The sequence below is a fragment of the Enterobacter asburiae genome (assembly GCF_008080435.1).
GTDB classification, from domain to species: domain Bacteria; phylum Pseudomonadota; class Gammaproteobacteria; order Enterobacterales; family Enterobacteriaceae; genus Enterobacter; species Enterobacter asburiae_C.
Genome location: NZ_VRKN01000021.1, coordinates 1 through 49,680, shown reverse-complemented (window position 1 = coordinate 49,680; position 49,680 = coordinate 1). Strand labels below are relative to the sequence as shown.

General features: G+C 58.3%; 42 protein-coding genes. 25 read left to right on the top strand and 17 right to left on the bottom strand.

The window, feature by feature from the left end:
* From FU672_RS22655 to FU672_RS22630, 6 genes are all read left to right on the top strand, one after another.
* Nucleotides 1-8,607, top strand: an 8,607-nt coding sequence (locus FU672_RS22655; protein WP_148244912.1) for a BapA/Bap/LapF family large adhesin, incomplete at its 5' end; no start/stop codon positions are given.
* 80 nt (nucleotides 8,608-8,687) lie between these two features.
* A complete protein-coding gene (locus FU672_RS22650) occupies nucleotides 8,688-10,091 on the top strand; it encodes a TolC family outer membrane protein (RefSeq protein WP_148244911.1) in 1,404 nt (467 codons plus the stop codon).
* Nucleotides 10,088-12,286, top strand: coding sequence for a type I secretion system permease/ATPase (locus FU672_RS22645; protein WP_148244910.1), 2,199 nt, complete (start codon nucleotides 10,088-10,090; stop codon nucleotides 12,284-12,286). Before FU672_RS22650 ends, FU672_RS22645 begins: the two co-directional genes overlap by 4 nt.
* 10 nt (nucleotides 12,287-12,296) lie before the next feature.
* Nucleotides 12,297-13,466 (top strand): beta-barrel domain-containing protein, encoded by a 1,170-nt coding sequence (locus tag FU672_RS22640; protein WP_148244913.1) that lies wholly within the window; start codon nucleotides 12,297-12,299, stop codon nucleotides 13,464-13,466.
* 251 nt (nucleotides 13,467-13,717) lie between these two features.
* Nucleotides 13,718-14,017 (top strand): type II toxin-antitoxin system RelE/ParE family toxin, encoded by a 300-nt coding sequence (locus tag FU672_RS22635; RefSeq protein WP_148244909.1) that lies wholly within the window; start codon nucleotides 13,718-13,720, stop codon nucleotides 14,015-14,017.
* A 10-nt stretch (nucleotides 14,018-14,027) separates the two neighbouring features.
* Entirely contained in the window at nucleotides 14,028-14,375 is a 348-nt protein-coding gene (locus FU672_RS22630; RefSeq protein ID WP_148244908.1) for a HigA family addiction module antitoxin, read from the top strand.
* A 20-nt stretch (nucleotides 14,376-14,395) separates the two neighbouring features.
* On the opposite strand, the gene FU672_RS22625 is transcribed toward FU672_RS22630, so the two are convergent.
* From FU672_RS22625 to FU672_RS22615, 3 genes are all read right to left on the bottom strand, one after another.
* Complete coding sequence (locus tag FU672_RS22625) at nucleotides 14,396-14,914, bottom strand: DUF6622 family protein (RefSeq protein ID WP_148244907.1); 519 nt, start codon at nucleotides 14,912-14,914, stop codon at nucleotides 14,396-14,398.
* 85 nt (nucleotides 14,915-14,999) lie between these two features.
* Nucleotides 15,000-16,181, bottom strand: coding sequence for an aminotransferase-like domain-containing protein (locus tag FU672_RS22620; protein WP_148244906.1), 1,182 nt, complete (start codon nucleotides 16,179-16,181; stop codon nucleotides 15,000-15,002).
* 20 nt (nucleotides 16,182-16,201) lie between these two features.
* Nucleotides 16,202-17,089, bottom strand: coding sequence for a LysR family transcriptional regulator (locus FU672_RS22615; protein ID WP_148244905.1), 888 nt, complete (start codon nucleotides 17,087-17,089; stop codon nucleotides 16,202-16,204).
* Between the two features lie 97 nt (nucleotides 17,090-17,186).
* Between FU672_RS22615 and FU672_RS22610 the strand changes: the two genes are divergently transcribed.
* Entirely contained in the window at nucleotides 17,187-17,789 is a 603-nt protein-coding gene (locus FU672_RS22610) for a short chain dehydrogenase (RefSeq protein WP_148244904.1), read from the top strand.
* On the opposite strand, the gene FU672_RS22605 is transcribed toward FU672_RS22610, so the two are convergent.
* The 7 genes from FU672_RS22605 to FU672_RS22575 all read right to left on the bottom strand — a co-directional run bounded on the left by FU672_RS22605 (nucleotide 17,786) and on the right by FU672_RS22575 (nucleotide 26,237).
* Entirely contained in the window at nucleotides 17,786-18,517 is a 732-nt protein-coding gene (locus tag FU672_RS22605; protein ID WP_148244903.1) for a class I SAM-dependent methyltransferase, read from the bottom strand. The two genes, FU672_RS22610 and FU672_RS22605, sit on opposite strands and share 4 nt — an antisense overlap.
* 125 nt (nucleotides 18,518-18,642) lie before the next feature.
* A complete protein-coding gene (locus FU672_RS22600) occupies nucleotides 18,643-20,022 on the bottom strand; it encodes an amidohydrolase family protein (protein WP_148244902.1) in 1,380 nt (459 codons plus the stop codon).
* Between the two features lies 1 nt (nucleotide 20,023).
* Nucleotides 20,024-20,980, bottom strand: coding sequence for a carbamate kinase family protein (locus FU672_RS22595; RefSeq protein WP_148244901.1), 957 nt, complete (start codon nucleotides 20,978-20,980; stop codon nucleotides 20,024-20,026).
* Nucleotides 20,977-22,557: a xanthine permease gene (locus tag FU672_RS22590; protein ID WP_148244900.1), complete on the bottom strand. Its 1,581-nt coding sequence runs from the start codon at nucleotides 22,555-22,557 to the stop codon at nucleotides 20,977-20,979. The genes FU672_RS22595 and FU672_RS22590 overlap by 4 nt, the downstream gene beginning before the upstream one ends.
* A gap of 11 nt (nucleotides 22,558-22,568) precedes the next feature.
* Nucleotides 22,569-23,984: a YlbE family protein gene (locus FU672_RS22585; protein WP_187360843.1), complete on the bottom strand. Its 1,416-nt coding sequence runs from the start codon at nucleotides 23,982-23,984 to the stop codon at nucleotides 22,569-22,571.
* Nucleotides 23,984-25,525: an acyl-CoA synthetase FdrA gene (gene fdrA, locus FU672_RS22580; protein ID WP_148244898.1), complete on the bottom strand. Its 1,542-nt coding sequence runs from the start codon at nucleotides 25,523-25,525 to the stop codon at nucleotides 23,984-23,986. The genes FU672_RS22585 and fdrA overlap by 1 nt, the downstream gene beginning before the upstream one ends.
* 106 nt (nucleotides 25,526-25,631) lie before the next feature.
* Nucleotides 25,632-26,237 carry an ankyrin repeat domain-containing protein gene (locus FU672_RS22575; RefSeq protein WP_148244897.1) on the bottom strand — a complete coding sequence of 202 codons (606 nt, stop codon included), beginning with the start codon at nucleotides 26,235-26,237 and terminating at the stop codon, nucleotides 25,632-25,634.
* Nucleotides 26,238-26,557: 320 nt separating this feature from the next.
* Between FU672_RS22575 and FU672_RS22570 the strand changes: the two genes are divergently transcribed.
* The 4 genes from FU672_RS22570 (at nucleotide 26,558) to FU672_RS22555 (ending at nucleotide 28,623) form a co-directional block, all read left to right on the top strand.
* A complete protein-coding gene (locus FU672_RS22570) occupies nucleotides 26,558-27,496 on the top strand; it encodes a LysR substrate-binding domain-containing protein (protein WP_148244896.1) in 939 nt (312 codons plus the stop codon).
* A gap of 37 nt (nucleotides 27,497-27,533) precedes the next feature.
* Complete coding sequence (locus tag FU672_RS22565) at nucleotides 27,534-27,833, top strand: ArsR/SmtB family transcription factor (RefSeq protein WP_148244895.1); 300 nt, start codon at nucleotides 27,534-27,536, stop codon at nucleotides 27,831-27,833.
* Nucleotides 27,834-27,842: 9 nt separating this feature from the next.
* On the top strand, nucleotides 27,843-28,364 hold the full coding sequence (locus FU672_RS22560; RefSeq protein ID WP_148244894.1) for a rhodanese family protein: 522 nt from the start codon (nucleotides 27,843-27,845) through the stop codon (nucleotides 28,362-28,364).
* Between the two features lie 79 nt (nucleotides 28,365-28,443).
* Nucleotides 28,444-28,623, top strand: coding sequence for a GDFGVC terminal motif YodC-like protein (locus FU672_RS22555; protein ID WP_148244893.1), 180 nt, complete (start codon nucleotides 28,444-28,446; stop codon nucleotides 28,621-28,623).
* Between the two features lie 38 nt (nucleotides 28,624-28,661).
* Here FU672_RS22555 and stpA read toward each other — a convergent pair whose 3' ends face one another.
* Nucleotides 28,662-29,066 (bottom strand): DNA-binding protein StpA, encoded by a 405-nt coding sequence (stpA, locus tag FU672_RS22550; RefSeq protein ID WP_148244892.1) that lies wholly within the window; start codon nucleotides 29,064-29,066, stop codon nucleotides 28,662-28,664.
* Between the two features lie 494 nt (nucleotides 29,067-29,560).
* Here stpA and alaE point away from each other — a divergent pair, with 494 nt between their 5' ends.
* A complete protein-coding gene (gene alaE, locus FU672_RS22545) occupies nucleotides 29,561-30,010 on the top strand; it encodes an L-alanine exporter AlaE (RefSeq protein ID WP_023617655.1) in 450 nt (149 codons plus the stop codon).
* A gap of 32 nt (nucleotides 30,011-30,042) precedes the next feature.
* On the opposite strand, the gene FU672_RS22540 is transcribed toward alaE, so the two are convergent.
* Nucleotides 30,043-30,387 (bottom strand): DUF2002 family protein, encoded by a 345-nt coding sequence (locus FU672_RS22540; protein ID WP_023333165.1) that lies wholly within the window; start codon nucleotides 30,385-30,387, stop codon nucleotides 30,043-30,045.
* A 160-nt stretch (nucleotides 30,388-30,547) separates the two neighbouring features.
* Here FU672_RS22540 and FU672_RS22535 point away from each other — a divergent pair, with 160 nt between their 5' ends.
* From FU672_RS22535 to leuA, 13 genes are all read left to right on the top strand, one after another.
* On the top strand, nucleotides 30,548-30,874 hold the full coding sequence (locus FU672_RS22535) for an ElaB/YgaM/YqjD family protein (RefSeq protein WP_023333166.1): 327 nt from the start codon (nucleotides 30,548-30,550) through the stop codon (nucleotides 30,872-30,874).
* Between the two features lie 252 nt (nucleotides 30,875-31,126).
* Nucleotides 31,127-31,366 carry a glutaredoxin-like protein NrdH gene (nrdH, locus tag FU672_RS22530; protein ID WP_148244891.1) on the top strand — a complete coding sequence of 80 codons (240 nt, stop codon included), beginning with the start codon at nucleotides 31,127-31,129 and terminating at the stop codon, nucleotides 31,364-31,366.
* The gene (nrdI, locus tag FU672_RS22525) at nucleotides 31,363-31,773 is read left to right on the top strand and encodes a class Ib ribonucleoside-diphosphate reductase assembly flavoprotein NrdI (RefSeq protein WP_021241965.1); all 411 of its coding nucleotides are present in this window, start codon (nucleotides 31,363-31,365) and stop codon (nucleotides 31,771-31,773) included. Before nrdH ends, nrdI begins: the two co-directional genes overlap by 4 nt.
* Nucleotides 31,746-33,890, top strand: a complete 2,145-nt coding sequence (gene nrdE, locus FU672_RS22520) for a class 1b ribonucleoside-diphosphate reductase subunit alpha (RefSeq protein ID WP_148244890.1) — start codon at nucleotides 31,746-31,748, stop codon at nucleotides 33,888-33,890. Before nrdI ends, nrdE begins: the two co-directional genes overlap by 28 nt.
* A gap of 9 nt (nucleotides 33,891-33,899) precedes the next feature.
* Complete coding sequence (gene nrdF / locus FU672_RS22515) at nucleotides 33,900-34,859, top strand: class 1b ribonucleoside-diphosphate reductase subunit beta (RefSeq protein ID WP_148244889.1); 960 nt, start codon at nucleotides 33,900-33,902, stop codon at nucleotides 34,857-34,859.
* A gap of 331 nt (nucleotides 34,860-35,190) precedes the next feature.
* On the top strand, nucleotides 35,191-36,393 hold the full coding sequence (proV, locus tag FU672_RS22510) for a glycine betaine/L-proline ABC transporter ATP-binding protein ProV (RefSeq protein WP_148244888.1): 1,203 nt from the start codon (nucleotides 35,191-35,193) through the stop codon (nucleotides 36,391-36,393).
* Nucleotides 36,386-37,456, top strand: coding sequence for a glycine betaine/L-proline ABC transporter permease ProW (gene proW / locus FU672_RS22505; protein ID WP_148244887.1), 1,071 nt, complete (start codon nucleotides 36,386-36,388; stop codon nucleotides 37,454-37,456). Before proV ends, proW begins: the two co-directional genes overlap by 8 nt.
* 9 nt (nucleotides 37,457-37,465) lie before the next feature.
* Nucleotides 37,466-38,461 carry a glycine betaine/L-proline ABC transporter substrate-binding protein ProX gene (gene proX, locus FU672_RS22500; protein ID WP_148244886.1) on the top strand — a complete coding sequence of 332 codons (996 nt, stop codon included), beginning with the start codon at nucleotides 37,466-37,468 and terminating at the stop codon, nucleotides 38,459-38,461.
* Nucleotides 38,462-38,659: 198 nt separating this feature from the next.
* Nucleotides 38,660-39,844, top strand: coding sequence for an MFS transporter (locus tag FU672_RS22495; RefSeq protein ID WP_045889178.1), 1,185 nt, complete (start codon nucleotides 38,660-38,662; stop codon nucleotides 39,842-39,844).
* A 313-nt stretch (nucleotides 39,845-40,157) separates the two neighbouring features.
* Nucleotides 40,158-40,688: a transcriptional repressor MprA gene (gene mprA / locus FU672_RS22490; RefSeq protein WP_023333174.1), complete on the top strand. Its 531-nt coding sequence runs from the start codon at nucleotides 40,158-40,160 to the stop codon at nucleotides 40,686-40,688.
* Nucleotides 40,689-40,814: 126 nt separating this feature from the next.
* Nucleotides 40,815-41,987 (top strand): multidrug efflux MFS transporter periplasmic adaptor subunit EmrA, encoded by a 1,173-nt coding sequence (gene emrA, locus FU672_RS22485; protein ID WP_148244885.1) that lies wholly within the window; start codon nucleotides 40,815-40,817, stop codon nucleotides 41,985-41,987.
* Nucleotides 41,988-42,003: 16 nt separating this feature from the next.
* Nucleotides 42,004-43,551: a multidrug efflux MFS transporter permease subunit EmrB gene (gene emrB / locus FU672_RS22480; RefSeq protein WP_148244884.1), complete on the top strand. Its 1,548-nt coding sequence runs from the start codon at nucleotides 42,004-42,006 to the stop codon at nucleotides 43,549-43,551.
* A 186-nt stretch (nucleotides 43,552-43,737) separates the two neighbouring features.
* Nucleotides 43,738-45,393, top strand: a complete 1,656-nt coding sequence (gene leuA / locus FU672_RS22475; RefSeq protein WP_148244883.1) for a 2-isopropylmalate synthase — start codon at nucleotides 43,738-43,740, stop codon at nucleotides 45,391-45,393.
* Here the strand turns inward: leuA and FU672_RS22470 are convergent.
* The 5 genes from FU672_RS22470 to yqaB form a co-directional block, all read right to left on the bottom strand.
* The gene (locus FU672_RS22470; RefSeq protein ID WP_148244882.1) at nucleotides 45,380-46,144 is read right to left on the bottom strand and encodes an AraC family transcriptional regulator; all 765 of its coding nucleotides are present in this window, start codon (nucleotides 46,142-46,144) and stop codon (nucleotides 45,380-45,382) included. The two genes, leuA and FU672_RS22470, sit on opposite strands and share 14 nt — an antisense overlap.
* Nucleotides 46,145-46,198: 54 nt before the next feature.
* A complete protein-coding gene (gene luxS / locus FU672_RS22465; RefSeq protein WP_008499539.1) occupies nucleotides 46,199-46,714 on the bottom strand; it encodes an S-ribosylhomocysteine lyase in 516 nt (171 codons plus the stop codon).
* A 153-nt stretch (nucleotides 46,715-46,867) separates the two neighbouring features.
* Nucleotides 46,868-48,412, bottom strand: coding sequence for a glutamate--cysteine ligase (gshA, locus tag FU672_RS22460; protein WP_148244881.1), 1,545 nt, complete (start codon nucleotides 48,410-48,412; stop codon nucleotides 46,868-46,870).
* Between the two features lie 83 nt (nucleotides 48,413-48,495).
* Nucleotides 48,496-48,924 carry a YqaA family protein gene (locus FU672_RS22455; protein ID WP_008499541.1) on the bottom strand — a complete coding sequence of 143 codons (429 nt, stop codon included), beginning with the start codon at nucleotides 48,922-48,924 and terminating at the stop codon, nucleotides 48,496-48,498.
* On the bottom strand, nucleotides 48,921-49,487 hold the full coding sequence (gene yqaB, locus FU672_RS22450; protein WP_048029247.1) for a fructose-1-phosphate/6-phosphogluconate phosphatase: 567 nt from the start codon (nucleotides 49,485-49,487) through the stop codon (nucleotides 48,921-48,923). The genes FU672_RS22455 and yqaB overlap by 4 nt, the downstream gene beginning before the upstream one ends.
* Between the last annotated feature and the right edge of the window lie 193 nt (nucleotides 49,488-49,680).

The following is a 49,680-nucleotide window of genomic DNA, read 5'->3' as shown; positions in this document are numbered from 1 at the left end:
GTTGCCGATAGCCAGGGCAACTTCAGCCTGACGCTGACCCCACCGAAGCTCAACGGCGAAATCCTGACCGCTGACGCCACCGACACGGCAGGCAACACGGGGCCAGCAACCTCCGCGGCGTCACCGGATATTACCCCACCGCAGACGCCAATTATCGTGTCTGTGATTGATGACGTGCAGGCCACCACTGGCCCCGTAGGCCCGAACGGGCTTACCAACGACCGGGCGCCGACCGTGAACGGAACGGGCGAGGCGGGCTCGACCATCACGATTTCTAACGGCAGCGATGTCCTCGGGACGGTGGTTGTTCCCTCCTCCGGCCTGTGGAGCTTTACACCGCCCACACCGCTGACCGATGGCACGTACGTGCTAACGGCAACGGATCCCGCCGGTAACCAGAGCGGAATATCAGCCCCGTGGACAATTAACGTCGACGGTACGGCACCTGACGCCCCGGTGATTTCACAAGTCGTGGACGATGTCCCCGGGCGCACCGGCTCGCTCGATATTAATGAGACTACCAACGACGCCACCCCGACGCTCAGCGGTACCGCCGAACCAAACGCGACGGTCACCCTCCGCGTGGACGGTGTGGCTATTGGTACGACCGTTGCCAATGGCCTGGGTGTATGGATCTTTACGCCTTCCTCGCCGATCGGTGAGGGTCCCCACGCCCTGACCGCCGTCGCGACCGACGCAGCAGGTAACACCAGCGGCGTCTCCAACACCTGGACTCTGACGATTGACAGCGTCGCGCCTGCAGCCCCGGTCATCACCCAGGTGGTGGATGATGTGCCGGAGCGTGTCGGGGCGCTCAACCCCAACGACAGCACCAACGACACCACGCCGACGCTCAACGGCACGGCTGAACCAGGTTCAACCGTCACCATCCGCCTGGATGGCACCGATCTTGTCACGGTCCCGGTCGACAACAACGGCGCGTGGACCTATACCCTCACGACGCCTCTTGGCAGCGGGCCTCATACCTTTACCGTTGTTGCCACCGACACGGCGGGTAACACCAGTCTGCCGTCAAACGGCTTCACCCTGACCGTCGATACCACTCCCCCCGTGGCGGCAACCATCGCCACCGTGACCGATGACGTCGGCGGCGTTCAGGGCACGCTCAGCAGCGGCGATACCACGGATGATACCAAACCGCTGCTGCAGGGCTCCGCCCCGGCTGATGCGGTGATCACTGTCTATGACGGCGCGACCCTGCTCGGCACCGCCACCCTCAACGGCAGCGGCGGCTGGAGCTTTACGCCCGTTACCCCGCTCACCGACGGCCCGCATTCCCTGACGGTTCACGCCACGGATGCCGCAGGCAATACCACCATTTCCAGCCCGTTTGTATTGACGGTAGATACCGTCGCGCCTGCCACGCCGGACATCCCGGCAATTACCGTCAATCCTGACGGCGGCGCAACGCAAACGCCGCTGAACCCGGGCGAAACCACCCGCGACACTACGCCAACCCTGAGCGGTACCGGCACGGCGGGCGATACCGTGACGATCTACAACGGCGGCGTCAAACTTGATGATGTCATCGTGGACGGTACCGGCAACTGGACCTGGACGCCATCCACCCCGCTGCCTAACGGCACCTATGACATTACCCTGACCGTCACCAACATGGACGGCACGGGCAACGAAAGCGCCCCATCGCAGCCGGTAACCATCACCATTGATACCGATGCGCCAGCTACGCCTGCGGCACCGACCGTCACCGACAGCGTGACCCAGATCACCGGTCCTGTTCCCGATGGCGGAACCACCAACGATCCGCGCCCGGTCCTGAGCGGCACCGGCACGCCGAACGACGTAATCAACATCACTGACACGGTCAACGGCGGTATACCGTCCGTCGTTGGCACCGTCACGGTAGACAGCAACGGCAACTGGAGCTGGCGTCCTGGTAGCGACATTGCGGAGGGTAGCCACGTTTATACCGCCACCGCCACCGATGAAGCGGGCAACGAGTCTAACGCTTCGCCAGCGATTACGATCATCGTGGATACCGTGGCGCCGGATACGCCGGTGATTGGCGCCGTGGGCGGTGCACCTGATGGTGGCTTTACCACGGATTCGACGCCAACGGTCGGCGGCACCGGTGCCATCGGTGAGACAGTGATCGTCTACAACAACGGCGTCGAATTGGGACGCGTTACAGTGAATGGTACTGGCGAGTGGTCCTTCACTCTGCCACAACAAACGGACGGCCCTCTAAACATTACCGTGGCGGGAGTGGACGCAGCGGGTAACCTCAGCGCGCCGAGTTCGGTCTTTACCGTCACGCTCGATACCGTTGCGCCTGAGATACCGCAGATTAATGCCGTCTCAGACAGCCAACTGACCAACAACGTACTCTATACCCGCGACGGTGCGCCGACCCTTACCGGGAGCAGCGAACCCGGCACCACCGTTATCGTCTCCGTCGACGGTACCCCGTCGGGCGTGCCGGTGACTATACAGCCGGACGGCAGCTGGAGCTGGACCGCCGGTACGACGCTGCCGGATGGCCCTCATACCTTCACCGTCTCTTCCACCGATCCGGCGGGTAACACGTCAGGGAGTTCAGCACCGCTGAGCGTGACGGTGGATACCGCCGCGCCTGCCGACCCGATCAACATGGCCCTGACACAGGAGGGGACACCGCTGACCGGTAACGCCGAGGCAGGAAGTACCATTACCGTGAAAGACAGCGGTGGTACCGTCATTGGTAGCGGCGTTGCCGCCAGCGATGGCAGCTTCTCCATTGCGCTAAGTCCGGCGCAGCTGGATCCCACCACGCTGACCGTGACCGCCACCGATGCCGCAGGAAATGCCAGCCCTGGCGCGTCCTTTATCGTTACCGATTCACCGCTCGACCTGCCGCAGGTGCCCGTTATCACGGCGATCAACGATGACGTCGCCCCGATCACAGGCGACGTGAAGGACAAAACCACTAACGACACCACGCCAACCCTCACCGGTACGGCTCAGGCGGGAAGCCTGATCACCATCTATCAGGACGGTGGCGTAACGCCCGTGACGACGGTGACCGCCGACGGCAGCGGCAACTGGAGCTATACGCCAGCCGCGCTTGGCGAGGGGCTACACACCTTTGAGGTGACGGCGACCCTCAACGGCCTGACCAGCGGCCGCTCTCCGGTGGCCAGCGTCACCGTCGACCTTACCGCGCCGGGCACCCCAACTATCGGCGCGGTAATTGACGACGTCGGTCCGGGCACCGGCCCGCTGACCAGCGGCCAGACCACCAACGACAACCAGCCGACCCTCACCGGCACCGGCGCAGTCGGCGATACCATCTCTGTCTACAACAACGGCGTGCTGCTGGACAGCGTGGTGATCGGCAATACCGGCACCTGGAGCTACACCACGCCCGTCCTGGCGGAGGGTAATAACGTCCTGACCATCCGTGAGACAGACCCGGCGGGGAATCAGAGCGGTCCTTCGGCGGGCTTCACCGTCGTGGTGGACTCCGTTTCCGCCACGCCGGTCATCACCAACGTCACGGATAATGTCGGTAACGCCGCCACCACGGTGGTCAGCGGCAGCGAAACGAACGACGCCACGCCAACCCTTTCAGGGACAGCGGACGCAAACAGCGTGGTGACCATTTTCGACGGCGGCACACAGATTGCCGTGGTGACGGCTGACAGCACCGGCGCATGGACATTTACCCCTGACACCGCGCTCGGCGAAGGCTCGCACAGCTTCACCGTCCGGGCGACCGACCCGCAGGGCAACGTCAGCGCGGTCTCTGCACCCTGGAGCGTGGTGGTTGACCTGACGGCACCGACGGTTCCGACGCTTGATACGGTGAACGACAACGTCCCTGGCGGCGTCACGGGCAACCTCACCAGCGGCCAGGTGACCAACGACAACACCCCAACGATTAGCGGCACCGGACAGGCGGGCAGCACTATTCACATCATGAATAACGGCACGCAGATTGGTACAACGACCGTTGACGGAAGCGGGAACTGGTCCTTTACGCCGACCACGCCGCTGGGTGACGGCAGCTACTCCCTGCGCGCGTATGCAACGGATACAGCAGGCAACGCCTCGGCTAACTCATCGGTCTTCGCCTTTACCATTGATACCGCAGCTCCCGGCGTACCGGCGGTGACCAGCGTGATTGACGATGTCGGTCCGGTCACCGGGACGCTCACGTCGGGTAACAGCACCAACGACGCGCGTCCAACCTTCAACGGCACGGGCGACGTGGGTTCAACAGTGCACGTGATCGTTGATGGCACCGAAATTGGCACTGCGGTGGTCAATGCCCAGGGCAGCTGGACCTTCACCCCGGGCACCGATCTGGGCGACGGGCCACACGCTATCACCTTCAACGCCACCGACGCGGCAGGCAATACCGGCAGCACGACGACGCCGTTTAACCTGACGGTGGATACGGGCGTGCCGTCGGCGCCGGTCATTTCGACCGCGGGTGACAACGCGGGCAGCATTCAAACCCCGCTCTCTTCCGGACAGAGCACCGACGACACTACGCCGACGCTGAACGGCACCGCGACCGCCAACGCCACGGTCACCGTTTATGAGAACGGGCAGCCGGTCGGTACCGTTCAGGCGGACGGTACCGGCGCATGGAGCTTTACGCCGTCAACGCCGCTGGCCAACGGCAGCCATACCTGGACCGCCACGGTCACCGATGCCGCGGGCAACGTCAGCCCGACCTCGCCGGACTTTACCCTAATTGTTGATACCGCAGCACCGAACGCGCCGGTTATCAGCCAGGCGATAGACGACGTGGGGAGCATCACTGGCCCGCTCACGTCCGGACAAACAACCGACGACACCGTACCGCGCCTTGTCGGGACCAGCGAACCGTTTGCCACCGTGAAGATCTATGAGGGAACAACGCTTGTCGGAACGGGCACCGCGGATGGCAGCGGGAGCTGGAGTATCTTGCTCAACACCACGCTGACCGCAGGCGCGCACAGCTTCACCGCGCAGGCGACGGATGCGGCAGGCAACACCAGCGTGTCGTCCACCAGCTTCAGCCTCACTGTGGACACCACGCCGCCTGCGCTGCCGGTACTGACCAGCATTCTCGATGACGTGGGCAATGCGGCAACGCCGGTTGCGAACGGCGGGTTCACCAATGACGCGCAGCCTACCATCACCGGCACGGCGGAAGCCGGGGCCACGGTGAAAATCTTTGATAACGGCGTACAAATCGGCAGCGTGACGGCGACCGGCGGGGCGTGGAGCTTTACGCCATCCCCGGCGCTGAGCAACGGTCCGCACACGTTGACCTTTACCGCCACCGATGCGGTGGGCAACGCCAGCGCGCCCACCGCCGGGTATGTGATTAACGTCGATACCCTCGCGCCGGGCGCACCGGTCATCAGCTCGGTAATCGATGATGTCGGCAGCGTCACCGGGCCGGTGACCGGTACGAATCCGACCAACGACACGCGCCCAACGCTCAACGGGACAGCCGAAGCGAACGCCACGGTCCGGATCTACGATGGCATCACGCTGGTGGGCACGGTGACCGCCGATGGCAGCGGCAACTGGACCCTGCCGCAGACCACCACCACGCTGACGCAAGGAACGCATAACTTCACCGCCACGGCTACCGATGCGGCGGGCAACACCAGCGTGGCGTCAGCCGTGACGACAATTACCGTCGACACCACCGCCCCAACGGCGCCGACCGGGACCTTCAATGCCGACGGTAGCATCCTGACCGGGAATGCGGAAGCAGGCAGCACCGTCGCTATCCGCCTTGCGGACGGCTCGACGGTGACCGCCATTGCGGGCAGCAACGGCACCTACAGCTACACCTTCATTAACAAACAGACCGAAGGGCAGACGCTGCAGATCACCGCTACCGACGTCGCAGGCAACACCTCGCTGCCGGGCTCCGCCCTTGCGCCGGTGGTGCCACTCTCCGCCAGCAATAACGTCGAAGAGCTGAACCTCAGCACCACGGCAACCGTGACCAACAGTCAGTACAGCGATTACGGCTTCCTGCTGGTCGGCGCCGTGGGCAACGTCCTGACGCTGCTGGGCAATGATACGGCCCAGGTGAACTTCACGGTGGGTAGCGGCGGCAGCGCGGATATCGTGGTGAACGCCAACGCCACGGGGGCGGTGCTCTCTCTGCTCAACACCCTGGAGCTGGTGGTTCAGCATTACGTCAACGGCGCCTGGACCACCGTGGTGGATACCGGCCAACCGCAGTTTGCCGATCTCCTGACCCTCGGCGCAACCGGCGTATCGCTTAACCTGACCGGGCTGGCTGACGGCGACTATCGCGTGCTCAGCTACAACACCAACCTGCTGGCGACCGGCTCCTATACCAGCCTCGACGTGGCGGTGAAAGAGACCGGTCCGGGTACGGTCACGGGCGATACCAGCCTCAACGGTAACGTGATCCTCGATACGGACCCGACCGCCGGCAGCGACAACGCTCCGGCCGGCACCACTATCTCCGCAGTCACTAACGGTCAGGGCGTCACCACCAGCGTGAACGCCGACGGCACGGTGATCCAGGGTCAGTACGGTACGCTGACCATTAACCGCGACGGCAGCTACACCTACAACCTGACCGACACCAGCGCCGCGGTCATTGGCCGGACAGAGAGCTTCACCTACACCATTACCCATAACGGCGTCAGCGCGTCGGCGCAACTGGTGCTGTCTCTGGGGGCCGGTACGGTAATTAACGGCATTGTGGCGGTGGACGACACGGCCTCGCTGACCTTTGACACCACCGTGAGTGAAATTAATAACGGCACCTCGTCTCAGGGTGGCTTTACCGTGGTGGGCATTAATCTCGGCAACACGCTGGGGCTTAACCTGCTGGACGACATGACCAACCCGATTATCTACAACGTGGAGGAAGGTACCACCCGCACCATGACCATCCAGGCCTCCGTGGGCGGCGTGGCGCTGGCGTCGGTGTTCGATCTGTACGTCTATAAATTCAACAACGCCACCCAGACCTTCGAGCAGGTTCGCGTCGAGTCGGGCTGGCTACGTGCCCCGCTGCTGGGGGGCACGTCATCCCAGTTGACGCTGAATCTGCCTGCCGGGGAGTACCTGTTCTTACTCAATACCGCATCGGGGATCGCCGTCCTGACGGGCTACACGCTGAGCGTCCTGCAGGATCATGTCTACAGCGTGGCGAGTATCAGCGAAACAACCACGGGCGACGTGCTGGCGAATGACCCTGTTCCGGTGGGCACGGTGGTCACCGAAGTGAACGGCGTGGCGGTCAACAGCAGTGGAACAACCGACATTCAGGGGGAATACGGCACGCTGACTATCAATTCGTCTGGCCAGTACACCTATACCCTGAGAAGCGGCGTGGGGGCGGACCATATCAGCACGCCGGATACCTTCGTCTACACCGTTATCGCGCCTGACGGCTCGAAGGATACGGCATCGCTTAACATTACCCCAACCGCTCAGGCGATGAATGCCGTTAACGATGTCAGTACCACGATGGACCTCACCTCGGTGCACCACACGTCAGCCTACTCGGATACTACCGTGGGTACCGCCAGCTGGACGACAGCACTCTTTTCATCAACCCAGGGCTCCGGCAGCGGAACCTTCGTGGTCGACCCGAACACCGCCCTGCATAACGCGTCGCTGCACTTTAACGTGGCCTCGCTGCTGTCGCTGGGCGGACTGACGGTGAACTGGTCCATCAGCGACGGCTCGGGTGTGATCCGCAGCGGCTCCTTCAGCGGCGGCTCGCTGCTGGGCGGCAGTATCGACGTTCTATTGACCGGGCTGGATCTGAACGCCGGGACCTATACGCTGAACTTTACCGGTAGCGTCCCGGGGTTGAGCGTGGGGAACATCACCATTACCCCAAGCGTAAACGGTACCACCTACTCGCTGAGTGATTTCGACGTCACCGGCAGCCACACCGTCAACGGCAATATCTTTGACGGCACCGACTCTGGCGGCGTACTGGATCAGCTGCACTCGGTGGATACCCGTCTGAGCGTGACCGGTTACAACGGCGTGACCACCACGCTGGATCCCTATACCGGCAGCGCAACGGTGAACATCACCGGCCATTACGGCATCCTGGCGATCGGCGCAGACGGTCATTACACCTATACCCTCAACAGTGGGGTATCGCTCTCAACCATGACGTCGAAGGAGACCTTCAACTACACCCTGACCGATGCCAACGGCAACACGGATACCGCCACGCTGACCATCAATATGGCACCGCAGTTCATCAGCTCGGAACATAACGACGCCATTACCGGTACGGCCTACGGCGATACGCTGATTTACCAGGTGCTGAACAGTACGGTGGGGAATGCCACGGCGGGTAACGTCAGCAGCACCGCGGGCGATCACTGGACCGGCTTCTCGCTGGCGCAGGGAGACAAGATCGACATCGGCGATCTGCTGGTGGGCTGGGACGGCAATACCGCCTCGTTGGGGAATTATATCCATGTCACACAAAGCGGTAGCAACACTGTGATCTCCATCGACCGTGACGGTGCGGGGGGCACCTACACTAATACAACACTCGTTACGCTTGATGGCGTTCAGACCACCTACGACGAGCTTGTTAACCAGCAACACATCATTACCTGATAGCACCTGTAGTACCTAACCCGGGCGCACAGCGCCCGGGTATTAATAATAAAGCTGTACTTTTTTATTAGGGACATGACATGGGAATGAAGATGCCTTACTGGTGGCTCTCGTGCTGCCTGATATCTGTGCCCGCTCTCTGCGCGAACCCGGCGGCAATCATCAATACCGGACAACTCCGCGAAACGCAGGAACTCCCCTCGCTCAATGGCCGCGTCGCCCCTGCGGCTGGTAACGCCGCCCCCGGTTCATTGCAGCTTAGCGAGGCCGTCAACCGCGCCGTCACCTGGCACCCGGCTATCAGCGAAGCCGTGGGGAAACTCTACCAGCAGAGCGAAGAGGTGGACGTCGCTAAATCAAAATACTATCCGCAAATTAATGCCGGCGTGGACAACGGTTATTCCCATGACGGCGACCAGAACGGCTTTACGCCGTCGCTGGTGCTCTCTCTTTCACAAATGCTCTACGACTTTGGCAAAGTGGCCAGCCAGGTGCGCGCCGAGAGCGCCGGCGTTGCCCAGCAGCAGGCCAACGTGCTGGTGAGTATCGACACCATCGCCCACGATACCGCCATCGCCATGGTACAGGTGCAAACCTTGCAGCAGATGGTCGACACAGCTAAAGAGCAGCTTGCGGCCCTCTCCTCCATTGGCACACTGACCCGCCAGCGTAACGACGAAGGGGCCACGTCGCTCTCTGACGTAGTGCAGACCGATGCCCGTATCGAAGGCGCGCGCGCCCAGCTGATGCAGTACCAGGCCAGCCTGGACAGCGCTCGCGCCACGCTGATGAGCTTTCTCGGCTGGAACAACCTGAACGCGATCAGCAATGACTTTCCGCAAACGCTGGGCCGGAGCTGCGACATCGCCGAGCCGGATGACCGTCTGGTGCCCGCGGTACTTGCCGCCTGGGCGCAGGCTAACGTCGCCCAGGCTAACCTCGACTACGCCGACGCGCAGATGACGCCAACCGTCTCGCTGGAGCCGGAGGTACGTCACTACATGAACGATCGCTATGCGGGGAGCGAAACGCGGGATCGCACCCAGTATTCCGCATGGGTGAAAGTGCAGATGCCGCTCTATCAGGGCGGCGGCCTCACCGCCCGGCGTAACGCTGCCGGACACGCGGTGGAGGCGGCGCAGTCCACCATTCAGCGTACGCGCCTTGATGTCCGCCAGAAACTGCTGGAAGCCCGCAGCCAGGTGATGAGCCTGCAAAGTACGCTGCAAATCCAGAGCCGCCAGGAAGCCCTCAGCGCCCGCACCCGCGAACTGTACCAGCAGCAGTATCTCGATCTCGGCTCGCGCCCGCTGCTCGACGTGCTCAACGCCGAGCAGGAGGTCTATCAGGCGCGCTTCACCCAGCAGCAGACCCTCGGTCAGCTGCACCAGCTGCAGCTCAACTGCCTCTATAACACCGGGCAGTTGCGTCATGCGTTCGATCTTGATAACCGCACCATCCAGACCGTGGAGATCCAGCCATGAAGCAGCGTGATATCCCGCAAGGTGAAAACATGACGGATGAGGCGCTGGCGCAGTGGGGGCAGGCCTTTGGTTTTGTCGCTACGCGCTACCGTGTCGCCTGCTCCCCTGGCGCACTGCTGGCGGGTGCGCCGTGGCTGAAAGGCAAGCCGATGGTACCCGCCCTTACCCAGTTGGCCCGCGAAGCGGGGCTGTCGTTTCAGCTCCTTACCGACGATCGGCAGGCGATCAACAGCTGGCGTCTGCCGGTGGTGGTGGCGATGAATGACGGCAGGGTCGGCGTGATCGAGCATTTCGACGGAGACGATACGCTGGAGGTCAGCTTTTTCGACGATGAGACCTACACCAACCGGCTGTCGATGACGGCGATGCTGCCCACAATCCGCCACGTTATTGCCCTGCGTCCACTCGCCGCGCTGAAGGACAGCCGCGTGGACGCCTATATCTCAAAATACCGCCCGGACTGGCTCTACCGGCTGGTGATGCGCGACCTGCGCCCCTACAGCTGGGTCATGCTGGCCGCCCTCTTTATCAACGTGCTGTCGCTCTCCGGGATCGTCTTTTCCATGCAGGTCTATGACCGGGTGATCCCCGCCCAGTCCTATCCGACGCTTTATGTCCTGACCATCGGGGTGCTGATTGCCACCCTGTTTGGTTTTGTGCTGCGCGTGGCGCGCGGGCACATTATGGATCTGCTGGGCAAGCGCTCGGATATGCGCGTTTCGGATCGCGTATTCGGCCACGCGCTGCGGCTGCGCAACAGCGCGATCCCCCGCTCCACCGGCAGCTTTATCTCCCAGTTGCGCGAGCTGGAGCAGATCCGCGAGATGGTGACCTCGTCCACCATCTCGACGATTGTCGACCTGCCCTTCTTTTTACTGTTCGTGGTGGTGCTGGCGATCATCGCCCCGCAGCTGGCGTGGATCGCCCCGGTCGCGGCGGTGATCATGGTCCTGCCCGGCCTGCTGCTGCAGAAGAAGCTGGCGGAGCTGGCAAAGCAGTCGGCCCATGAATCGACCCTGCGCAACGCGGTGCTGGTGGAGAGCGTGCAGGGGCTGGAGGACATCAAGCTGATGCAGGCGGAAAACCGCTTTTTGCAGCAGTGGAACAGCTATATCCAGATCACCGCCGAATCCGGCCTGCGCACCCGCGAGCTGACGCAGAACCTGATCAGCTGGGGAATGACCATTCAGAGCCTGGTCTACGCCGGGGTGATTGTGGTCGGTGCCCCGATGGTGATCGACGGCACCCTGACCACCGGCTCGGTAGTCGCCGCGTCGATGCTGGCCTCCCGCATGATCGCCCCGATGGCGACGCTATGCGGCGTGCTGGCGCGCTGGCAGCAGGTCAAAGCCGCAAAAGAGGGGCTGGACAGCATCATGCAGCTTCCCACCGAAAATCAGCGCGAGGAGACGCCAATTCGCCAGGACGTGCTGCGCGGTCACTACCTCTTCGAGCAGGCGCAGTTCCGCTATCAGCCGGACGATCCGCGCATGGCGCTGCGCATTAACCGGCTGGAGATCAGGCCGGGAGAAAAAGTGGCGATTCTGGGGCGCAACGGCGCGGGCAAATCGACCCTACTGCAGGCGATGGCGGGCGGGATGGATCTGGCGGCCGGCGAGCTGCGGCTTGATAACTTCAGCCTGCCGCATCTCGACGTCGCCGACGTCCGACGCAACGTCGGCTTTATGACCCAGAACGCGCGGCTGTTTTACGGCACCCTGCGCGAAAACATCACCCTTGGCATGCCTCGCGCCACCGATGAAGAGATTTTCGAGGCGCTGGAGATGACCGGCGCGGCTGGCTTTGTGCAGAAGCTCCCCAAAGGGCTGGATTACCCGATCATGGAAAACGGTGTGGGATTATCCGGCGGTCAACGCCAGTCGATTCTGCTGGCGCGGATGCTCCTGCGCGATCCGAATATTGTGCTGATGGATGAACCCACCGCCTCGCTGGACGAGCACACCGAGCGGGAATTCATCCAGCGTCTGGGCGACTGGCTCGGGCACCGCACCCTGATTGTCGCCACGCATCGCGTACCGGTGCTGGAACTGGTAGAGCGCGTAGTGGTGTTGAAAGAGGGGATGTTGGTGATGGACGCGCCAAAAGCCCAGGCGCTGAACAACAGCCGTATGCAGCAGCAACAGCAGCAGGCAGCAACCGGACGGGAGTGGAAAAATGAAAATCAGTCAGCGTGACGTGGCGGCAATGGACGATCTGGATAACGCCCTCGACTCCGAAAGCGGCTACACCGGCGCGCGCCGGATCGTGATCTTCTCGCTGCTGATGTTTGTGGTGCTGGGCGTCTGGGCATGGTTTGGCGTGCTGGATGAGGTGTCAACCGGCTCGGGTAAAGTGATCCCCAGCTCGCGCGAACAGGTCTTACAGTCTCTCGACGGCGGGATCCTCACCGAGCTGAACGTCCACGAAGGGGATCAGGTGCAGGCCGGGCAGGTGCTGGCGCGGCTTGATCCGACGCGTTCCGAATCGAACGTCGGCGAAAGCGCGGCGCGCTACCGGGCTTCACTGGCCTCCAGCGCCCGCCTGTACGCCGAGGTGAACGATCTCCCGCTCAAGTTCCCCCCTTCGCTGGCAAAATGGCCGAGTCTGATTGCTGACGAAACGCGGCTGTACAACTCCCGCCGCGCGCAGCTGGAGGATACCCAGCGGGAGCTGCGCGCCGCGTTAGACCTCGCCAATAAGGAGCTGGCCATCACCCAAAGGCTGGTCAAAACCGGTGCCGCCAGCCACGTGGAGGTACTGCGCCTGCAGCGGCAGAAAAGTGACCTGGAGCTGAAGCTCACCGACGTGCGCTCGCAGTATTACGTCCAGGCCCGGGAGGCGTTATCCAAAGCCAACGCGGAGGTGGATATGGTTTCGGCGATCCTCAAGGGCCGCCAGGATTCTGTCACCCGTCTGACGGTAAAATCCCCGGTGCGCGGGATCGTGAAAAACATCAAGGTCACCACCATCGGTGGCGTCATCCCGCCCAACGGCGAGCTGATGGAGATTGTGCCGGTGGACGATCACCTGCTAATTGAAACCCGCTTGTCGCCGCGCGATATCGCCTTTATCCACCCGAACCAGGAGGCGCTGGTCAAAATCACCGCCTACGATTACGCCATTTACGGCGGGCTGCACGGGGTGGTGGAGACGATATCCCCGGACACCATCCAGGACGAAGCCAAGCCGGAAGTGTTCTATTACCGGGTGTTCATCCGCACCAGCCAGGATTATCTGGTGAATAAGGCGGGCAGGCACTTTTCGATTGTGCCGGGGATGATTGCGACGGTGGACATTAAGACCGGAGAGAAAACGGTGCTGGATTATCTGATCAAGCCATTTAACCGAGCGAAGGAGGCGCTGCGGGAGCGGTAGTCAATCGCCGGGTGGCGGCTTCGCCTTACCCGGCCTACATTCCCGTAGGCCCGTGCTAGCGCAGCGCCGCCGGGTATTAAACCGCACGCCAGAATTGGAACCCACCCCGGAGAATTAACCTTTAGTCATGCATCCCACTTCCCTTCAGCCATTGCCCAGGTAATATTAACCGCAGACAGAAACGCACTTGCGCACAGTGCAGGGGTGCATTATCATTCACTCAGCTTCATGGACTGGAGCTCACCAGCATTATGATTAATCATTTTCGGGATCAATGGCTTGAGGATTTTTTTCTTTACGGCAGATCGAGCAATGTTATTCCTTCAAATCTGGAAACAGCGCTTGCGAGAAAGCTCGATATCATCAAGGCAGCAACCTCGCACGGGGATTTGCGATCGCCACCGGGCAATATGTATGAAGCATTGAATCCTCCGTTGAAGGGATATTCCTCAATCCGGGTAAACAGGCAATACAGGCTCGTATTTCGCTGGACAGAGGGTAAAGCAGAAGATCTCTACCTCTCTCCACACAAGTACACGCAACACAAATGAGGCATCACCTATGACACTTCAACAGGCACTCCGCAAACCCACCACGCCGGGCGACGTGTTGCAGTATGAGTATCTTGAACCGCTCAATCTGAAAATCAGCGATCTGGCGGAGATGCTCAATGTTCACCGCAACACCATCAGCGCGCTGGTCAATAATAATCGCAAGCTTACTGCCGATATGGCGATCAAACTGGCAAAAGCCTTTGATACCACTATTGAATTTTGGCTGAACTTACAACTGAACGTCGATATCTGGGAAGCGCAATCTAACTCCAGGACGCAGGAGGAGTTGAGCCGTATAAAGACTGTTGTGGAAGTGATGGCTAAGCGAAAATCTGGCCAGCCGGACGTTGCCTGACCCGAACCGGCGCGGAGATCTCACTCCGCCGGGCGCGGGGTGGCGCGGTTATACACCCCAACATAGCGCGCAAACTTCCCGATAAACACGCCGGCAAACACGCCGCCGGAAACGATCGCCAGCGCGCTCATGGCGGGCTGCTGCATCGTCTGGGGAGAGACCGCGCTCATCACGCCCAGCACGTACTTCACCCCAAACGCCAGCATCATAAACGGCAGCGCGGTGTAGTCTGCCTGGCGGAAAAGGGTGCGCGGCGCATCTGCGCGGGTGATAACCGCCTGCTTAATCAGGAAATACCCCAGCGCGGCCCCGGCAAGGATCCCAGCCGTCCACAATGCGACAGTCCCGGGGGTTAGCGTGCGGTAGACCACCAGATCGTAAATATCCCAGATAAGAAAGATCGCCGGAATGATGGCAAGCCTCTCCAGCGTAACGGTGGCGGGTCTGCGGGCTTTAATGCCGCGAGAGATGAGGAAGATAAACAGCACCCACACCCAGACGGGCGTGTGCGTAACGACACCGATCAGAAATTCAAACATGGAACTCACCATGGACGATAGCGGCCCGTGCCGCCCTGAACGCGTATTGCGCATAACGGCAGGAATGCCATTATGCGCAGGTCTTTTAGAGCGATTTTTTCAGGCGTTGAACCGCCTCTTTCAGATCTTCATCCGTTGGCGTCACAAATGACATACGCAGCGTCGTTGAGTCTGGCTCATTGCAGTAGAAAAACTCGCCAGGCACAAATACTACGCCGTTGCTTAACGTTTTTTCAAGCCAGCGGGTGGTATTACTACCATTATTCATTCTCGCCCACAGGAACATGCCGCCCTTCGGCTTGTGGAACGACATCACTTCGCCCAGCTCGGCCTCCAGTTCTGTTGCAAACGTCTGGTATTTCTGGCGATAGGCTTCGCGGATCATTTTAATCTGATCGGGCAGACGACCGGTTTTCAGGTACTCATACGTCATCAGCTGCGACAGCGTGCTGGTGTGCAGATCGGTGGTTTGCTTAAGGTTCACTACCGCGCGCTTCAGCCATTCCGGCACCAGCACCCAGCCTACGCGAGTCCCCGGCGCGAGAATTTTAGAGAAGGTTGAGGTATACACCACGTTCTCCTCATTGCCGATATCTTTGGCATGGGCAATTAACGGGCGGAAGACTTCATCGGTATAATTAATTTCGCTGTACGGATCGTCTTCAATAATGACGAAGTCATAGCGCTTCGATAATTCCACCAGCTGTTTACGACGCGCCTCAGAAAGGGTTACCCCACCAGGGTTGCCAAATGTCGGGACAATATAAACCGCTTTAATCGGCTTATTTGCCACCAGTGCTTCGAGTTCGTCGACGTTCATTCCGTCGCCATCGGTGCCAACGGATTCAAAATTTGCCTGCGCCAGGCCAAATACCTGCAGTGCCGCCAGATAGGTTGGACGCTCAACCACAACGGTATCGCCCGGATTAATTAATGCACGCGCCAGCACGTCGAGCGATTGCTGTGAACCGGAGGTCACGACTACATCATCCGCCTTGCAGCGGATCCCGCGCCCTTCACAAATATGCTGAATTTCTTCACGCAGCCCTGGCACACCTTCGGTCAGACCATACTGAAAGGCCTCTCCAAAATGCTGTGATAATACGGCATCAGCGGCAATTTTCAGGCCTTCGTGATCGAACAAGGCTGGGTTAGGAATACCCCCACCCAGCGAAATGACGCCTGCCATTTTGCTATGTTTTAATAATTCACGGATGGCAGATGATTGCAGGCCCTGCGCGCTGCTGGCGAGTTTATTCACAGACATTCTTTGCTTACCTTCTTTTTTTATAGTGTGCCCAATCTTAGCAGAATATGGGCGATAAATTCCGTAAGCTTAGGGAGCGGTCGTAAATCCTGGCGCCACAGTAAATGCACGGGTCTCGGCGCCGGAATATACTCCTCCAGCACCCGCACCAGCCTGCCGCTTTCCAGCTCTTCCGCCACCAGCACTTCCGGCTGCAGCAGCAGCCCCGCCCCGGCTCTTGCGGCCATCCGCAGCCCGTAACCGTCGTTGCATCTTAAAACCGCATCCCGCTTCCAGCGCACTTCACCTTCGACACCCGGCAGCCGCCACTCGTTGCGTGCGGTCCACACGCTGTGGGACAGACAGAGATGATCCACCAGATCGGCAGGCGTTTGCGGCGTACCGTAGCGCGCCAGATAGTCCGGCGCGGCGCAGATCACCATCCGGTAAGGACAGAGGTATTTCGCCACCAGATCGTCGTTGTGAATATCGCCAATACGAATGGCCAGATCGATACCCTCCTCCACCAGATCCACCATCCGGTTGGTCAGATCCAGCTCAATGCGCACCTCCGGATAGCGTTGTAAAAAAGAGGCCGTGAGCGGCGCGATCGCACTGCCGCCAAACGAGGTGGGCGCCGTCACTCGCAGGGTGCCAGACGGTGCGGCACGCAGGCGTTCCACCGCGCTCTCGGCAATCGCGACCTGCTCCAGCACCCGCTTCGCCTCGTCAAAATAGACCCGTCCAGCGTCGGTCAGGCTTTGGCGTCGCGTGTTACGCTCCAGCAGGCGGGTACCAAGCTGTGATTCCAGCAGCGCAACGTACTTCCCCACCATCACCGCCGACATCTCCAGCCGTGCCGCCGCACCGGTAAAACTGCCGCTTTCAACCACGGCAATAAACGTCTCCATGCTGCGAAGCTTATCCATATTCCAAACTCCTGGTTAGCAATCTTCTAACTTTATCCCAGTTTATCTGACTTTTGTTTTATTAAAGAATGAAGGCTCACAACCTAAGGAGTCTGCTATGAAAATCGTCATTATTGGTGCCAGCGGTACGGTCGGTCGCGCAGTAACAGAAGAGTTGGGTCGTCGTCACGAGGTGATCCGCGTCGGCCGCACGCAGGGCGACTATCAGGTGGATATCACCTCGCAGGCGAGCGTGCAGGCGATGTTTGAGAAAATCGGCCCGGTGGATGCCATTGTGTCCGCCAGCGGCGGCCTGCACTTTGGCCCGCTCGCGACCATGAAAGACAGTGACTTCAATCAGGGCCTGCAGGATAAACTGCTCGGGCAGGTGCGTCTGGCGCTGACCGGCCAGCATTATCTGAACGAAGGCGGCTCGATCACGCTGATAAGCGGAATTGTGGCGCACGAGCCGATTGCGCAGGGCGTAAATGCCACCACGGTAAATGCGGCGCTGGAAGGGTTTGTCCGCGCCGCAGCCTGCGAACTGCCGCGTGGGATCCGCATCAACCTGATTAGCCCAACGGTACTCACCGAATCCGTCGAAACGTACGACGGCTTCTTCCCAGGCTTTGAGAGCGTTCCCGCCGCGACCGTGGCGCAGGCCTACCGCCGCAGCGTGGAAGGCGTGCAGAGCGGGCGGGTGTATAAGGTGGGTTATTAAGCCTTACGGGCGGCGATCAGCACCAGCATCGGGCGCTCTGCCTCTTCGGCCAGTGCGGGCCAGGCGTCAATCTGCGCCTGCGCTGGCCCCCACTCATTGACTTCGCTTATCGTTAATCCGGCCTTGATCAGCGCGTTAAGCGTGGTGCCCAGCGTGCGGTGGTATTTAACCACTCCGTCCGCCAGCCAGTTGCTGACGCGCTTGCCTTCGTCCTGATAATGGTTCACGCCCCAGAACCGCTCGCCGCTGTCGTCAGTCAGCCAGCCCTGACGGGTGGCGCAGGTGTATATCGGGTGCTCCATCGAAAAGACCAGGCTGCCGCCGGGTTTGAGCGCGCGCTGAACCCTGGCGAATAACGTATCCAGCTCCGGCAGGTAGTGCAGCGCCAGCGAACTATAGACCAGATCGAGGCTGTTCTCGTTGAGCTTGAGAGATTCCAGATCGCTACGCTGATAGTGAATCTGTGGGTCAGCGGTAAGCTCCGCTGCGCGGGCGAGCATCTTTTCGGAGATATCGACCCCCGTGACGTCAGTAGCGCCCAGCTCGCGCGCCGCGCGGCAGAACCAGCCATAGCCGCAGCCGAGATCGACAACCGATTTGCCGGTTAAATCCGGCAGCATGGCCTTAAGCGCAGGCCACTCCGGCGCACCGTCCAGACCCTGTACCGAGCGTGGAAGCTGGGCGTAGCCTTGGAAAAATGCCGGATTGTCGTAGATGTTTTGTGCCATGGCAGATCCCTCTTTAAGAATGTGCATAGCAGTATACTGCATTGTCGGGTGGCGGCTTCGCCTTACCCGACCTACAAAATCTCCGAACCGTAGGCCGGGTAAGCGCAGCGCCACCCGGCACCACATTAGTCTACCGAGCCCCAGACCAGATTGCCCTTATGGAACGTTGCGGTGCGCGGAGAAATGCGCGCCACGGCCTCGGCGGAGCAGGAGGCCTCCACCAGCACAAAGCTGGCGTCGTCCTGCGCTTTTGGCCACACGCGCTCGCCTTTGTCGTTTAGCGGCAGCACGTCGCCGGTGGCGATACCGAGCGCGCGGGAGAGCGTCTGCTCGTTGGGGCGGATGTAGAGCTGAGCGTAAAGATTCGCTTTTTCCAGCATGTCTCCCAGACCGTACGGCGACCAGTGGTCGATCACGCTGTCGGTCCCCGTCATCACAAACACGCCTTTCTCACGCAGCTGCTTCAGCGGCATATGCAGGGTGCCAATCGGCACGGTGGAGGCGATGATCACCTGCTGCGCCGCCATGCGGGTGGCGATCTCATCCACCTGCTGCTCGTTGAGCGTCGCCAGCGCGAAGGCGTGGCTGATGGTCAGCTTGCCCTTCAGCTCCGGCGTTTTCTCCACGGTTTCGACCATGTAATTCACCGCCGCCACGCCTGCCGGGCTGGTTTCGTGCAGGTGAATGTCCACCCCTTTGTCGTAATCCAGCGCAATCTGGAACATGGTATCGAGGGATTTCTCCATGGCGCCGTCGACGTTGGTTGGGTCCAGCCCGCCCACGTAGTGCGCCCCCGCCTGCATCGCCTCGCGCATCAGCTTTTCGGAATTCGACAGCAGCAGACCGTGCTGCGGGAAGGCGACGATTTCGCAGTCAAAACCAGCTTTGCGGCGCGCCAGCACCGCCTGCAAATTTTCCAGGTTTTTCAGGCCGGAAACCGGTTCTATGTTGCAGTGGCTGCGGGCGATGGTGGAGCCTTTCGACTGGATCAGGTCGATCAGCTTTTCCGCACGTTCCTGGGTGTAGGGCTGTAGCTCCGGCAGCAGCTTCTGCTCAAGGCGGATCATGTCCTGAATGGTGGTACCCGCCGGACGGTTCAGGGCGCGCCACGGGCCGCCGTAAAAGGTTTTATCGAGGTGGATGTGCATGTCGCGCATCGCCGGGAGCATCAGCTTGCCGCCCGCATCATAGTGCGGCAGCGTGGCGTCGGCGTGGCTGTTGTTATCGCGCAGGGCGACAATTTTTCCGTCCTTAATCTCCAGCGTTTTCAGCTCGGTGCGAGTGCCTGTTGCCACGCTGCCGTCGAAATTAAACCCGGCTTCGAGCAGCACGTTGTCCAGATAGTAATGTTTCGCAGTGATGTTCATCGGTTTACCGGTCTCGCAGGCGGGTTTTGCGGTATCCGCAGCATACGCGACGGATCCGCTCGCGCCAAACAGCGCACAGGCGGTGACCATTTTACCGCTCTGGCTGATGAACTCGCGGCGGCTTTTATTTTCACTCATCTTATTTTCCTTCATTAACAATATGGGTGCCGGTTTCCCCGCGCAGCGCGGCGGGCAGGCAGTCCGGCGAGGTGATGATCACCCGCCTGCCGCCGTGGTGTAAAAACTCCAGCGAAGCGACGATTTTGGGGAGCATGCTGCCCGCCGGGAAGTGGCCTTCCTCCCTGTAGCGCGTCATCTGCGCCACATTGACGGTGTCCAGCGCCTGCTGGTCTGGCTTGCCGAAGTTAACGCACACCTTTTCCACGCCGGTGGTGATCACCAGCACGTCGGCACCGATCTCGCGCGCCAGCAGCGCGGTGGAGAGATCTTTATCAATCACCGCGTCGACGCTCTGGTAATCCCCCTGCTCACCGCGCACGACCGGGATCCCGCCGCCGCCCGCGCCGATCACCACGTATCCTTTTTGCGTCAGCGTCTTAATGGCATCCGCCTCGACAATCCGCAGCGGCTGGGGTGAAGCCACCACGCGGCGATAGCCACGACCGGAGTCCTCAACAAAACGCCAGTCCGGGTGTGTGCGCTGCAGCTCATCGCGCTGCGCCTCGCTGAAAAACGCGCCGATCGGTTTCGTTGGATGCGTAAAGCCGGGATCGTTTTTATCCACCTCCACCTGCGTGACGACCGTGACCGCTTTTTGCTCCCCGCGTGCGGCCAGGCAATTGTTGAGCGCCTGCTGGATCAGGTAGCCGATGCCGCCCTGGGTATCGGCGACGCAGTTCGCCAGCGGCGTTAACGGCAGTCCTTCCCGCTCGTGGGCGATTTCGGCGCGGCGCAGATCCAGCCCCACCTGGGGGCCGTTGCCGTGGGTGAGCACGATGTCATAGTCGGATGCCAGCATCTCCAGCACCGACTCTGCCACCGCTTTTACCGCCTGCACCTGATGCTCAACCGACTGGCTGGCGTTGTCTTTGATAATGCTATTGCCGCCAATGGCGACGACCATAAGCTCTTTCATTTTGTTTCCTTTAGAAGGTGCGTTCTGGTGCCCTCACCCCGGCCCTCTCCCACAGGGAGAGGGGGATTAACAGAGATATCCAGCACATGCTTCACCACAAACATGCCGCCCATCATCAGATACGCGGTGACGAACATCAGCGAACTGCCTTCGGCGAAGCCCACCACCGGGGCGTGGATCACGCCGAACAGCGCCAGCAACGCACCGACGGCCGCCGCAACAGCACCCCGCAGCGGTTTGTTGATGATGGCAAAGATGGCGATACAGCCCCACAGCATGCTGGCAAGCGGTGCGCCGTTCCCCAGATGGACTAATCCCTCGTAGTAGATCCCTTTGCTGTGCAGCACGTCCGTACCGATTTTGGCCGCGCTGGTGCCCGCCGCGCCCATCACGCTGTTCATCATGGTCAGCGCCCAGTTGGCGATCCACGGGAACAGACAGATAAAGATCACGGGCACTTCCACTTTGGGCGTTTCCCTTACCACCTGGTTGGCGGTGACGACGCCGATAAACACCAGAATCGGCACGATGGCAGTCATCGGAATGATGGCGAGCATAAAGGCCCCCAGCCCGAACAGCGGCACGATGAACATGGTCACGCCGGAAGCCAGCGTATAGCCGATGCTCGCACCCATCGCTTTCCAGCCAGGGTGGCCGACGTAGACCGTCACCGGGAACGGGTTACCCATCAGGCAGCCGAGCATGGAGGCCAGACCGTTCGCCAGCATCACCTTACGCGTCGGGTACGCATCCCCCGCCGCATGGGCGCTTTCGATGTTCTCCAGGTCAAAGATGTAGTTTGCCAGCCCCAGCGGTACGGCAGACGCCAGATACGGCAGCGCGTGCGGCAGCCCCTGCAGGAAGCCTTCCACGTGCACCTGCGGCGGGTTAAAGCCGAATGATGACATGGACGCTTTAATCGCTTCCGGGCTTTGCAGGCCGGAGATCCACGCCAGTGCGGTACCGGCGATCAGCAGCAGCAGGCCGGTCGGGATACGGGCGAAAATCGGCTTTTTGCCAAACCAGTTAATGAAGATCAGCAGCAGCACGATAAATGACACGGTCGGCGCTTCGAACGCCTGGAGCATCGGGTTCATCGCCAGCAGCAGCAGGCCAAGGCCAGAGAGGCACGACAGCAGCACGGTACGCGGGATCATCTTGCGGATGGTTTCACCGAGGAACGAACCGCCTGCGAGGATCATCGCTTCCACGAAGCACCACACCAGGCCAATCTGGATCGCGAACTCCGCGTCACCCGTTTGCTGATAAACCGGCATCAGCACCAGGAAGGTCACGGTAAAAATTGACGGTGCGCTCGGGCCAGACGGCAGCGCGGTCACATCCGTACGACCGGTGGCGCGCGCCATCTGCATGCCGAACCAGGCGTAGCAAATACTCGCGACCAGCACCGCCAGCCCGAAGGCCGGTGCGATGCGTCCATAAACAATCTCCTTCGGGATGCCGACGACAAAAATGAGCAGCCCCATCATGGTCAGCAAATTGGTCAGGTTGTTGGTCATCAACCCGAAATAGGCCGCCCAGTCACCTCTTTTCCACTCCAGTTTCATGTTTTTCATGGATGCTTGCCTTATAAAAAGTAGCGATCGCGGAAGGTCAACAGCGCCTTTTCAAAACAGCTAAACGGCGGGTGAACGATGCCCGCCCCAATCATGCCAATGCCCGCGTCTTTATGGGCAATGGCGGTATTAATGACCGGCAGAATGCCGCTGCCTGCGACTTTGGTGATGTCGATGGCGGTCGGAATACCCATAAACGAGAGCAGCGGAATGGTGACGTTTGGGTTTTCGCCGAGGGTGATTTCACGCATCTGACGGGAGAAGTCGATGGCTTCCTCCACCGTGCCGCCCACCAGGGCAACAATCGCCGGGGCCGTCGCCATCGCAAAGCCGCCGATGCCGTAGGTTTCGGTGATGGCGCTGTCGCCGATGTCCAGCCCGGAGTCTTCCGGTTTATAACCTGCGAACATCGGGCCAATCACCTGCTGCGCCGGGCCGGTGAACCACTGCCCTGGCAGGCCGGAGATGCGCAGGCCGAACTCGTAGCCGTTACGCGCCATGGTGGTGACGACGGTGCTGTATTCAATGCCGTGAGCAGCGTCCAGCGCGGCCTTACACATCGCCATCCACGTCGGGCCGGAGAAGTAGTCGCTGCTGGCGACAAACTCGAAGACCGCGCGCTGCTGCTCTACCGGATAGCCCGCCTGAATCAGCCCCGGCGTCAGCGCCTGAATAAGCAGCGTGGTGCCCGCGTTGTTGCGGTTATGGCACTCGTCGCCCATGTGCAGCGCCTGGGCCAGCATCAGGCGAAGATCGATTTCACCGATGATGTTCATCGCATCGCGCAGCATCGGGCCGAGGACGTCGCGCATCCAGTTCAGGCGGTCGATCACGCTCTGGTCATTGGCCCCCATACGCAGGATCTTCGCCATCTGCTCGCTGAGGTTGGTGAAGGCGCGGTTGCCGTAGGTTTTGTTTTCAACGATGTGCATAAACATCGAGGCGGAGGTGACGCCCGCCATCGAGCCTACGCAGTCGTGCTCGTGGCACGGCGAAAAGGTGATCTCCCCTGAAGCTGCCAGCTTTGCCGCGTCATCCAGATCTTTCGCCAGCCCTTCAAACACCAGCGCCCCGGTGACCGCGCCCTTCATCGCCCCGCACATGTTTTCCCAGGAGACGGGCGGACCGGCGTGCAGAATGGTGGTGCGGGTCATGCCCGGCACAACGTTAATGGCCTGGTCATAGCCCACCAGCACCGGATGAGACTGAATAATGCGCTCAAGGGCGATTTGGTTAGCGGCGGCGATTTTCTCCGCCAGCGGTTTTTCCGCCAGCTGATCGAGCGCTTCAACGACCTGCATATTGCCCTGCCCCGGCGGCGTCCACTCGAGTCGGGTGACGGGAACGTGCTGCTTTTTGAGATCGTCGCTGAACATCGCAATGCCGACGTTAATCACGTTCAGCGGCTGGTTGAATAAGGTCGTCATTATGCTTTCTCCCCTTTGCAGACAAATTCACGTGCCAGTAATCCGGTGTTGGTGCTGCTGCTGGCCCAGATAACGCCAGCGTCGGTCAGCAGCTGACACTGCTGTGCCAGCGACTGGGGATCCTGGTCGGTACCGAGCACGTATCCGAGGATCTCAAGCGGACGACGATCGGCCTTCGCGATGGCCTGCGCCTCTTTGATAGCGTCGATCATCACTCCCACCGGGTCGTCGTGCGCGCCGAAGCCCAGCACGAAGTCCATCACGATGACGCCTACGTCCGGATCGCGAGCCTCCTGCAGCAGTCGGCTGATGCGGTTGGTCGGGTCGATCATCGGGTGCGGCTTGCCGTTGGTGAAATCGTCGTCGCCAAAGTCGAGGAAGGTGTGGGCTTTACTGACGTTGATATCTGTCAGACGTTTCGTGGGATCCGGCTGGATATGGCTGTAGACGTCATCGAATTTCTCCAGCGCCGCGAACATGGCTTCGTCGCACAGGGTGCCGCCGCAGAACAGGCCGCGAATATACTTCTGCTGCGGGGTCAGGCGGGCGCGCACCTCTTCAATCAATGGCCAGTTAAGCGGATGCAGATCAAGGGTCTCTTTTTTGATGCCGGTAAGCAGCACGGCTTTCAGGGCCGCCTCTTTGGTGCCACGCGCAAACTGCAGCCCGTCTTCATCGGCGGGCGGTTCATTGCGGCCAAGGAAGCAGACAACCACAGGCTTACGGCAGGCGCGGGCGCGTGCCAGCACTTTCTCCGCCACCGCAGGGGCCGATGGCTTCGAGATCAGCGCAATCACCTGGGTACCCTCGTCGGCCTCCAGCATCTCAATGGCGTCGAGCATCATCAGGCCACCGATCTTCTCGCTGAGATCGCGCCCGCCGGTGCCAATCAGCTGCGACACGCCGCCGCCGAATTCGTGAATGCGCACGCTCAGCTCCTGGCTACCGGTGCCGGAAGCGCCGACGATGCCAATCGGCCCGCGACGTACCGCGTTGGCAAAGCACAATCCCGCGCCGTTAATAATGGCGGTGCCACAGTCCGGCCCCATCATCAGCAGCCCTTTCTGGTGCGCGAGCTGTTTCAGCGCCAGCTCGTCGTCGAGCGACACGTTATCGGAGAAGAGCATCACGTTGAGATTGTTTTCCAGCGCCTGGCGCGCTTCACGGGCGGCGAAGGTGCCGTTGACGGAAATCACCGCAAGGTTTGCGTCAGGCCGATGGGTTTTGGCGCTGGCAATCGTGGCGTAGCGCGCCTCATGGGAGCCTGCGCTCTCTTTACGCGTGAACAGCGCTTCGATGGCCGCCAGCGTTTCATCATTCGCCGCGTCACCTTTAATAACGATCATCAGGTCGCCGTTTTTGGCTTCCGCTAATTCTGGCGTTAATAGCCCGAGGTTTTTTAATACGCCTTTATTCATTTCCGTCGCCATGGCGACAAACGCCTGCTCGACGCCCGGCAATTTATTGGCTTTGGTGGAAACGGACATTAATGAAACCGAATCGAAATACGTGTTCTTTTTTATGACGATTTTCGTTGGCATTATTTGCACCTGTTTGCGGATAAAAGGGGGCCGCCGTCGTGCAAAATGCACGTCGGTAAAAATGCGTTTTAATTAGCGGCCAGCCGGAAAAGGCTGGCCGAATACGTTATGCGCCCGCCGCCAGCAGCAGGTCTGCTATCGCATCGAAGCCTTTTTCCCGCGCCAGTTCGAGCGGGGTTTTGCCGTATTTGTCGGTCATGTGCGGGTTCGCACCGTGATCCAGCAACAGCTTGACGATCTCCTGCTGCTTCGCGCCGCCATCGTTAAGCACGATCGCTTCCAGCAGCGGCGTCCAGCCAACAAAGTTGGTGTGGTTGACGTTGATATCGGTTTTTTCCAGCAGCTCGCGCACGATCTCCACGTGTCCTTTTTCACTGGCTGGCGTAATACCCACGCCGCCAAAACGCGTCAGGCGGTCGAGATCCGGATTTGCCGGAAGGACAAGGCGCAGCAGGGTGATATCGTTGGTCAGGCAGCTAATCAGGAAGGGGTTAAAGCAGGTCTGATCCTGTTTATCAATATCCGCCCCGGCGGCAATTAATAACTCTACACAGGCATAATGTTTTTTCAGGCTCGCAATAATAACGGCGGTTCTTTTCTGGCGGTTGGAGGCGTTAATATCCACACCTTTCTCCAGGCAGGCTTTTAGCGCATCGCTATTGCCCTCTTCTGCCGCCAGCAGAAATTCAGTAACGAGTTCAGTTGCAGACATATTCAGACTCCTGATGTTTTTATTTCTGTTGACCTGAGAATAGCAACAGCCTGGTCATAAAAGAATCCGCTTAAAAATGATTCATCGACAGTCAATTCATTGTTGAGGTAAATTCAACAAACCGGTCAAAACGTGCGTCTGTGCAACCTTTTTCTTATGTTTCCCGGCGTTTTAGCGCTCGAGACAGCATTATGCTTATGCCTGATGAAGCCTTACTGCGTGCGGCTTTCGACAAAGAGTCAGAACTGTGATCGGCTTCAAATGCGTTGTAACAACGCTGTTAAAATATGTTCAAAACTGATGGCTGAAGGGAGTGAGATATGAATTCCATCTTTACTGAAGAGAACCTGCTGGCCTTTACTACCGCCGCACGCTTCGGCAGCTTCAGCAAAGCCGCCGCCGAGCTGGGTGTGACGACCTCCGCCATCAGTTACACCATTAAGCGCATGGAGACCGGACTGGACGTGGTGCTGTTTGTCCGCAGCACGCGCAGCATCGAGCTGACCGAGTCCGGGTTTTACTTTTATCGTAAGGCCACCGACCTGCTTAACGACTTCCACGCCATCAAGCGCGGAATAGATACCATTTCTCAGGGTATTGAGGCGCGGGTGCGTATCTGTATTAATCAGCTTTTATACACGCCGCGCCACACCGCCAGGCTGCTGCAGGTGTTGAAAAAACAGTTTCCGACCTGTCAGATCACCGTCACCACCGAGGTGTACAACGGCGTCTGGGACTCCATCATCAACAACCAGGCCAATATCGCGATTGGCGCACCGGACACCCTGCTCGACGGCGGCGGGATTGATTACACCGAGATCGGCGCCATCCGCTGGGTCTTTGCCATCGCGCCGGAACACCCGCTGGCGTTCACTCCGGAACCGATAGCGGAGAGCCAGCTACGCCTGTATCCCAACATCATGGTGGAAGATACCGCGCACACCATTAACAAAAAGGTCGGCTGGCTGCTGCACGGGCAGGAGGCGATTCTGGTGCCGGACTTTAACACCAAATGTCAGTGTCAGATCCTGGGCGAAGGGATAGGTTTTTTACCGGAGTATATGACCCGCGAGGCGGTAGACGCGGGGCTGCTGGTCACCCGACGTATTAATAACCCGCGTCAGGACTCACGTATGCTGCTCGCCACGCAACATGCCGCTACCGGCCAGGTCACGCGGTGGATCAAACAGCAGTTTGGCCCTGCGGGGGTGCTGACCCACATCTATAGCGATCTCCTGTGGCGCGAGGCCACAAATTAGTTTAGAGTTTACTTAATTAAGAAAACGCTAAACTATCATGACCGAACTTGAACAGCTTCAGGCCAGCGCCGAGCAGGCCGCCACACTCTTAAAAGCGATGAGCAACCCGCGCCGACTGCTGATCCTCTGCACCCTGTGCGGAGCGCCCGGCACCAGCGCGGGGGAACTGGCGCGAGCCACGGGGCTGAGCCCTTCCGCCACGTCACAACATCTGGCGCGCATGCGTGAGGAAGGGCTTATCGACAGCACCCGCGACGCGCAGCGTATTCTCTATTCCATTAAAAACGATGCGGTACATCAGCTGATCAGCACCCTGAAAACCCTTTATTGCCCGTAAGGAGCCGCCATGTCACTTCCCCTTCTTTCACCGCGCCAGGCCAATGCCCGCGTCGCTGAAGGCGCAAAACTGATTGATATTCGTGATGCCGATGAGTACGCCCGCGAGCATATTCCCGCCGCGCGGTCCGTGCCGCTGGATACCTTACCCGGCGATCTTAACGTGCAGGCGGGGGATACGGTGATTTTTCACTGCCAGTCCGGCGCCCGGACATCGGGGAATGCCGACCGCCTTGCTCAGGCCGCCGCGCCCGCTCAGGCATTTGTGGTCGAAGGTGGCATTCAGGGCTGGAAGCAGGCCGGGCTGCCGACCGTCGAAGACAAATCCCAGCCGCTGCCGCTGATGCGTCAGGTGCAAATAGCCGCCGGACTGTTGATACTCTGCGGCGTGGTGCTGGGGTATAGCGTCTCCAGCGGCTTTTTCCTGCTCAGCGGGTTTGCGGGAGCCGGGCTGCTGTTCGCCGGTGTGACGGGCTTTTGCGGCATGGCGAGACTGCTCAAGGTAATGCCCTGGAACCGGCGTACCTCATAAGCAGTAATCGGTGAAATACGCTGTACCCGGCGTCATGCGTGGGCTAAGGTGAAGATCGCTAAAACGATGAGGAGGTAATATGTTTTCTGTCGGTGATTTTGTGCAACCGCGTAAAGGCGGCCCGAAACTGAAAGTGCTCGAAGTGAACGGTGACAGCATTGTGGCGGTCCAGGCCAGCAATGAGCAAGGCGAAAAATATACCCTGAAAGCCGCCGATCTGGCGCCATATACCGAAGAAGGCGATTTCGGCGTCTGCTGAACAGCCAGCCGGGCGGCGTGTTCCGCCCGGCTCACCGGTTAGATCAGAAAATCATCCAGTGATTTACCGTTTGCCAGCGCGCTGGCAATAGGCTTCGGCGTGCGGCCCTGGCCGGTCCACGTTTTCTCTTCACCGTTCTGGTCAATAAAACGATATTTTGCTTCACGCGGCTTACGCTTTTTCGCTGGCTTACCCGCCTGCGCCGGTTCAGAGCCCAGCAGGTCAGTCGGCGAAATACCATCGGCTTTCATCAGTTCCAGCAGGGCATTAATTTTTTCCTGCTGCTCAGCACGCTGCTGCTCTAATTCCGCCAGCTCACTCCGTTTCTCTTCAGTAACGACCCTGACCTTTTCCAGCGTTTCCTCAAGAACGTCCAGGGTTAATTCACGCGCCATGGCGCGCAGAGTTCGGATATTATTAAGATTCTGTAACGTCAAAGACATATTATTTGAAAACCTTCTCTTTAGGGTAAATAGATAAATCGTCGACAGAATAATTCATTTCCATAGAAATATCTACCCGCGAGGCCGTCCTGTCAGAAGCGTAAATATTTTTAAATATCACCGTTAATATTATCTTATAACGCAGGTGGGATACGAACAGATTCAATCTTCACATCAATATAAATGGTCAACTTTAATCCAAATTTCAGCATCCTCCGCTACTGACAAGAGAGCCGATTCCCGGTTCGACGCTATAAAAATCAACCGTTTGATTTACATGAAAAAATCATCAAACGAGACAGATTATAACGAGCCGGACAAAAAACAACCAACTTTAGAGAATTTTGTGGACAAAAGGCGATTAAATAAAAATTAATCACTAGTTGTTAGTTCAAACACAGAGATATACGCTATACATGTCAAACAAACCAACCTAAAGCACTAATCGCTTCAGGGAAATCGTCTCTTTTGTGTTCTTCTCAAGGAGTTCAGACATGTTCTCACCGCAATCACGCCTTCGCCATGCCGTGGCGGATACTTTCGCGATGGTTGTCTACTGTTCCGTTGTGAACATGCTGATCGAAATATTCCTCTCCGGAATGACCTTCGAGCAGTCACTTTCTTCTCGTCTGGTGGCGATCCCGGTAAATATTATTATTGCATGGCCTTACGGTTTATACCGCGATGCGGTAATGCGTTTCGCGCGTCGTATCAGCCCCGCAGGCTGGGTGAAAAACCTGGCGGACGTTCTGGCGTATGTGACGTTCCAGTCGCCGGTTTACGTGGCCATTCTGCTGACAGTGGGCGCAGACTGGCACCAGATCGCGGCGGCGGTCAGTTCGAATATTGTGATTTCAATGCTGATGGGTGCGGTATACGGCTATTTCCTCGACTACTGCCGCCGCCTGTTCAAGGTCAGCCAGTACAGCCAGGCAAAAGCGTGATGTGAGGCGACTGGCGGACGCCAGTCGCAAATTTACTGTACGTCGCCAAACAGTCCCTTCAAAAACCGCTCCAGCGCCATACGTGAGCTGAAGCCATGCGGAATACCATAATGCTCATGCCGTTCACCGCCTAAATAGAGCGGGAATTGCTGATAATGATCGCAGGTTTTAATATCCGAGGCAGGCTCAGCAAATGACAGACTTCTGTCTTTCAGCGTCGGGTGAATAATGAGAGCGGTACGTCCCATTCTTGCTTCGCGATTAACGTAAACATAATTCTCGCCACGGCGATATCCATACGCTTTTGATGTCACCTCATCCATGGTGAATCCCTCTTTTTCAAGAACGCGCGCCACCTCATCAGGTCGTAAATACATATCTCTTCCTCGTTATCTTTTCCTGCCCGGCCACCTTACAGTATTCAGCATTAGCAGGGCTTTCAGAATAATCCATAAACTGCCGGATAACGCGTGACGCGCTTCAGATATTAAATTTCTGAACTAAACTGAACGGGAACACAAAATTACGGAGGATCGTATGTTTAACAGACCGAACCGAAACGATATTAATGACGACGCTCAGGATATTCGTAATGATGTCAGCCAATTAGCGGACACGCTGGAAGAAGTGCTGAAGTCCTGGGGAACTGACGCGAAGGACGAAGCGGATGCCGCAAAACGTAAGGCTCAGTCTCTGCTCCGTGAAACCCGCGCGCGCTTGAACGGGCGTACGCGAACGACTCAGGCTGCCTGCGATGCGGTCAGCTGCGCAACGACCTTCGTGCGGGAAAAACCGCTCTGCACGCTGGGCACGGTCGCGGCCGTCGGGATCTTCGTCGGCGCCCTGCTTAGCCTGCGTAAATAACCCGCTCGCGCACGTTTATCTGCCCCGGTAGTCAATGGCTGCTGGGGCTTTTCTTTGCCTTCTCGCCTGAAAAACCCGCATAGCCTGCCTTGCCCCGTTGTGCTCATCACAGGGGCGACATTAATCTAAATTTCCCATATCTTGTATGGTTGAAACTTAAGACAACTACATCTAGTATTCCTTTTAGCAAGACACACACAACCTGACGCGATGACTCGCGCCGCACTCTCATTTTAAATGGAAATACGAATCATGAGCATTATTATTTACACCCGTAACGATTGTGTTCAGTGCCATGCAACAAAACGGGCAATGGAAAGCCGTGGCGTGGCGTTTGAGATGGTGAATGTTGACCAAGTACCCGAGGCCGCCGATACCCTGCGCAAGCAGGGTTTTCGTCAGCTTCCGGTGGTGGTCGCCGGGGAGACAAGCTGGTCTGGCTTTCGCCCGGACATGATTAACCGCCTCGCCGCGCAGGCCGCCCGGGCATGAGTGGGCTGGTTTTCTTCTCCAGCAGCTCGGAAAACACGCTCCGCTTTATTGAGCGCGTCGGGCTGCCTGCGGTGCGCATTCCGCTCAACGAGCGGGAGCGGATCCGGGTAGAGGAACCTTACATTCTGGTGGTGCCCAGCTATGGCGGAGGCGGTACAGCGGGCGCGGTGCCTCGCCAGGTGATCCGCTTTCTGAACGATCCTCATAACCGCGGGCTAATCCGCGGCGTTATCGCGGCGGGGAATCGCAATTTCGGCGACGCCTTTGGCCGCGCCGGGGATGTCATCTCTCAAAAATGCGGCGTGCCGTATCTCTATCGTTTTGAGCTGATGGGGACACAGCAGGACGTCGAAAACGTGCGTAAAGGAGTGAACGAATTTTGGCAACGACAACCGCAGAACGGGTGATTCAGGCGACACCGGATTACCACGCATTAAACGCGATGCTCAACCTCTACGATCGTCAGGGGCGCATTCAGTTTGATAAAGACAGTGAGGCGGTGGACGCCTTTTTCGCCGCCCACGTGCGGCCCAACAGTGTGACCTTCGCGAGCCAGAATGAACGACTCGACTATCTGGTTAACGAGGGCTACTACGAAGCACGCACGCTCACCCGCTACGACCGTGCCTTTGTAGTGAAGCTGTTTGAACGCGCGCACGCCAGCGGTTTTCGTTTCCAGACCTTCCTCGGCGCGTGGAAGTACTACACCAGCTACACCCTGAAGACCTTTGACGGTAAACGCTACTTAGAGAGCTTTGAAGATCGCGTAGTGATGGTGGCGCTGACGCTGGCGCAGGGTGATGAAGCGCTGGCGGAGCAGCTAACCGACGAGATCCTCTCCGGACGCTTCCAGCCCGCCACGCCGACCTTTCTCAACTGCGGCAAAGCCCAGCGCGGCGAGCTGGTTTCCTGCTTCCTGCTGCGTATCGAAGACAATATGGAGTCGATTGGCCGTGCGGTGAACTCTGCACTGCAGCTTTCCAAACGCGGCGGCGGCGTGGCGTTTCTGCTCTCTAACCTGCGTGAAGCGGGCGCGCCGATCAAGCGCATCGAAAACCAGTCCTCCGGCGTGATCCCGGTGATGAAGATGCTGGAAGATGTGTTCTCCTATGCTAACCAGCTTGGCGCACGTCAGGGTGCGGGGGCGGTTTACCTGCACGCGCACCATCCGGACATTCTGCGGTTTCTGGATACCAAACGCGAAAACGCCGACGAAAAAATCCGCATCAAAACCCTGTCGCTCGGCGTGGTGATCCCGGATATCACCTTTAAGCTTGCCAAAGAGAATGCCGACATGGCGCTCTTCTCACCGTATGACGTTGAGCGGATTTACGGCAAAGCCTTTGGCGACGTGGCCATCAGCGAGCTGTACGACGAACTGGTGGCCGACAATCGTATTCGCAAAAAGACCATCAACGCCCGCGATTTCTTCCAGACGCTTGCCGAAATTCAGTTTGAGTCCGGCTATCCGTACATCATGTATGAAGATACGGTGAACCGCGCGAACCCGATTGCCGGGCGCATCAACATGAGCAACCTGTGCTCGGAGATTCTGCAGGTCAACAGCGCGTCAGCCTACGACGAGAACCTGGACTACGCGGACATCGGCAAGGATATCTCCTGCAACCTCGGGTCGCTGAATATTGCCCACACCATGGATTCCCCCAACTTTAGCCGCACGGTGGAGACTGCCATTCGCGGGCTGACGGCGGTGTCGGACATGAGCCACATCCGCAGCGTGCCGTCTATTGAAGCGGGCAACGCCGCGTCGCACGCCATCGGGCTGGGGCAGATGAACCTGCACGGCTATCTGGCGCGGGAAGGCATCGCCTACGGCAGCCCGGAAGGGCTGGATTTCACCAACCTCTATTTCTACGCCATTACCTGGCACGCGCTGCACACCTCGATGATGCTGGCGCGCGAGCGCAACCAGCGGTTCGCGGGCTTTGAGCAGTCGCGCTACGCCAGCGGAGAGTATTTCAGCCAGTATCTGGAAGGCGACTGGCAGCCGAAAACCAAAAAAGTGCGCGAACTGTTTTACCGCGCGGGGATAACCCTGCCGACGCGCGAAATGTGGCAACAGCTGCGCGACGACGTGATGCGCTACGGCATTTATAACCAGAACCTGCAGGCCGTACCGCCGACCGGATCGATCTCCTACATCAATCACGCCACGTCGAGCATTCACCCGATCGTGTCGAAAATTGAAATTCGTAAGGAAGGCAAAACCGGGCGTGTTTACTACCCTGCCCCGTTTATGACCAATGAGAACCTGGCGCTGTATCAGGATGCGTATGAGATAGGCCCGGAAAAAATCATCGATACCTACGCGGAGGCGACAAAACATGTGGATCAGGGGCTGTCGCTGACGCTGTTCTTCCCGGACACCGCCACCACGCGGGATATCAACCGAGCGCAGATCTACGCCTGGAAGAAAGGCATCAAAACGCTCTACTACATTCGCCTGCGCCAGCTTGCGCTGGAAGGTACCGAAATTGAAGGCTGCGTGTCCTGCGCGCTGTAAGGAGAAAGGATGAAACTGTCACGCGTAAGTGCCGTTAACTGGAACAAAATCCAGGACGACAAAGACCTGGAGGTCTGGAACCGCCTGACCAGCAACTTCTGGCTGCCGGAAAAGGTTCCGCTCTCCAACGATATTCCGGCCTGGCAAACGCTCGGCCCCGCCGAACAGCAGCTGACGATCCGCGTCTTCACCGGCCTGACGCTGCTGGATACCATTCAGAACACCGTCGGTGCACCAGCTCTGATGAGCGACGCGCTGACGCCGCACGAAGAGGCGGTGATGTCGAACATCAGCTTTATGGAGGCGGTGCATGCCCGCTCCTACAGCTCGATTTTCTCCACCCTGTGCCAGACCAAAGACGTGGACGCGGCCTATTCCTGGAGTGAAGAGAGCGCGTCATTACAGCGAAAGGCGGAGCTGGTGCTGGCGTATTATCGGGCCGATGAACCGCTGAAGAAGAAGATCGCCAGCGTGTTCCTGGAATCCTTCCTCTTCTATTCCGGCTTCTGGCTGCCCATGTACTGGTCGAGCCGGGGCAAGCTGACCAACACCGCCGATTTGATTCGGCTCATCATTCGTGATGAAGCGGTGCACGGGTATTACATCGGGTATAAGTATCAGAAAGGGCTGGAGAAAGTCAGCGAGGCGAAGCGCGAGGAGCTTAAAGGCTTTGCGCTCGATTTACTGATGGATCTGTACGACAACGAGCTGCGCTATACCGAAGAGCTGTACGCAGGCACCGGCTGGGAGGACGACGTGAAGGCCTTCCTCTGCTACAACGCCAATAAAGCGCTGATGAACCTGGGTTACGACGCGCTTTTCCCGCCGGAGATGGCGGAGGTGAACCCGGCGATTCTGGCCGCGCTGTCACCCAATGCTGACGAAAATCACGATTTCTTCTCCGGATCTGGCTCATCGTATGTGATGGGCAAAGCGGTGGAAACCGAGGATGAAGACTGGGATTTTTAATGAACGCTAACGTTCGTTAATTTAATATAAACCCAACATTTCCCTCTCTAATATTTACAAAACAACTACACTGTAATTTCCACGTCATATTCGCCTGAATCATTCCGATTCAGGCGAAATTTCTCGATGCAGCAGCAAAAAATTGAGAAAAATTCAAACTGTCCTCAGCCCTTTATTCATGGGAAATTCAGCCATTTCGCTTACGCCAAAACTTCGCGCTCAGCTCGACACAGGGTTGTCTCAGATTCTCAGTATGTTAGGGTTATGCCCGTTAACAATTTACCATGGTAATCATATCGACATAAACAAATAACAGGACACTCTCTATTGCATGGCAATTAAATTAGAAGTGAAAAATCTTTATAAAGTATTTGGCGAGCACCCGCAGCGCGCATTCAAATATATTGAGAAAGGCCTTACGAAAGAGCAAATTCTGGAAAAAACCGGGCTATCGCTTGGCGTTAAAGACGCCAGTCTGGCCATTGAAGAAGGCGAGATTTTTGTCATCATGGGATTATCCGGTTCGGGTAAATCCACTATGGTTCGCCTTCTCAATCGCCTGATTGAACCCACCCGCGGACAGGTGCTGATTGACGGCGTGGATATCGCCAGAATATCAGACGCTGAGCTTCGCGAGGTGCGCAGAAAGAAGATCGCAATGGTGTTCCAGTCATTCGCGCTGATGCCGCACATGACGGTGCTGGATAATACCGCCTTTGGCATGGAATTAGCCGGCACGCCCGCTCAGGAACGTCAGGAAAAAGCCCTTGATGCACTGCGTCAGGTTGGGCTGGAAAATTATGCACATGCGTACCCGGATGAACTTTCTGGCGGTATGCGTCAGCGCGTAGGATTAGCCCGTGCATTAGCCATTAATCCAGACATATTATTAATGGATGAAGCCTTCTCAGCGCTGGATCCGTTAATTCGCACCGAGATGCAGGATGAGCTGGTAAAATTACAGGCTAAACATCAACGCACTGTTGTCTTTATTTCCCACGATCTGGATGAAGCTATGCGTATTGGCGACCGTATTGCCATTATGCAAAATGGTGAAGTGGTGCAGGTCGGCACGCCGGATGAAATTCTCAATAATCCGGCGAATGATTATGTGCGCACCTTCTTCCGCGGCGTGGATATTAGCCAGGTGTTTAGCGCCAAAGATATTGCCCGTCGGGCGCCAAACGGCATTATCCGTAAAACGCCAGGTTTCGGCCCGCGCTCCGCGCTTAAGCTGCTGCAGGACGAAGATCGTGAATACGGCTATCTGGTTGAACGCGGCAATAAATTTGTTGGCGTTGTCTCCATCGACTCCCTGAAAACCGCGCTTGGCGAAAACCGGGGAATCGATGCGGCGGTCATTGACGCTCCGCTTGCCGTGGACGCCGAAACGCCGCTAAGCGAGTTGCTCTCTCATGTGGGGCAGGCACCGTGTGCCGTGCCGGTAGTCGGTGAGGAACAACAGTACGTCGGCATCATCTCAAAACGCATGCTGCTGCAGGCTTTAGATCGCGAGGGGGCAAACAATGGCTGATCAATCTAACCCGTGGGGCACCACTGAGGCAGCGGACAACGCTGCGCAGTCCGCCGATGCGTGGGGTTCCACGCCTGCCCCTGCCGATGGCGGCGGCGCGGCAGACTGGCTGAACAGCGCACCCGCGCCTGCGCCAGAACATTTCAACATCATGGATCCGTTCCACAAAACGCTGATCCCGCTGGACAGCTGGGTCACGGAGGGGATCGACTGGGTGGTCACTCACTTCCGTCCGGTCTTCCAGGGGATCCGCATCCCGGTGGATTACATCCTGAACGGTTTCCAGCAACTGATGCTCGGCATGCCGGCGCCGGTGGCGATTATCCTGTTCTCCCTGATCGCCTGGCAGTTCGGTAGCGCAGGGATGGGGGTCGCGACGCTGATCTCACTGATTGCGATCGGTGCGATTGGCGCATGGTCTCAGGCGATGATCACCCTGGCGCTCGTGCTGACCGCCCTGCTCTTCTGCGTGGCGATCGGCCTGCCGATGGGGATCTGGCTGGCGCGCAGCCCGCGGGCGGCGAAGATTATTCGTCCGCTGCTGGATGCGATGCAGACCACCCCGGCGTTCGTTTATCTGGTGCCTATCGTGATGCTGTTCGGCATCGGCAACGTGCCGGGCGTGGTGGTGACCATTATCTTCGCCTTGCCGCCAATTATTCGTCTGACCATTCTGGGGATTAACCAGGTGCCTGCAGACCTGATCGAAGCGTCACGCTCGTTCGGTGCCAGCCCGCGCCAGATGCTGTTTAAAGTTCAGCTCCCGCTGGCGATGCCGACCATCATGGCGGGCGTTAACCAGACGCTGATGCTGGCCCTGTCGATGGTGGTGATTGCCTCGATGATTGCCGTTGGCGGTCTGGGTCAGATGGTGCTGCGCGGCATTGGCCGTCTCGACATGGGGCTGGCCACCGTCGGCGGCGTGGGCATCGTGATCCTCGCCATTATTCTTGACCGCCTGACCCAGGCCGTCGGTCGTGATTCACGCAGTCGCGGCAACCGTCGCTGGTATAGCACCGGCCCTGTCGGGTTACTCACCCGCCCTTTCACGAAATCAAAATAAGGAACAACGATGCGACATAACGTACTTTTTGCTACCGCGTTTGCCACCCTTGTCTCCACCAGCGCGTTTGCAGCAGACCTGCCGGGCAAAGGCATTACCGTGCAGCCGGTGCAGAGCACCATTTCGGAAGAGAGCTTCCAGACCCTGATCGTCAGCCGCGCGCTGGAGAAGCTGGGCTATACGGTCAACACGCCGAGCGAAGTGGATTACAACGTGGGCTATACCTCGATTGCCTCCGGTGACGCCACATTTACCGCGGTGAACTGGCAGCCGCTGCATGACGACATGTATGCCGCCGCCGGTGGCGACAAGAAATTCTATCGCGAAGGTACCTTCGTGACGGGTGCGGCGCAGGGTTATCTGATCGACAAGAAAACCGCCGATAAGTACCACATCACCAACATTGAACAGCTGAAGGATCCGAAGATCGCCAAACTGTTTGACACCAACGGTGACGGCAAGGCCGACATGATGGGCTGTTCACCGGGCTGGGGCTGTGAAGCGGTGATTAATCACCAGAACAAAGCCTTTGATCTGGCGAAGACCGTCGATGTGAACCACGGTAACTACTCCGCGATGATGGCTGACACCATTGCCCGCTTCAAAGAGGGTAAACCGGTGATCTACTACACCTGGACGCCGTATTGGGTGAGCGACGTGCTGAAGCCGGGTAAAGACGTGGTGTGGCTGCAGGTGCCGTTCTCTTCCCTGCCGGGCGAGCAGAAAGATATCGATACCAAACTGCCGAACGGCATGAACTACGGCTTCCCGGTGAACACGATGCATATCGTGGCTAACAAAGCCTGGGCTGAGAAAAACCCGGCGGCGGCGAAGTTGTTCTCGGTGATGAAGCTGCCGCTGGCGGACATCAATGCCCAGAACGCGATGATGCATGCGGGCAAATCGTCTGAAGCGGATGTTAAAGGCCACGTTGACGGCTGGATCAAAGCCCACCAGCAGCAGTTTGACGGCTGGGTGAAAGAGGCGCTTGCAGCGCAGAAGTAAAAACAAAACCCTACCCCTCACTCCGGCCCTCTCCCCAAAGGGGAGAGGGTGTAATCGTTCCCTCTCCCCTTTGGGGAGAGGGTTAGGGTGAGGGGATTAACCGCACAAACACACACATAACAATCCCCCAACATTCACAATCATTAGCTATTATGGTTTCCGGAAAAATAATCACTCAACTAACGATTCCTGAAACTAATGACAAAAACAACTCAGGGGCTTAGCCCCGCGCTCATCCTTTTAATGTCCGTGGCAACGGGTCTGGCAGTCGCCAGCAACTATTACGCGCAACCTCTTCTCGACACCATCGCCCGCGCGTTCAATCTCTCTGCCAGCTCCGCAGGTTTTATCGTCACCGCAGCACAGCTAGGCTATGCCGCCGGGCTGCTGTTCCTGGTACCGCTCGGCGATATGTTTGAACGTCGAATGCTGATCGTCTCCATGACCCTGCTGGCCGCCGGTGGGATGCTAATCACCGCCAGCAGCCAGTCGTTGACGATGATGATCGTCGGTACCGCGCTAACGGGGCTGTTCTCCGTGGTGGCGCAAATCCTGGTCCCGCTCGCCGCGACCCTCGCCTCCCCGGAAAAACGCGGCAAGGTGGTGGGCACTATCATGAGCGGCCTGCTGTTGGGGATTTTGCTGGCGCGTACCGTTGCCGGGCTGCTGGCAAGCCTCGGCGGCTGGCGCACCGTATACTGGGTGGCGAGCGTGCTGATGGTCGTCATGGCGCTGGCGCTGTGGCGCGGGTTGCCGAAAGTGAAGCAGGAAAACCACCTGAACTATCCGCAGCTGCTGGCCTCCGTTTTCAGTCTGTTCACCCAGGATAAGCTTCTGCGCACCCGTGCCCTGCTGGGCTGTTTTACCTTCGCTAACTTCAGCATTCTGTGGACGTCGATGGCATTTCTGCTGGCCGCGCCGCCGTTCAATTATTCCGAAGGGGTGATTGGCCTGTTCGGCCTGGCCGGTGCCGCAGGCGCGCTGGGCGCGCGTCCCGCTGGCGGGCTGGCCGACAAGGGCAAATCCCACTTGACCACCTCCGCAGGGCTGGTTTTACTTCTGCTCTCCTGGGCGGCGATCTGGTACGGACACATCTCGGTGCTGGCGCTGATCGTCGGTATCCTGGTACTCGATCTCACCGTTCAGGGCGTTCACATCACCAATCAGACCGTCATCTATCGCGTGAAGCCAGAGGCGCGTAACCGCCTGACGGCCGGATACATGACCAGCTACTTCATTGGCGGCGCTGCGGGTTCGCTCATTTCAGCGTCGGCGTGGCAGCATGCAGGCTGGTCGGGGGTATGCGCGATTGGGGCCATCGTCGCTACCCTCAACCTGCTAGTATGGTGGCGCGGTTATCACCGTCAGGATGCAATTAACTAACATTTACATTGAGTTGGCCTCTTAGGGTGTTAAGAGGCCCTTCACTCTGTTAATGTAAACGTAATCATTTATCCCAGAAATTTTAATGTGGGTGACATATTTACAATCGGCATGAATAGTTCAGATCCCCGTCCTCACATCCTCTCTTCAGCGGGTTCACACCCTACGCTTTCTGTGCTCACCGGGTCACGGACTTACCCGGCGCTTTCTGATGGTGACATAAGTTTGGCGGATATAACCGCACAAATAATTCATTTACATTATTTGTCACTATCGTTACTATATCGGCTGTAATTAATGAGGTTATGCCCAAATGGATAGTTCGTTTACGCCCATTGAACAAATGCTTAAATTCCGCGCCAGTCGCCATGAGGACTTCCCGTATCAGGAAATCCTGCTGACTCGCCTGTGCATGCACATGCAGGGTAAGCTACTGGAAAACCGTAATAAAATGCTGAAAGCTCAAGGGATTAACGAGACGTTGTTTATGGCGTTGATTACGCTGGAGTCTCAGGAAAATCACAGCATTCAGCCTTCCGAACTGAGCTGCGCGCTGGGCTCCTCCCGTACCAATGCGACCCGTATTGCCGATGAACTCGAAAAGCGCGGCTGGATTGAGCGCCGTGAAAGCGACAACGATCGCCGCTGCCTGCATCTGCAACTGACCGATAAAGGTCACCAGTTCCTGCGCGAGGTGCTGCCACCTCAGCACAATTGCCTGCACAAACTCTGGTCCGTCCTCAGCACCGCCGAGCGCGACCAGCTTGAGCACATCACTCGCAAGCTGCTCACCCGTCTGGACCAGATGGATGAAGACGGTGCCGTTCTTGAGGCGCTGCGCTAACGCGACGACACGCTCACCATTCCAGATTCATAAGAAAACCGACAGGCCAGCACGTCACACTGCTGGCCTTTCTGACAACAGGTCGGCTCAGCCGATGTGAAAATAAGAAGATCGTGGAGAACAACAATGAGCGCAAATGCGGAGAGCACTACCCCGCAGCAACCGGCCAACAAGAAAGGCAAACGTAAGAGCGCCCTTCTTCTGTTGACCTTGCTCTTTATCATTATTGCCGTGGCATATGGGATCTATTGGTTTTTAGTACTGCGTCATGCTGAAGAGACTGACGACGCGTACGTGGCAGGGAACCAGGTACAAATTATGGCGCAGGTGTCGGGCAGCGTGACGAAAGTCTGGGCTGACAATACCGACTTTGTGCAAAAAGGCGATGTGTTGGTGACCCTCGATCCAACCGACGCCCAGCAGGCGTTTGAAAAAGCACAGACCGCGCTGGCCTCCAGCGTCCGACAGACCCGCCAGCTGATGATCAACAGCAAACAGCTGCAGGCCAACATCGACGTGCAAAAAACGGCACTGGCGCAGGCGCAGAGCGACCTGAACCGCCGCGTTCCGCTCGGCTCGGCTAACCTGATTGGCCGTGAAGAGCTGCAGCACGCCCGCGATGCCGTTGCCAGCGCCCAAGCACAGCTGGATGTGGCCATTCAACAGTACAACGCCAACCAGGCGATGGTGCTGGGCACCAGCCTGGAAAACCAGCCCGCCGTACAGCAGTCGGCGACCGAAGTGCGCAACGCGTGGCTTGCCCTGCAGCGTACCAAAATCGTCAGCCCGATGACCGGCTACGTATCCCGTCGTTCCGTCCAGCCAGGGGCGCAGATTAGCCCAACCACGCCGCTGATGGCGGTCGTGCCGGCAGACAATCTGTGGGTAGACGCCAACTTTAAAGAGACGCAGCTTGCCCATATGCGTATCGGCCAGACCGCGACGGTTGTCAGCGACATCTACGGCGATGACGTGAAGTACACCGGTAAAGTGGTCGGTCTGGATATGGGGACCGGCAGCGCCTTCTCCCTGTTGCCTGCGCAAAACGCCACCGGTAACTGGATCAAAGTGGTTCAGCGTCTGCCTGTGCGTATTGAACTGGATGCCAAACAGCTGGCAGATCACCCGCTGCGTATTGGCCTTTCCACGCTGGTGACGGTCGACACCGCCAACCGCGACGGTCAGATCCTGGCAAGCCAGGTGCGTAGCAGCCCGGCTTATGAAAGTAACGCCCGTGAAATTAGCCTCGATCCGGTCAACAAGCTGATCGATGACATCGTGAAGGCAAACGCCGGTTAATCCGAAGGTGAGCGTTATGCAACAGCAAAAGCCGCAAAAACCGCTGGAAGGCGCGCAGCTGGTCATTATGACCATTGCGCTGTCGCTGGCGACATTCATGCAGGTGCTGGACTCCACCATCGCAAACGTGGCGATCCCGACCATCGCCGGTAACCTTGGCTCGTCGCTGAGCCAGGGGACCTGGGTCATTACCTCGTTTGGGGTGGCAAACGCCATCTCCATTCCGATTACCGGCTGGCTGGCAAAGCGCGTCGGTGAAGTGAAGCTGTTCCTCTGGTCGACGGTATTGTTCGTTCTTGCCTCCTGGGCGTGCGGCATGTCCAGCAGCCTGACGATGCTGATCTTCTTCCGCGTCATTCAGGGGATTGTGGCCGGGCCGTTGATTCCGCTGTCGCAGAGTTTACTGCTTAACAACTACCCGCCCGCCAAACGCTCGATTGCGCTGGCACTGTGGTCAATGACCGTGATTGTTGCGCCGATTTGCGGGCCTATCTTAGGTGGCTATATCAGCGACAACTATCACTGGGGCTGGATCTTCTTTATCAACGTACCGATTGGCGCCATCGTGGTAATGCTGACGCTCCAGTCGCTGCGCGGCAGAGAAACCCGGACGGAACAGCGGCGTATCGACGCCATTGGTCTGGCATTGCTGGTTGTCGGCATCGGTAGCCTGCAGGTCATGCTCGACCAGGGCAAAGAGCTGGACTGGTTCAACTCCCGGGAGATCATCATCCTGACGATTGTCGCGGTGGTGTCGCTGAGCTTCCTGATTGTCTGGGAGCTGACGGACGATAACCCGATAGTCGACCTCTCGCTCTTCAAGTCGCGGAACTTCACCATAGGCTGTCTGTGTATCAGCCTCGCCTACATGCTCTACTTCGGCGCGATTGTACTGCTGCCGCAGCTGTTGCAGGAGGTATACGGCTACACCGCAACCTGGGCAGGTTTAGCCTCGGCGCCGGTTGGATTGATTCCGGTTCTGCTGTCGCCGATTATTGGCCGCTTCGCCCATAAGCTCGACATGCGCAGGCTGGTGACGTTCAGCTTTATCATGTACGCCGTGTGCTTCTACTGGCGCGCGTATACGTTCGAACCGGGAATGGACTTTGGCGCGTCCGCGTGGCCGCAGTTTATTCAGGGCTTTGCCGTGGCGTGTTTCTTTATGCCACTGACCACCATCACGCTTTCCGGTTTACCGCCTGAGCGCATGGCGGCGGCATCAAGCCTGTCGAACTTTACGCGAACGCTGGCGGGCTCCATCGGGACGTCGATTACCACCACCCTGTGGACGAACCGTGAATCGATGCACCATGCGCAGTTGACCGAAGCGGTGAACCCGTTCAACCCTAACGCTCAGCAAATGTATAGCCAGCTTGAGGGGATGGGAATGACGGAGCAGCAGGCGTCCGGCTGGATTGCCCAGCAGATCACTAACCAGGGGCTGATTATCTCGGCAAACGAGATTTTCTGGATATCGGCAGGGATATTTATCGTCCTGCTGGGGCTGGTGTGGTTTGCCAGACCGCCGTTCGGTGCCGGCGGCGGCGGCGGTGGGGCGCACTAGTCCTGTGCGACGGTTGCCCGGTGGCGCTGCGCTTACCGGGCCTACGAACGTAGGCCGGATAAGGCGTAGCCGCCATCCGGCAAAACACCGCCCCGGTTGTCCAGAACGCGACAGCGATTGTCAGTTCCGATAAAGCAGCGCTCCTGAAATCCCATCACGATAGTGAAAAGACAACAGGAGCGCATCATGCTGAACACACCCGCAGACAAATACCAACCCTATCCTGCCATTTCCCTGCCGGACCGCCGCTGGCCGGAGCAATGCATCACCCGCGCGCCGCGCTGGCTCTCAACCGACTTACGCGACGGCAACCAGGCCCTTGCCGAGCCGATGGACAGCACGCGCAAGCTGCAGTTCTGGGATCTGCTGCTGAACTGTGGCTTTAAAGAGATCGAGGTCGCCTTTCCTTCCGCTTCGCAAACGGATTTCAACTTTGTTCGCCAGCTGATTGAAGAAAACCGCATCCCGGATGACGTCACGATTCAGGTGTTAACCCAGGCGCGGGAAGATCTCATTCATCGCACCTTTGAGTCACTGCGCGGCGCGAAACAGGCCACCGTCCATCTGTATAACGCCACCGCCCCGCTGTTCCGCCGCCTGGTGTTCGGCATGGAGAAAGCGCAAATCGTCGAGCTGGCGACGCGCTCCACGCGGCTTATTCGTCAGCTGTGTGAAGAGAACCCGGACACCCGCTGGCAGTATGAGTATTCACCGGAGACCTTCTGCTTTACCGAACCGGAGTTTGCACTGGAGATTTGTGAAGCCGTGGCGGAGATCTGGCAGCCGTGCGATGCGCGTCCGATGATCGTCAACTTACCCGCCACCGTCGAAGTGAGCACGCCAAACGTCTATGCCGATCAGATCGAGTATTTCTGCCGCCACTTCAGCCGCCGTCGTGATGTCTGCATCAGCGTGCATCCGCATAACGATCGCGGTACCGGCGTTGCCAGCGCGGAGCTGGCCGTGATGGCGGGGGCCGACCGTGTGGAAGGCTGCCTGTTTGGCAACGGGGAACGCACGGGCAACGTCTGCCTGGTGACGCTGGCGATGAATCTCTACAGCCAGGGCGTTAGCCCGAATCTGGACTTTAGCGATATGAATCAGGTGGTGGAAGTGGTGGAAGCCTGCAACCAGCTGCCAGTGCACCCGCGCCATCCGTGGGCAGGACGGCTGGCCTATACCGCTTTCTCCGGCTCGCACCAGGACGCGATCAAAAAAGGCTTTGATGCCCGCAGGCCTGGTGAGCGCTGGGAGATGCCCTATCTGCCCGTCGATCCCCAGGATATCGGCTGCACTTACGAAGCGGTGATCCGCGTGAACAGCCAGTCCGGGAAAAGCGGCAGCGCGTGGCTCATCGAACAGAATCATGGTCTGAAATTACCCCGCGCCCTGCAGCAGGATTTCAGCCAGCATGTGCAGCAGGAAACCGATCGCCACGGGAAAGAGATGACGCAGAATGCGCTTTGGCAGCTGTTCCGTACCCGCTACGGCCTGGTGGCCACGCCGCAATTTGCCCTGCAATCCTACCGCAGCGACAGCCAGCAGGACGGTCAGCTGCGCTTAACGGCAAGCATCGCCACGCAAGGAGGAACGCGTCAGCTTGAAGGTCAGGGTAATGGTCTGCTCTCCGCCGCCGCTCACGGCCTGGGTCGCTGGGTCAACGCCCCGTTCGTGATTAAGGATTATCACGAGCATACGTTAGGCGAACGCAGCGACAGCCGCTCTGTGGCCTACATTCGCTGCCTGTTCCAGGACGGCAGCAGCCGCTGGGGCGTGGGCATTGACAGCGACGTGGCGCGCGCGTCGCTTCAGGCGCTGTTTAACGCCGTCAGTCGTTCTTAAAATAATCGCTGGGGGAGACGCCCATCACCCGGCGGAACATCGCCGTAAAGGCGCTGTGGCTGCCGTAACCCAGATCCAGCGCCACGCGTAATACCGGCTGGCCCTGCGCCAGCCGCACTAAGGCTTCCAGCAGGCGCGCCCTTCTCACCCACTCGCCGTAGCTTAAGCCTGCCTGCTGCTGAAAGTGGCGGTTCAGGGTGCGCTCGCTCATGTTCATCATGCTCGCGGCCTGCGCGCTGCTCCAGCTTTCCCCTGCGTTTTGCCGGATTTGCAGACACAGGTGACGTAACGCCTCACTTTCCGGCTCCGGCAGATGAAAAGGCAGCACCGGCATAGTGCGGATTTCATCGAGAATGAGCTCATAGACACGTTCATCCCGGCTTCCGGGTGAGTACGATTCAGGTAAAACAAGGGAGACGAGAATCAGCTCGCGTAACAGCGGCGAGATCTGCACGATCTGGCAGGTGGCCGGGAGATCGGCCCGCGCCAGCGGATCGATGAACAGCGTTCGCGCCGCCACGTTGCCGGTGATGCGAAGCGAGTGGCGGGTCCCCGCCGGTAGCCAGACTCCGCGACCGGGAGGCACAACCCAACAGCCCGATGCGGTATCCACCCGTACCACGCCGCTCAGGGTGTGCAACAGTTGCGCGCAGTCGTGCTCATGCCACGGCTCGCTGTCACCATGAACGTAATCATGGGCAAACGGCACGAGGGGACGATGGGTAAAGGAGAAGGTTGCGGTTGTGGTCATGGGATTAAACCACCCTCACCCTACCCTCTCCCTGAGGGAGAGGGAAAAGGTGCACTAGATGTGCAGTTCCTGCAGTTTTTCTTTTGGCAGGGCCAGCTCTTCGTTGCTGTTCACGCGAACATCACGCTCGATGATGTGACGTGCGATTTCCTGCGCTTCTTCCAGTGAGTGCATCTGGTAAGTCCCGCACTGGTAAACGTTCAGCTCTGGGATCTGGTTTTGCTCTTTCACCTTCAGCACGTCTTCCATCGCCGCTTTCCACGCATCCGCGACGCGTTTCTCTTCTGGCTGGCCGATCAGGCTCATGTAGAAACCGGTACGGCAGCCCATCGGAGAAATGTCGATGATCTCAACGCCGTTGCCGTTCAGATGGTCACGCATGAAACCGGCGAACAGGTGTTCCAGGGTATGAATGCCTTTCTCTGGCATCACTTCTTTATTTGGTACGCAGAAACGCAGATCGAAGACGGTGATCGTGTCGCCGTGCGGGGTGTGCATGGTCTTCGCCACGCGTACTGCAGGTGCTTCCATACGGGTATGGTCGACAGTAAAGCTATCTAATAACGGCATACGTCACCTCCGATAGTGATTTTTTTTAAAATAAACTGAACTCTTCTACAGAATGCGCGTCTGAGTATATGAAAGACGCGCATTTGTTATCATCATCCCTGAATTCAGAGATGTATATTTTGGCCACAGCGATGTGGCCTTTTTCTTTTCTGCTTAAGCCTGCTTCGCCAGAAACGCCTCAAACGACTCGGTATCCGCCGCTTCAACCTCTTTCTGACGCACAACGGACGCATCGCGTTCCGCTACAAAATCCGCTTCGCTCAGCACTTCTAACGGCTCATGCATCAGCATCTCACGGTACTCCGCTGAGAGTGAACGCCCCGTGCCGCCAATGCCCTGATCAATCATAGAACGCAGAATGCGTGCTGAGAACGTCAGTTCCGGATTATCAAAACATTCCACCAGCTGGTCGCAGATTTGTTGATACGCGTCGCCGCCGTCGATGCTGTCCATGGTCCGGGCAACACGCTTCAGGTCACGGAACAGATCTTTGCCGACTTTGGTCAGCGGGAACTGTGCCGTTTCGCAGCCGATACCCAGCGTCAGACCCGGTTTACGCCCTTCCAGAATCACGCGGTTCCAGTTTGTACGGGTGCAGAGCAGTTCGTCTGAACTCATTTCCGGCGCATCCGCCAGCACGCACCAGACCATAAACAGATCCAGGAAGCGAATCTGCTGTTCATCAACGCCAATCGGTGAGAACGGGTTGATATCCAGCGAGCGTACTTCAATGTATTCAATCCCGCCGCGCTGCAGCGCATCCGACGGGGTTTCACCGCTGCGCGTTACGCGCTTAGGACGAATAGGCGCATACAGCTCGTTTTCAATCTGCAGCACATTGCTGTTGATTTGCAGGCGCTTGCCGTCTTTTTCGAGGCCGATTTTCTCGTACTCTTCCGACGGGGTTTTGATCGCCCGCTTCAATCCTGCCACATATTCGTGCAATTCGTTAAACGTAATACCGAGATTGCTTTGCGATTTATTGGTATAACCGAGATCGCTCAGGCGCAGAGAGGTGGCGTACGGGAGATAGTACATTCCGCATTCGGTCTTCTCGAACGGCAGCGTGGTCGGTTTCCCCTGCAGGAACGAAGAGCAGATCGCCGGGGAGGCACCAAACAGATACGGGATCACCCAACCGAAACGGTAATAGTTGCGGATCAGGCGGAAGTAGCCTTCAGAGATCGCGTCTTTATCCGTTTCACCGCATTTCGCCTGCCAGAACGCCATTGGCAACGAGAAGTTGTAATGCACGCCCGAAATCGTCTGCATCAACGCGCCGTAGCGGTTTTTCAACCCTTCGCGATAGAGCGTTTTCAGCCGACCGATATTTGACGTGCCGTACTGCGCCAGCTCAATCTCCTGACCCTGCTCGATATAGCACGGCATGCTGAGGGGCCACATACGTTCATCGCCCATGTTGCGCGCGGTGTAACGATGGATATCGCGCATGATCGTCAGCATATGATCAATATCACCCTCTACTGGCGTGATGAACTCCAGCAGTGCTTCAGCGAAATCGGTTGTGATCCATTTATGTGTCAGCGCCGAGCCTAACGCCTTCGGGTGACCCGTCGTCGCTAAGCTACCGTCCGCGTTAACGCGCAGCGTTTCACGCTCAAGACCACGCTGAATACCCTTCAATGCCTGAGGGTGGTTTTCCAGCCAGGCCAGCGCCTGAGATACGTCCGGGATCAAATTGACCTCCCGCCTGTCAAAGTAATGTTACTCAGCATAATTGTAATGGTTGACGATTGAAGGTCGCGTATTCATTCCACCAATTAGTGCCACCACGTCATACCCTGTAGTGTTGCCCACGCCACGAGAACATAGCGCAACGCCTTGCCAAGGCACAAAAAAAAGAGCACCGGTCCCCAGGAGATGCGCATCCATCCCGCCAGCAGACACAGTAAATCGCCTATTACAGGCATCCAGCTTAATAACAGCGTGGCAGCGCCATAGCGTTTTAGCCAGCCGACTGCCTTTTCCTGCCAGCGCGATTTTTCGCGCAGCGGAAAGAAACGCCCAAGAATAACGTTAGTCAGCCCTCCAAGGCTATTACCCATTGTTGCTATTAATACCAGCAACCAGGGCTGACTCACGCCGGACAACAGCATCGCCACCAGCACCACTTCCGAATTTCCCGGTAACAGCGTGGCGCTTAAAAAACTGCTGGCGAATAATGAGGCGAGTGACAGCGCGTCACTCACAGTAAGCGCACATCCACCGCATCCATTCCGGCATCACGCGCGGCCTGAATACCAAAATCGGCATCTTCAAACACGACACATTTTGCCGCCGGGACGCCCATTAACTCTGCGCAAAGCAGGAAGGTGTCCGGTGCGGGCTTGTGATGTTTAACATGATCGGCGGCCACCACGGCAGAAAAATAGTGGCGCAGGCCAAGATGGTTGAGTAGCGCCTCAGCAATCGCACTTTCGCTGCCTGTTCCTACCGACATCGGGCGACGCCCGTGCCACTCTTTTACCACATTAATCAGCGGCAGAGGGCGTACGGTATCTAAAAGCATGGCTTTTACCGCATCGGTTTTTTCGCGCGCGAGCAGGTGCGGGTCGAGATCGGCCTGATTCAGTTCAATCACGGCCTGTGCAATACGCCAGGTGGGGGATCCGTTGAGGGCAATCATCGCCTGAAGATCGAAACGCATACCGTAGCGGCCCAGAACGTCAGTCCAGGCTTGACGATGCGTGGGTTCGGTATCCAGGAGAGTGCCGTCCATATCGAAGATCAAACCGTCATACTGTGCGTACATCGTGCTCTCGCTAAACGATTAACAAAGCATTACTTTATCGTAAATGGTGATTTTTGTCGCTGATTGAGAGTGTGATTGCTGACGGAACGTCGAAGGAATAAACAAAGAAGGAGAAGATGGTGCATCCGGGAGGATTCGAACCTCCGACCGCTCGGTTCGTAGCCGAGTACTCTATCCAGCTGAGCTACGGATG

Excerpts from the sequence above, each read along its gene's own strand:
- FU672_RS22650 (WP_148244911.1), top strand. The coding sequence starts at position 8,688 with ATGGGAATGAAGATGCCTTACTGGTGGCTCTCGTGCTGCCTGATATCT.
- FU672_RS22645 (WP_148244910.1), top strand. The coding sequence starts at position 10,088 with ATGAAGCAGCGTGATATCCCGCAAGGTGAAAACATGACGGATGAGGCG.
- FU672_RS22640 (WP_148244913.1), top strand. The coding sequence starts at position 12,297 with ATGGACGATCTGGATAACGCCCTCGACTCCGAAAGCGGCTACACCGGC.
- FU672_RS22635 (WP_148244909.1), top strand. The coding sequence starts at position 13,718 with ATGATTAATCATTTTCGGGATCAATGGCTTGAGGATTTTTTTCTTTAC.
- FU672_RS22630 (WP_148244908.1), top strand. The coding sequence starts at position 14,028 with ATGACACTTCAACAGGCACTCCGCAAACCCACCACGCCGGGCGACGTG.
- FU672_RS22625 (WP_148244907.1), bottom strand. The coding sequence starts at position 14,914 with ATGTTTGAATTTCTGATCGGTGTCGTTACGCACACGCCCGTCTGGGTG.
- FU672_RS22620 (WP_148244906.1), bottom strand. The coding sequence starts at position 16,181 with ATGTCTGTGAATAAACTCGCCAGCAGCGCGCAGGGCCTGCAATCATCT.
- FU672_RS22615 (WP_148244905.1), bottom strand. The coding sequence starts at position 17,089 with ATGGATAAGCTTCGCAGCATGGAGACGTTTATTGCCGTGGTTGAAAGC.
- FU672_RS22610 (WP_148244904.1), top strand. The coding sequence starts at position 17,187 with ATGAAAATCGTCATTATTGGTGCCAGCGGTACGGTCGGTCGCGCAGTA.
- FU672_RS22605 (WP_148244903.1), bottom strand. The coding sequence starts at position 18,517 with ATGGCACAAAACATCTACGACAATCCGGCATTTTTCCAAGGCTACGCC.
- FU672_RS22600 (WP_148244902.1), bottom strand. The coding sequence starts at position 20,022 with ATGAGTGAAAATAAAAGCCGCCGCGAGTTCATCAGCCAGAGCGGTAAA.
- FU672_RS22595 (WP_148244901.1), bottom strand. The coding sequence starts at position 20,980 with ATGAAAGAGCTTATGGTCGTCGCCATTGGCGGCAATAGCATTATCAAA.
- FU672_RS22590 (WP_148244900.1), bottom strand. The coding sequence starts at position 22,557 with ATGAAAAACATGAAACTGGAGTGGAAAAGAGGTGACTGGGCGGCCTAT.
- FU672_RS22585 (WP_187360843.1), bottom strand. The coding sequence starts at position 23,984 with ATGACGACCTTATTCAACCAGCCGCTGAACGTGATTAACGTCGGCATT.
- fdrA (WP_148244898.1), bottom strand. The coding sequence starts at position 25,525 with ATGCCAACGAAAATCGTCATAAAAAAGAACACGTATTTCGATTCGGTT.
- FU672_RS22575 (WP_148244897.1), bottom strand. The coding sequence starts at position 26,237 with ATGTCTGCAACTGAACTCGTTACTGAATTTCTGCTGGCGGCAGAAGAG.
- FU672_RS22570 (WP_148244896.1), top strand. The coding sequence starts at position 26,558 with ATGAATTCCATCTTTACTGAAGAGAACCTGCTGGCCTTTACTACCGCC.
- FU672_RS22565 (WP_148244895.1), top strand. The coding sequence starts at position 27,534 with ATGACCGAACTTGAACAGCTTCAGGCCAGCGCCGAGCAGGCCGCCACA.
- FU672_RS22560 (WP_148244894.1), top strand. The coding sequence starts at position 27,843 with ATGTCACTTCCCCTTCTTTCACCGCGCCAGGCCAATGCCCGCGTCGCT.
- FU672_RS22555 (WP_148244893.1), top strand. The coding sequence starts at position 28,444 with ATGTTTTCTGTCGGTGATTTTGTGCAACCGCGTAAAGGCGGCCCGAAA.
- stpA (WP_148244892.1), bottom strand. The coding sequence starts at position 29,066 with ATGTCTTTGACGTTACAGAATCTTAATAATATCCGAACTCTGCGCGCC.
- alaE (WP_023617655.1), top strand. The coding sequence starts at position 29,561 with ATGTTCTCACCGCAATCACGCCTTCGCCATGCCGTGGCGGATACTTTC.
- FU672_RS22540 (WP_023333165.1), bottom strand. The coding sequence starts at position 30,387 with ATGTATTTACGACCTGATGAGGTGGCGCGCGTTCTTGAAAAAGAGGGA.
- FU672_RS22535 (WP_023333166.1), top strand. The coding sequence starts at position 30,548 with ATGTTTAACAGACCGAACCGAAACGATATTAATGACGACGCTCAGGAT.
- nrdH (WP_148244891.1), top strand. The coding sequence starts at position 31,127 with ATGAGCATTATTATTTACACCCGTAACGATTGTGTTCAGTGCCATGCA.
- nrdI (WP_021241965.1), top strand. The coding sequence starts at position 31,363 with ATGAGTGGGCTGGTTTTCTTCTCCAGCAGCTCGGAAAACACGCTCCGC.
- nrdF (WP_148244889.1), top strand. The coding sequence starts at position 33,900 with ATGAAACTGTCACGCGTAAGTGCCGTTAACTGGAACAAAATCCAGGAC.
- proV (WP_148244888.1), top strand. The coding sequence starts at position 35,191 with ATGGCAATTAAATTAGAAGTGAAAAATCTTTATAAAGTATTTGGCGAG.
- proW (WP_148244887.1), top strand. The coding sequence starts at position 36,386 with ATGGCTGATCAATCTAACCCGTGGGGCACCACTGAGGCAGCGGACAAC.
- proX (WP_148244886.1), top strand. The coding sequence starts at position 37,466 with ATGCGACATAACGTACTTTTTGCTACCGCGTTTGCCACCCTTGTCTCC.
- FU672_RS22495 (WP_045889178.1), top strand. The coding sequence starts at position 38,660 with ATGACAAAAACAACTCAGGGGCTTAGCCCCGCGCTCATCCTTTTAATG.
- mprA (WP_023333174.1), top strand. The coding sequence starts at position 40,158 with ATGGATAGTTCGTTTACGCCCATTGAACAAATGCTTAAATTCCGCGCC.
- emrA (WP_148244885.1), top strand. The coding sequence starts at position 40,815 with ATGAGCGCAAATGCGGAGAGCACTACCCCGCAGCAACCGGCCAACAAG.
- emrB (WP_148244884.1), top strand. The coding sequence starts at position 42,004 with ATGCAACAGCAAAAGCCGCAAAAACCGCTGGAAGGCGCGCAGCTGGTC.
- leuA (WP_148244883.1), top strand. The coding sequence starts at position 43,738 with ATGCTGAACACACCCGCAGACAAATACCAACCCTATCCTGCCATTTCC.
- FU672_RS22470 (WP_148244882.1), bottom strand. The coding sequence starts at position 46,144 with ATGACCACAACCGCAACCTTCTCCTTTACCCATCGTCCCCTCGTGCCG.
- luxS (WP_008499539.1), bottom strand. The coding sequence starts at position 46,714 with ATGCCGTTATTAGATAGCTTTACTGTCGACCATACCCGTATGGAAGCA.
- yqaB (WP_048029247.1), bottom strand. The coding sequence starts at position 49,487 with ATGTACGCACAGTATGACGGTTTGATCTTCGATATGGACGGCACTCTC.